The following is a 57671-nucleotide window of genomic DNA, read 5'->3' as shown; positions in this document are numbered from 1 at the left end:
TGCCAGCCAGCAGGCGATGTTTGCGGATCGATTCCGGGATTTGCACGAAATGATCCACTTCCACGGCCCTGAAGGTGTGGCGTTCACCAGTGGCGAGCATATGCAGCTGGCGGCAGCAGACAATATCGCCATGAATGCCGGGGGCGATATTAGCGCCGGGTCAATGGGCAACACCACCCTGCTTGCCGGAGAGTCTCTTGGCATGTTCGCCCACACGGGCAAGCTGAGCCTGATTTCGGCAGAAGGCCCGTTACAGGTTCAGGCGCAGAACGGGGCTATGCATATCAGCGCGGAGCAGAAGCTCAGCATGGCATCCATGAGTGAGATACTGTTTGCGGGTAAAAAGCGGGTAACGCTGATTGGTGGCGGCAGCTACCTGAAGATTGACGCATCGGGGATTGAGTACGGTACGACGAACACTTACACACGCTACGCGAAACGGACTGTAACCGCAGGGCCCGCAACAGTGCCTGTTGAGTTTCCTTCACACCCGGAACCAGGTGAGCCAGTGTTATCTCCTGACGATCATTTATTTTCATAAACAAGGAACGTATTCATGCAAATTTCACCGCCGATCCACTTTCCCCATAACGATAATGAAACCTTTGGGGAATGGGTGGCTCGTTGTATGCCCGTTTATACCCAGCGCAGTTACCCCGTAAACCATGTGGGTGCATGGCATGGAGGTATTCATATTCCCCATACCGACACCGGAGCATTAGCAAACCCATTAAGGGCCATCGCCGATGGCGTGGTGGTGTATGCGAACTACCCCGCCCCATCGGAAAAACGGGATCAGAAGCCACTGAACTATGGCGGGCGCACGGATAACGGCTGCGTCCTTATCCGCCACGATATGCTGATAGGCGAAGACCCGGCTGTGTTTACCTTTTATTCACTCACCATGCACATGAAGCAGGTCAGGCCGGAAATTCAGGTAAAGGGTGGGGTGACCGTCCGGCGTGGGCAGATTATCGGCACGTCAGGCATGGTGAGCGGGCGAAATGGCTACCATTTCCAGATTTGCTGCGCCCCTTCGGCACTTGAAGCGCTCAGCGGGCGTGCGCGTGGCGTGCTGAACCTGCTCGCCTCCGGACGTAAAGAGCCGGTATACGGCAACCGTTATTATTATCTTCCGGCAGGGCTCCCGGTCTTTGAGAACGTCCATAAGGTAAACACCCCCACACAGACTACCCGCGAAGCGCTGTACATTATCCACGAAGGGGGTAAAACCCGGACGCTGCGCAAGATTCAGGATGATTATGAAATTGTGGGAGACGTAGCAGGAGCGGTTGAATTTATCGGCGAACCCGCATCACCGGGCGCAGTGATTAAAAAATACAGCCAGTGGGTCAACGTTGAAACATCTGCGGGCCGGGGCTGGGTGGACGTATCAGATCTTAACGTAAAATCCTACAGTGATGCGGATATGCCAGAATGGGCAGGCTGGCATTTTGTGGACGATGACCCCACACAGGACAGTCAGTGCAACTCTGAAATCGTCAGAAAGCACCTGACCAGCCCGACAGATCTGCTGACAAATTTTGTCTGCAAATTCCCGTTTGAGTGGGATTTTTCGACCTTTGATGCACGTTTTTCGTGGCTGAGAATACCGGACTCTCACAAGGTTCTCAGTGAAGACGATTACAGTGAACTGAAAGCCCATGCTAAAGCACTGTGCTTTTTTGACAGGTTGCCGCCAGAGGTACAGGCGGAACTGAGCGGCGAAATATGGCATTTTGAGCCACGCACGTTTATTACACTGTTGCAGAAAGCGGAGCCGCGCCTGATATATTACAGCGCGAATGGACGTTCAAAACGACAACTTAACGATTTTATTACCGATGATATGCAGCACGGTGACCTGACGCGGGAACAGATACTGGCTCAGGGGCAGATAAATAAAATTAATATGTTCGGACATGAGTTAAAAATCAGTCTCTTCGATTTTAATAAATCAGTCGATGAACATTTTGCCAATATGGAACAAATGGCCTTCTGGACAGCATGGGGAGAGTATGCCCCACTCATTCACATTATGATTGAAAAATTCCGCAAGAATGAGGGTGGCATTTTGCGTCATGAGTTGCTGAATAAAGCATTCTTGGAGCATAAGACGACAAAGGAATGTGTTGAAGGAATAAAGAGTTTTATAGATGAGGCTCTATTTAAAAATAGCTTCAATAATTTATCAAAGTTAGAACTTGAAATGCTCAGTAAAAATATCGGCAATAATATTGCCCTGCCTAAATTTAACGATTGGGATTGGTTTAACGGTTTAGGAATTACCATTCACGATACCTACTCAACGAAGATTTATCTTGATTATCTGGATATTGATGTGCCGTCGGACGTCTACGGTCCACGTCGATACCGCGCAGGTCTGCGTTTTCAGATACAGGACCATTTTGGGCTGGATGTTCCAGACCTTAACGGTAAAGGATTTGAGGATATTCCCTGGTTTTGTTCATGGTTCATTTTGCAACGCTATAAACATTATGACTTTAAACCGTTTGTGAATGAAGCAAACTTTAGTATTCAGATTGAGGGCCAGTAGAATGAAAGGGATGATAATTATCGTACCAGCTTTGCTACTCTCTGTGGTTTATGCTTCCTATCTTTATTTTTTTAGAATTGGGGAGATACATCAAATTTATCAAAATGTGGAGTACTGGCTGGTCAGTAAGCAAAACTGTAAATCCACTGTGGTTTTAGTTAACAATGCACCAATTAGTGATTACGGCAAGAAAAAGTTATGGCTAGAAAATGAAAAACTGCTAATGAGTAAATGGAACCCTCTCGAAAGTGAATGTGATAGCATACATTTCATGAAAAACAAAACAGAAAGGGCAACTTTTCCAGACGAAAATAATTATTGGGTTGGGGATGAACAATACTGTTTAAACGGGACGTTGGGAAGTGATAAATGTATATCAAAAGATGAATTGTTATTCTCAGTTCAATTAAGAACATTGACATCAAAGGATAAGGTCATTAGCGAGTATAAAGGCAAGCCAGTTTATCTTTATCTTATCGATAACTAGTTTTAATCAAACAAAGGGCACTGAAACTTCGGCGCCCTATATACTGTTATAATCACACTACTTCTCTAATGCTTCATATATGCAACCATAATCAAAAAGCCAGATCACTGGTAAGCGATGAGATGGTCTTCCCCTCCTTCACGGCTGCCCCCATTTACGCCATGATGGACAAACTTTAATCAGAGAAAAGTTAGAGGGATACCATGTCTGAAATGAAAATTACCGGCATCGATCTGGCTAAAACGAGCTTTTATCTCTTCAGTATCAATGCTTATGGAAAACCAGCAGGCAAGATAAAACTTTCTCGAAGCAACCTGCTCAACTGGCTGGTTCAGCAACCACCGATGACTCTTGCTATGGAAGCATGTGGAGCATCGCATCACTGGGCACGGGAGATACAAAAGCTTGGTCATAAAGCGATTTTGCTTCCGGCACAACATGTCAGAGCTTATCAGCGGCGCCAGAAAAATGATTATAACGATGCACAGGCCATTGCTGAGGCTTGCCAGCATGGAACCATCCGGCCTGTACCCATAAAAACACTTGATCAGCAGGATCTTCAGACATTTTTAAAAATGCGCCAGATGGTTTCGATGGAAAGGACACAACTGATAAATCATGTACGTGGACTTCTCGCCGAATATGGCATTGTGCTGAATAAAGGGGCAACAGAACTGCGGCGAACCCTGCCTGCGCTACTTGAAGATGCTGAAAATGAACTCACTGATACCATGAGGACACTCTTGCACCGGCAGTATACCAGGCTGGCCATGCTGGATGATGAACTGGAATGGTATAATTCCGAACAGAAAAAATACGTTCATCAGGACCCGGTGTGCAAACGGTTGTTGGCTATTCCAGGGTTCGGTCCCCTCGTCAGCCAGGCGATAAAAAGCTGGATGGGTGATGGCAAGCAATTTAAGCGTGGAAGAGACGCCTCAGCTGCCTTAGGGTTGGTTCCCAGGCAGTTCAGTACCGGCGGCAAGCAGGTGTTGCTGAACATATCAAAGTGCGGCAACCGGTATGTCAGATCCATGCTGGTACATGGAGCGAGAGCTGTCCTGTTCAGGGCTGGTGAAAAAACCGATCCACTCAGCGTATGGATTAATCGTATCAGGGAAAAACGTGGATTTAATCGGGCCGTTATTGCTCTGGCGAATAAACTGCTGCGGATTTCCTGGGTGATCATCGCCCGCAATGAATTATATTTACCAGTAGCAATGAAAAATCAGTAAGTTATTATTTGGTATAGTGCAATGAAAGCTAACCTGAAATTGCGAAGAATGCAGAAATGATGAAAAACAGGTCAAACCTGCATATCGAAAACCTGTCGGCTGTACGAGGCTATCAAAGCCGTGTAAGCGTGAAGGACGGTATGTGCGGATGATTCATCGAGGCCAGAAGTTATTCACTTCAAAAACAGGCCGGATATACGAAAGCAAACCTGTCACTATCATTATGACTGCCGTCTTGCAATACGGGGGAAGACCATATACGTACAGCGAGAACCGTATTGACGAACGAGGGCTATTCAGTTGGCAGGACGATGCGCCACGGCAGCAGTCGTTTTTCGTCACGAGGGAGTGACTCCGGGAACGGTTTGCGGGTGCGGGTCTGACGCAGCGGGCGCTGCACTGCCGGGTCATCCACCCGACCGGTCAGCGTATCGCTTTCTTTCTGAAGCGCCTTCAGGTCAGCTTCCATCTGTGCGATACGACGGGATACTTTTTCGGAACGGCTGCCGAAGTTCATCCGGCGGAGTTTATCCAGCTGCGCCTGCAGGTGGTCTATTTCGCGTTCACGATCGGCCAGTTTTTCCAGCAAGGCACGGTTCAGCGCTTCCTGTTCGGCCAGGCGCTGTTTCAGCAGAAGGATTTCATCAGAAGAAGTGTCGTTCATAAGCCCGTATTTTACCAGGCTTATTCAGCAACAACCAGGATAAAGAGATTTACAGCATGGTCAGGGATGTCAGCAGCCGTTTAGGTTGTCGCCAGTCGATACCTTCCATCAGCATCGCCAGCTGTGCCGGGGTCAGGAACACTTTGCCATCGCGGGCCGACGGCCAGGCGAAGCGGCCGCGCTCCAGTCGTTTGGTCAGCAGACACAGTCCGTCGCCAGTGGACCAGAGCAGTTTTACCTGGCTGCCGCTGCGTCCCCGGAAGATGAAGACGTGGCCGGACATCGGGTCATCTTTCAGCGTCGTCTGTATCTTTGCGGCGAGGCCGTTGAAGCCGTTGCGCATGTCGGTGATGCCGGCAACGAGCCAGATTTTGGTTCCTGAAGGTAACGGTATCATCGCTTCAGTTCCTGTATCAGCAGGGTCAGGAGTTTTTCGCTGACGGTGCCGTTGAGGCGAAGTGTTCCGTGCCGGAACGCTACCTCACAGCTGATACTGAGGGGCTCAGAAGCCTCTGCGTACTGTTCTGGCGGTACGGTGGTGGCATCAAGAGTCACAGGAAGTAGTTGAGGACTCTCAGTGGAAGGTAACAGCAGCTTTCCCTCACGCCACTGCTGGCGCCATTTAAATAACAAATTGGCATTGATGCCGTTTTCAAGTGCCAGTTTTGATATCGACACGCCGGGCTCACAGGAAGCTGCAACGAGCTGCTGCTTAAATTCGGGAGGATAATTAGGGCAGCCTTTACGCCTGCCGGAAGTCACATTTTTCTGCATATCTGACACTTTGGTTCCCATCACTATTTGGTGTACACCACTTTGTCGAATACATCAGATTATGACCAGACGGTACTGAGACGACGCTTACGATCACTGGTAGATGCATGTTAATGATCAAAGCCGCCTACGCCCGGCAGAAAGGCGTAAGCCGACAGACTGTGTATGACAGGATAGCCAGAGGTGAGCTTGTGCTGATAGGAGTAAAATTGACGCCAGCACTTCAGAACGAAAAGCAACATCTGCTGCATCGCATGCTGATGATGGCTCATATATAACAATAGTTACATCTTTCCTGACGTTGCTTTATGATATTTTAATCAAAAAAACTTCATATCAGAAACCTCCATGGCTGATTTTTTACAGATAAAGTTCCTTTGCAACACAATAATTATAAATATCACAGGAAATAGCAGGGAGAATAAAAGTATAACACAGATCATATCTCTCATACATTCTCCTTTTGTCGTTTTAAAATTTCATCACACATAAACCCTATAGACAAAAAATAAAAACACCCCCAGTCAATTGACTGGGGGGATTATGTTTTTAGGGCTCAGTTATTCAGGTTAAAGGTATAATTTCCGCTGTTTGTTTTTACCTCAACCTCTGACCACATGCATTTTGAAAATCGCTGTTCCTTTTCTATCCAGCTCCATCCCATACTGGAATAGGCTACCTGATAGCTTATCGGTAAATTAAAATCATACCGTTTGCCATATGATAACGTTACAGGTTTTACATTCCATGAATAGCAGTTACTGCGATCTATATTTAATCCAGTAATAGTCACACTATTTTCTAAGCTGTAGACATAGATATGTCTGGTTACTTTATGTTCTGCCGTGGTTTCCCATTTATAATCCTTTGGGATGTCCTGAATCTGAATTTTAACAGGTATGGGCTGAGAAGAATTAGGTTGCTGAGAGGGCTGGACATCACCTTGCAGTTCGGTTTCTGATGAAGCTGTAGCATCATTATTTAAATCGGGGATACCTTTCATTAATGTTGGATCGCCAAGATGATTTTCCCAAACATCACTACAATCCAGGCTTGAAACCCACTTGCCATCTTTATAAATCCCCACACTCCCGCTAACCTTACCTTCCTTATTTAAATAGCCCGCATTATAAGCATATTTCCCGTTTGGGATATTGAGTTCATAAAGTGTAAAACCTTCAGAGCTATTGCTTTCCCACTTCTTCGTCAGTTCGCGTGCTGATTTTTTTATGGTGATCTCAGGAATAACGCCTCCTTCACCGCTCGGATCTTGCTTGCCGTACATATAAGTGATGGTATCACCACTTCGAAGAATAACCACTTCCTTTGGTTCTTTCTGATTGTTGAAGAAGCAACCAAATAAAACATCATCGTCGTAAGGTGAAGCAAAAGCATAAAAGCTGGTCAACGCCAGCAGTAAGAATATTAATTCTTTCATAGATGATTTCTCTTTAAAATAAAATTGGATGTAACTGAAGAGCGGGAGCTATTACAGGGAGTTATTGCAACGCTCGTTATTTTTATAGACACGACATTCCGTATTGTTAATTTCTTTCTGAGCAAGTGTATTAGCCAGAGTGAAACGATCCCGATAAATATCATCACGGATAGCATCTATTGCTCGACCACGCCAGAAAATGCTGTGAGTCTTTCCATCAGAGAATGTATATTCGTATCTCATTGAGAGCAATGTCACTGGTTGCTCGTTTCCTGGAACAACACTCCATATGTAAATGTTTTTTACATCATTTATTTTAGTGTGGACAATCTTTTTCACTTGTTCAATCGATTGTTCAATTTTGGGGATTTGCAATCCTGCTATCCATGAAGGTGTACAGTCCCTGTCAGGGTACTGCTGCTTGCATTTCTGTGTGTAGACATCAGCACGATATTTCTCATTCTTCAGGCTTAATTCATTTGAATTAATATAATACTCCATATGCTGAGTCCAGACCTGCTCTGATTCATCACCTTTCATTGAACACGTATATATAACCGTTTGCCGTCCCTTATCATCAACACTGTCCTGCCAGTCTACAGATGTGCACCGTTGTCGATTGTCCAGCGCTGCCCCTAACGTTCTGGTTGAATCAATACTTTCATACACCTGGCTTTTAAGTATTTTTTGGTTGTCAGATTCACTGTGACAGGCGGAGAGAATAAGTAATGAAAAAATTAATGCTGTTTTGCGCATAGATAATTCCTGGATTTATAGTGTGGATGAATCCGTATTTAGATAGTATTTAATCTGAATACGGATGCGTTGATTAATTACCCGAAGAAGTAGTCCCAGACCTTTTTAGCTGATTCAACAACGAAATCTTTGCTTTTTCTGATAAGTGCTTTGGCACTTTCAGGTAAAGGCAGTACATCTATCGCCGTATCAACCAGTTCACCGATAACGTTGCCGAACCCGCCCTTGGCATCGGACTTTACGTCGTCGGTTTTAAGGTCGTCGTTCAGTTGCGAGGCTGCACCACTCTTTGCACGGTCGGGCAATGCACGGATCATTGTTTCTACCAATTCAACGAGGTTGTATTGCTTGTTCGCAGAAATGGGGATAACCGGATGTTGAGTGAAGCCAAATCTTTCTTTGACGTAATTCCCTTTCTTTTCAATCGTGACCAGCTGGGCAGCCGAAGGGCTTCTTTTGTCTTTATCCCATTGGTCAGAAGGTTCTATTTTATCAACCTGGTTTAGAACAAAGATGACTTTCTCTCGGCCACCGGCGGGGAGCAGAACACTTTTATAGAAATGCTCATCAGCCGAAAAAGCACGATCATCAGCTTTAATCACCCACAGAACGAGATCCAGGTCAGGTAGCAGTTTGCTATACAGTTTCTCATATTCTTCGTCACGCTCAGCGCTTTCACCAACACCAGGGATATCAACGATTTCCAGCGTGCGATTGCCAAACTGAATTTTCAGACGCTGTACTTCACGTGTACACGCTTCAACGTCACTGACTGCACAAACTTCCCCTTTGAAGATGGCGTTACACAGGCTTGATTTACCCGCTCCACTTTTCCCCATCACACCAATCTTCGGCTCGTAATCGATGGTTGCCATAATCTTCTCAAACAAAACCCTTCTGAGTTGTTCAGGGAAAATATCCAGCAAATTCTCGACTAGCTTATCCCGTTTGCTCGCAGTAGTTCGCTTACTGTCTGGTGGGTTTTTCAACATAGCACTCCTTTTTCAACGTGGTGGTGAACAATTATCGGCAGGCGTATGGGTTCTGATGCCATACGCTCTCCCGTAAGTCCTTGTGGAACCTTTGGTATGTGGTCACTGATCGTACTGTTTTTTGGTGATAGGTTTCGTGAAAGTTATCGATCTGTTCGATCGATAAAATCGATCATGAATCAATTTTACTTATCGTCATGAACTGGAAAGCTAATACTTGCTGAGGGACTGTTGGGCAGGTTTAAGGAAAGAACGTGGTTAGTGACAGGAATGGCCGTAGATGCGCCCATAGCGCGTTTTAAGGACAAAAAAAAGCCCAGGGTTGAGCCTGGGCAAAACTTCAGTTGTACAATGCTCCGAAAAGAGAATATCGGATTCTTTTTTAGCAATGTGGATTCTGCTAATTCAGATGCTTTTTCGCAAAATACGCATTGATGTCACTTCTAATCCATTTGTTCCGACCATTGCATTTTAGGGGGCGGGGAAACCCTTGAGGCAATGAATCACTGCAAATCTGTTTACGAAGAGTTTGAGGCTTTATATCGAGCAAGTAAGCAACTTCGTTTGAACTGATGTAGCGCTGGTTTTGTTCTTCTGATATTGCCTTTTGGCTCGCAGGCTCATTTCTGCATCCTGCTTGAATCGGATCTGGTGAGTTATGTTCACGCAGTAAGTCGGCATGGAGAGTTTCCACGCTAATATCAAATTGACTGGCTATTACAGCTATCAGCGTCCTACACAGAGCTACAGCAGGATTTTGTTCCGGGGAGATGGCTGGTTTCATTGTGCGCCCCCTGAGAAAGCAGGAGAAGCAAATTCAACGTGAATTGCAGGTGCATAGTTTATTACATGAGCAGGATGAAATAGGGTGGATGGTGCAGGTTCGGGGTCGCCACCATCATTCGATTTAGAAGATAGTGATTTTGTATTGGAGCTACTGCGATGCGAGCGGCCTGAGCGACGGTTAATAAAGTTGGTGATTTTTGGGATTTCTACCTTGCCAACCTTTGCAGTCAGGGATTTTCTCCACGCATCAAATTTCGCTACGAAATATTTGACTTTTGCAATAATCTTCTCGCTCGAGATTTTGAGAGTGGACATGTAACCATCAACAGCATTGTTATTCGCATGTTGCGAATTTTCAACGGTTTCAGGTTCTTCGTTACGTTTATCTTTGGAGCAGCACGTCCCATTTAGCTTGGACGCAGCGAGCTCTCCAGTTTTTTTAATAGATAATGTGATAAGCATATTACCTCCAGTTTTGCTCGAAATCAGGGTACGTAAAAAAGGGTTGGAGTCAATAGAAAAAAGCGTGATCCATCACCTGTGACAGAGACATCAACGCAAATCAACACTACTGCAGGCTAATTCCCGCCTGTTCTAATATCCAGGTCTCAATTTTCTCATGCCATTTTCTCAGCAGATCCAGTGGACGGCGGCGATAGTGTTTCTCAGCGAGAGCGCTGGGTTTATGTCCCATGATTTGCGCAACAATCCCTGTCGGCACCTCGACCCATTCGGCCAAGGTTCCGAAACTACGACGTAATCCATGTAGGCTTATGTGCGGTAACTCAGCCTTCGCTAAGGCTCGATTATGTGCTGAGCGCGGTTCAATAATTTTCCCACTTTTACTGTTGCTCGTGAAAACCCAATTCTCTTTATTTACTTGAGGATTATGGTTTTTCGTTAGTGTGTGCAACAAGCTAGAAACATAAGGAGTGAGAGGAATGACGCGTTCGCCTTCGATCTTGTCTTTAATCCGCATGCTCGACCATTTGAAATCTACGTCGGACCAGCGAAGTGACGCAATTTCTTCACGTCGCGCCCCAGTGAGTAAAAGAACTTGAAGGTAGGCTGATGCAACGGGATTATTGAGGCTGCGTATGGCACTAAACCAGCTTCTGAGTTGCTCTTTTTGTAAGCAATCATCGGCTTTGCTCGCTGACACGGGAACCATTTTTCTTACGTTGTAATCTTGTGCAAGGTCGACAGAAATAACTCCTTGATATTTTTTCTGATAATTACTCCATTTGATGAATGCACGTAGCAGGCGATAAGCATGAGCAGTCACGGTAGGTCTACTTAGTCTTTCTATGCTCAGCCACGCGGCTATGTGATCTGGTGTTAATTCCGATAGCGGTAGGTCAAGCAAACTGGCTATTGGTCCAGCCGAGGTTGGGCCTTGGCCTCTTTTTTTGTTTTCCCCTCCACGACTGGACAAGTTGATGTGATCGGCAATGTATCGGGTAGAATATGGGCGCTTAGTTTTTGCACTGATACCGGTTCTCAATTCTTGAAGATAGTCTTCCCAGGCGGCTGAAAAAGTCACTTTCGTTTTACGTGATTCAGCTTGCTGCGATTCTGCTTCTGCGATTTTCTCAGCTTTAGCAATACGTGGATCTATACCTGTATCAATCAAGGTTTGCAGGCGGCGAGCTTCTGCTCTGGCCTCGTCAATCCTCCAGTCGTTGATGTTGCCAATAGTCATGCGAAGCGTTTTGCCCGCATGTACGCTTTGGAACACATAAGCTTTTGTCCCACTAGTCGCTCGACATGCCAAGGTTGTTACGTCCGTATCCCAAAGGAAAACTTGGTTTTTCCCTTCAGGTAAAGTAAATCTTCGAATTCGTTCGAAGGTTAATTTTTGTCTTGAAAGCGCCATTATTAGAGTTCCAGTTTGAGATTACTGCCTCACAGTAATGTAACGGCTGGTGTAAGTAAATTGGGAGGATAAACATCAACACTTAACAATTTTAATCAACAGGTGTTTTGTTTTAATATAATGATTTGTAAGGGTAAAGGTGTTGTTTTGGATGGTTGTTCAAACAGTTGGAAATGCATAAACCTAGCATTCGTAATGCGAAGGTCGTAGGTTCGACTCCTATTATCGGCACTCACATAAAAAAACCTTAAAAAAATAGCTTAAGGCGATTATCTCTCTCGAGATACAATCTTTTTTTAAGGGATTCTATGACCAACAGTTGCCGCTATGGTTAACAGTGGCTATTCAGGGAAGTTAGCACGTAGCGGCCTGTAGTTGTAAAGCTAGAACAGGTACAAAGCGTGAGCAGTCTACACGAATCGCTATCAACTCGAAGCTGATGACGCTGCCAACGTCTCTAAATCCTCCCGAAACAGATTGATTACAAGCATTTAAGCCCGATGTGTGGCCTTGGTTGTCCGATCACGAAGTGATGACGCTTTGTGTCACCGAAGAACGGCCTTGTGGCTGCGTAAACAGGTGAATAGTGGGAACGACATGCAGGCTCTGCCAGCGCTTCGCTCACGCTCTGAAAGGTACACGAGCTTCCTGATAAGGTATGATCCCTCTGACAATCTGATGAAGTCGCTGCGCTCCGCTTGTTGCTTGTACCACTAACGGGGCTTTATGGCTTCAATTGTATTGCCTGAAATCTGATACATTGCACAAACATCATGTGGATTGCTTTAAAGTTCATCAGTATGATTGCTTGCACAATCAGCGATTGGGAAAACACTTCTGGAAGATAAGGGACGAGACGATATGAAAGTGACTGATGAGGCTTTGTTACGTTCAGGGTTTACGCAGCCCGAATTGCAGAAGATAAAAAGCAATATTGAAAAATATGGAGGAACGCTTGGAGAGGCTATAAATGACCTCGCCAGGCGATTTGTTACCTTGGCGGGAGTAGTGGCTGTGTGTGCCTTAATCCTACTGCTACTTATCGTCTTCAGCTCACCTGATAGAGCAGTTGCATGGGGGCTGGCGATGATCTTTGGGGTTGCCATTATGTCCTTCGCACAGCCGCCGGTAATTTCCTATAAATCCTGGCGTTACCGAAAAACTATCAAGGATTAACTGGTTCCATTTTCTGTTGTCAATAGATCGAAAATCACTTTTGCTTTAACACCATAACCGACAATCTTCATTGTTAGCTTAGGAGTGTTCATTGTACTGACTTTGCGATAGTAATCGTGTGGAAGCCAGCGGAATAATCTCCAGGCTCCAGTTTTTCGAGCGAGTCCTACAATGCTGTACACACTGGCACCAAGAGTAACACCATTATAGAGAGCCAAGCCTGTGTTAGGATTAAATCCCATGAACTGGGCCGTATGCATCGCGGAGTCAGCAATGATACCTTGCGAGGGTTTATGTCCTGCTGGCTGATCAAAGTTGAGCACTTCTTTCGTTAATCCGTTCATTCCATCGGCAATCAGGACTGCGCCAGCCAGCATACCAATCGGCCCCATAGTGGATAACATCATAAATCCACCAAAGAGAACCACGCCTGATAGCACCACATTTACAGCGGATATAACATAACCGACGATTTTATTATTTTCCTTAACAAACTCGACCTTCGCGTAAAGCTGTGCGGCTCTGGTTCTTAACAGGCGTTCTTGTTCTTGGAGATTATCTGTTTCGACACGCAGATTTTTGATGCATGCAATGCATTCTTCATCGGTTTTAGCCCGTCGTGCTGTTTCAAATTCTTTATCTACAACCTGTTTTATCTCTTCGACAAACTTGATACGTGTAAGACCATCTTGCAAATAGAATGCTGACAGCCGGTTTGCTGTTTCGACGAGTTTCCGGGCTTCAAGATTCACCATGGTATCTGACCATGTTCTGTTCCAGCCCCTGTTGAGCAGCGCAATATCCATTAAAGACTCCTTCCCAAAATGTGTCTGGTCATTTTACGTGCAATAAGGTCGAAGACAACAGGAAATACTTTCACAACCCGCCCCCGTGGGTGTCCCGTCTGTTTATCCTCCCGGTTTACATTCTCCTGCTGAAAATATCCCCGGCTCTGTTGGAGCACGGTCAGGTAACTAATTTTAGCTCACTGGTAACAGATTAATTGCAATTAAATCAGATGCGTAACACGTGTTGCCAGTGTTACACGTTCAGAACAAGAGGGAGGGAACCAAAATCCCTTCTTCTGGCAGGCAACAGAGGTTTAGCTATGCGAGTGATGAAAATTTACTGCCTGGAGTGTATGTCTGCGGCAACGGTGAGGAAAACAAACCGAAAGCAGCCCAAATTATCAGATGTGTACTGTTATTGCTCAAATGTAGAGTGTGGGCATACATTTGTGATGAACGTTTCTTTCTCACACACGATGAGTCCCAGCCCTTTACGTGGCCAGGGACGGATTAAAGAGCTAATGGATGCCTTGCCACCGGACGAGCGACAAAAAGCATTAGAACTCCTGTTGGCAGCCAAAGAGAGCCAGTGAACGGCTCGCCGGGAGTAACTAAAATTTACCCGACTTCGGTTCATTAAATTTCAGTTGCTTAAGCAAAAATGTTTATAAGAATCAGCAGCTTAATTTTAAAGTGTGTCGTCAGTTATCATGAAAAATCTCACTTAAAAATTTATATCTCTTTACTATCAATAAGTTAATTGAAGTCATTACTGTTTTGGAGTAAAGCTAAACTGAAAAAAGCTGAAATTCTTTTCATTCTTTTCAGTTCCCTGCTCGCTGTAAATCCCCAGTTGTGGCGCGGTCTGGCGCTATCATTTGTAAAAAATCCCAACTGAAAAATTTTTGCGATCTGAAAACCGCAGGCGGGTGCGGTGTAGTGCATTTTTGTCAAGTTAGAAAATTTTTACTTCTGCAAAAGTTGAGTTAAGTCATAGGTATATAAAATTACAGGTATTCAAAGATAAAACACTATGTGCTAACTTTTTATTGCTCACACAGCTCCTCTGAGGAAAAAATAATGAGATTAGAAAAAGTTTGCATTAAAGGATTTCGTGGGATTAAAGAAGAAATAACAGTTCCTATCAAAGAACTTAACGTCATAGTAGGTAAAAATGATGCGGGTAAATCAACGATTCTCAAGGCATTGGATCTCTTCATCAATAACAGAACCTTTTACCCGCAATTTTTGAATAACGAAACTGAGAAATATTGTGAAATCACTCTATGCTTTTTACCAAATGATGATGGTATTGTAATAGACGACACAGTTATAACTACTTTTCAAAAAGAGGGGTTCGTTAATCAAGATGGTTTGATTTTGTATAGAAAAACTTGGGATGGGACTAAAGTTGGTAAAATTTCCCCTGAAATATCTATACAAAGACGTAGTTATGGAGATAAAGATTTTTTTGGAATGACTGAAATCCAACTGATAAAGGCATGTACTGAAGCTGGTATCAAAACAGATAAAGGCATTGCAACTAAAAAAGATGTTGAAGCTTTTAGCAATACAGAAAAACGTGAAAAGTTATTGTCATATTATATTGAGATGAATTATGAATATCATTACATATTCGATAAGGTTCCAACTCAAGGACAAAATAGGATTAAAAAAGTCGAGGCAGAATTAAAGAAATTAATGCCTAGGTTTGAATATTTTGTAGCAGACTCATCGCTGGACGAAAGTGATACAAAAATACAAAATTATTTTAGGGATTTAGCACTTTCTACAATAAAAAATGAAATTGACACTTCTGAATCGGAAACACTTATACGCTTAGTACGCCAGGATAAGCTGGTGACAGAACAGAGGGTGAAAGTCCCTCCCGGGTAAGAGCCAGCCACTCGCCCGGTCCTTTAGCTATGCGCGGCAGCGGGTAACTTCTGACGTGAAGTGTTAGCGAAGGCATCCACAGGCCCGGTATTGAGCCACGAAATACAAGCTAATTGGAGGTGGTGATGTTGTTAAGCGAAGCAGAAACCAATAATGGACATGTCATCATGGCGAGACGTGTTCATACCTCCCGGGGTCGGAGACCCGGCGCATGTGGAGAAGTTCGTCAGACGGAACCTGGGAGATCCTGAACCAGCCCCGCAGTCGCGGGCCGCTGTACTAAAGCGTAAAGACAAGGTGCAACGGAGTTCAGGAAGTCGGACACGGGCATAGTACCGGAGAAATCAGTGAACAAAACATGTAACAGTGTGGCGGAATTGACGGAGGGAAGGCCCGTGACCAAGGGGAACAGCCAACAGCACGACCGTATCCGGACTCAGAGCCGGGGAAATACGACGTCACGTCTGCTGGCTGTGCGGGAAGCTGCACAAAGGGATAAACATCAACAGTTTACCAGTCTCTTCCACCACATAAGCGAAGCGCTGCTGATGCAGAGCTTCCATCAACTCAAACGTCAGTCTGCACCGGGCTGCGACGGAGTGACATGGGACAGCTATGCGCAGAACGCGCATGACAATCTCAGAGCACTCCACGGCAGACTTCAGCGGGGGCAGTACAGACCCCTGCCAGCAAGGCAGGTGTTCATCCCCAAAGAAGATGGGTCAGAAAGACCGCTGAGCATTGTGTGTCTGGAGGACAAAATCGTACAGCAGGCGATGGTGACGGTGCTGAACCAAATCTACGAGGCTGATTTTCTGGGGTTTTCCTATGGATTCAGACCGGGAAGAGGTCAGCATGACGCACTGGATGCCCTGCATTCGGCGATTATGACGCGAAAGGTAAACTGGGTGCTGGATCTGGACATCAGTAAGTTCTTCGATACCGTGGAACATGACTGGTTGCTCCGGTTTCTCCGGCACCGGATCGGGGACGAGCGCATACTGAGGCTGATCAAACAGTGGATCACGGTTGGAGTAAGGGATAAACACGGACACCGGCAGCGTTCGCGCGTCGGCGTCCCGCAGGGCGCGGTGTGCTCACCGATACTTGCTAACATTTACCTGCACTACAGCTTCGATCAGTGGATGAACAAAACCCGAAAGTATGCGCAGGGGGACGTGGTGATGGTCAGGTATGCTGACGACGCTGTGCTGGGATTCCAGAAGCACCGGGATGCCCGGGAGTGCTTGTCAGCTCTGAAACAGCGGCTGGGGAAATTTGGTCTGAAAGTCCATCCGGAGAAAACCCGACTGGTACGCTTTGGGCGTTTCGCCCTGAGCCACTACAGGGAAGAGCAGGGAAAGCCCGGAACGTTTGATTTTCTGGGATTTACCCACTACGTTGGACAAAACCGGGCAGGCAACACGGTGGTGATGCGCAAGACCAAACGTAGCCGTCGTCTGGCACAACTGAAGGCAATCAAACAGACACTTCGAAAGCGACTTCACGAGAAACCGGCCGCAACAGGCCGATGGTTAAGGCGAGTGGTTGAGGGGCACATCAATTATTACGGTGTCCCCTTCAACAGCAGAGCGCTGACCCGGTTCGTGGAGGAAGTGAAAAAGTTGTGGCTGAAGTCACTGAAACGGAGAAGTCAGAGGCACCGAATGACATGGAAACGCTTCAGAGAGTTGTGCAAACGCTGGATACCCGCCCCCAGAATTGTCCACCCGCACCCAATGCACCGCTTTCACGCCAGAACCCAAGGTAAGAGCCGGATGCGTTAGCAGCGCACGTCCGGATCCGCGCGGGGGGTAGCCGGTAACGGCTATTCCTACCGCAACCTCAAGAGAACTCATAGCTGGATAATCGCTTTCGCCGTGTCCTGACCCGATGGGAAAAGAAGACAGAAATTACGAGGCCATGTTGTATTTTCCTGTGGTCTTATCGTCTGGAACAAAATAAAATTGAGACAGGCTCTAACTCTGATTTATTCAACAAAGCCCCTGAGAGTCGGTACGGATTGCAATAATTGTCAGGTATCATAAATTCAGGTTTTGACTTAACAATGCAGAAAAACATCTTCGTTATACAATTCTTTAAAAAAAAGGAAATTAATCCAGGAATGAATTCAATTATTGATAAATATGAATGGCATGTGAAAAGACTTAATAACGTTCAGAAAGCATCTGATGAAGATGTTCTTGTGTTACTTGAACTGGTCGAGAGGCTTCGTTCAGAAATTACATATTTAGATAATGCCGATTTCAGAAGCGATGTGAATGAATGGTTTAACATATTGAATCAGTATCATATTCACGAAAGTCATGAGCTTCGGGGAGCATTATTCTGGGGGATTTTACATCTCTTTCGTGAGCTTAAAAGAAAAGAGTATTTTAGTAACCTCATAATTGATTTACATCACAAAACTGAGTAGGCGGGAGAAAATAATATTTATTAAAGTTGTGTGAGGGAGGCTAAATAAAAGCCTCCTGATAATATCTAATTAAATTATCTAAACGGTATTTTTTCTCATGTAATCTTTACAGTGTAATGCATAATTGATAGTGTAAAGTTTAAGCATGGTTTTTTTATTGTTAGATTTAAGTGTAAATCACTATGTGTTTTTTAGCCTTGAACGGGAGTGGCGTATTTGTCTTTCATTTTTATCCAGAAGTTATCCCATGCATCAAGATAAGTCATGGCGAGCGTTTCAATGCGTTTATAATCATCCTCTGTAATTGCTGATGCTAAAATTGCCCAACAATCATCTTCATGATCGTCATCATGTGCATTTGTCTCTCCCAGAGCTTCGGTTCCATGCACCTGATAATATCCTTGCGATACATCTACACCTTTTTTAATCGTATTTACTTTGAGGGCATTTGAAAAAAGAATAACCTGAATCTCACCGACGGCGAGCAGTGTTATGATTTCTTCAAATTTTTCAAATGATGATAAAAGTAATTCTTTGGCTTTCTGAGCTTCCGGGCTGGGAATGAATTTATTGTATTCAGAAGGGTTAACTCCTATTTTTTTCATTACCTCTTCAAATAAAGGGTAATGAGCATACTTAGGATTGCCTGTATAATATTTTAAATCATTGCATGTTGGTGTAAAGCCAAACTCATCCAGACAATTCAGATTTAGCAGAAAACGTGGTACAAGCTTACCCCCAGGAGGACATAAACCTTTATCTTCCAGCTGATAAGACCTGAATTGTGCTGCGCATAGCGCATCCGTGAATGGCTGAACAATTGCATATCGATATTCCAGATGTATTTTTTTAATACCTTCCAGGTCAACCCCCCTCTTAACATAAAACTTCTCGTGGGGTTTTTGGACAGACTATGAACGCTTATTTTCTTCCTTAGTTTTAAGATGAACTCAGTATTTTTAGAAAATCGCTCATGCCCTGTCATCTCTTGTAGCATTTTTCTTGCGGACTCTCTCGGCATAGCTGTTTGCTCTGTATCCCACATTGTTTACACTCTCCTTACATTTAAGTTAACTGAATATATAGTTATATGTGGCGTCGAAGTATCTTTTGGTTGACAAAACCAGTAATCAGCATGATGGTTATTTAATCTATATTAGTATAACCCTTTATCCTGTTGATTTCGATACTAAAACAGTCGTGTTTGCTTAATAAGTTTGATAGATGTGATAAACTTCAGCCAGCCGCGTAAATCCCGTTATCAATACATCATCATTCACAATAGCATTTTTATACACTTGGGCGTAGCCATTAATAACCGCTCTTCCCCAGATTTTCGCATTGTCATAGAGCATTGCATGCCCACTTATCTGCGCATGATCATATATTCTGACATGACCGAAAACCTTAGCATGATCTTTTACCTTAACATTTCCTGATAATTGTGCATTGTCTCCTATGAAAGCATTGCCTGATACATTTACATGATCAGAAACCTGAAGGCATGGTCCGGTATATCTTCCGAAGATCAGCGCATTATCGGATATTATTGCGTTGCCGGATACTTCAGCACAGCCATGAACTCTTGCATTATCACAAACACGTGCATTTCCAAATACTTTCGCGTCATGCCAGATCCAACATGCCCCGTTCTGGCTTAGATTTTCTGACGTTTCAACAAAACCACCGTACGTACCTGCTGTTAATGACCCAATATTTTGTAGAGCCCGGATACGTCTCAGCAGCCTGCCGTCAGGCAGTTCGTGGGTTTGCTCTGACAGCTCAAACTTCTCCACTTCAGATTATGCCTCTAATAAGCCAATATTTAACTGAGTTACTATAAACCAATCAATCCTGTTGCTCATCTGATCCAATCCTGTGTTCTAAGTAGGCTTGCTTCAGTTGTTTCATCATATCGTGTGGAAGATTAATCGACTCAATCGCTTCATCAACAGACAATCCTAAATGATTAGTTAACATATCTATCGCAATATAGTAGTTATGCATAAGAGCCTCTTTATTATCAGGATGAAAAGTTAAATGCTTTTTGTTAAATAAACTATATTTTCAATATTTCGAAAAAATAAAGTTCTGCAAAAACAACTATGGAGAAGAAAAAAATCTTCCAGATTACATGTAGGCGGTGCGTATCTGTGCGGTTACACTTGATGCAGACATTTCTGATATGATGATAATGCGCGTTACAATGATAACAAAACTTTTTTTATTCATGATGTCGGTTTAATCCTGGAAGTTTTATTTTTCAGCGCTGTATTTTTCTGAGTATACTCTGGAAAGATAATTAAGCTCTCAGCATTTAATTTCGATAAATGTTTTATGAACCTTTCTCGCGGTACCCGGAGGAAGGCGTAATCGCTTAATGGCTTCGTCAGGTTTTAATTTCAAATCATTGACAAGGATGTTAATAGCTAAATAGCTGCGCCGAATAGTAGATCACTTAAAGGGAACTCAGCCCGAATTGTGCGATCTGATCAATCGCCAAATCAAAACAAATCACCAACCGGACTGAGCGATGCCGATCATAGCACCAATACCCCGCGACGAACGCCGCCTGATGCAAAAAGCTATCCATAAAACACGCGATAAAAATTATGCCCGCAGACTCACCGCTATGCTGATGCTGCACCGGGGTAACAGTGTTAGTTGCGTTGCCAGAACGCTCTGTTGCGCCCGTTCATCTGTTGGGCGCTGGATTAACTGGTTCACGTTATCGGGTGTGGAAGGCCTCAAATCCTTACCGGCAGGACGCTCCCGACGCTGGCCTTTTGAGCATATTTGCACCTTGTTACGTGAACTGATAAAGCACTCTCCCGGCGATTTTGGTTATCAACGTTCACGCTGGAGCACCGAATTACTGACAATAAAAATCAATGAGATAACCGGGTGTCAGTTGCATGCAGGCACTGTGCGTCGCTGGTTGCCCTCTGCCGGACTGGTATGGCGCAGGGCTGCGCCAACGTTGCGTATCCGCGATCCGCATAAGGACGAAAAGATGGCGGCAATCCATAAAGCACTGGACGAATGCAGCGCAGAACACCCGGTCTTTTATGAGGATGAAGTGGATATCCACCTTAATCCCAAAATCGGTGCAGACTGGCAGTTGCGTGGACAACAGAAACGCGTGATAACGCCGGGGCAGAATGAAAAATACTATCTGGCCGGAGCGCTGCACAGCGGCACGGGCAAAGTCAGCTATGTGGGTGGAAACAGCAAGAGTTCGGCACTCTTCATCAGCCTGCTGAAGCACCTGAAAGGCACATATCGACGGGCAAAAACCATCACGCTCATCGTGGATAACTACATTATCCATAAAAGCCATGAAACACAGCGGTGGCTGAAAGGGAACCCGAAGTTCAGAGTGATTTATCAGCCAGTTTACTCACCGTGGGTAAACCATGTTGAGCGGTTATGGCAGGCGCTGCATGACACGATAACGCGTAATCATCAGTGCCGTTCAATGTGGCAGCTACTGAAAAAGGTTCGTCATTTTATGGAAACCGTCAGTCCCTTCCCGGGAGGACAGCATGGACTGGAAAAAGTGTAGCGGTATTAGGCGCAGCTATTTAGCAGGTAATAATGCATTTTTAAAACCTAAGGTAAATCGGCTGAGAACATTATATTTATTTTTTGGGCGTATCAATTCTTAAGGGAATGAACTGCCTCTAAAGTGGAATGAAATGCACGCAAGAATAATTATTTTGTTATTTGTGTATTTTATTGTGCGATTAAATGACTTGACTTTTATCTTGGCTTTGAATTGTTGGTGATGGGAGGTGCAGTGGCTTAAGAGCCATGCACAAGGGGGAGTGCTTTCAGCAATCCGGCATTGCATGTAAAAATATTCCGGAAAACATCCCTTTCTACTCTTCCGTCTTGAATGAATCCAGCCAGCATCAGTAATCTTCATTTGTAGTTATGTACGTGCTAGCACATCCCTCTCCGAGGGAATACCGGTGCAGGAGACACTGTTAAATTAAGTTACAAGAACTTTCCGGAAATAGCGGCTCAGATTAATATATCAAAAAGTTACTTATTTTATATCACTGAATTCCTTTTAAATAAACCTGTATGCATATACAGTTAGCGGGCGTGAGAGTATTTGTTTTTTCTCAGCTTAATTTAAAAATAAGGAGATTGTTTTATGAAAAAAGTGACGCCTTTGCACGGATATGCATATGAACCTGCCAGCCGTGCTGTTCATGCAATGAATTTCTGGCCCCAGGATTTTATGGAGTGGGACGCGGCTGAGCTCGAAGGCGGTAAAAACTTTCCTGATACTTTAGCAGGACCTGCACACTACTGCACATCAGATGCACCCAGTAATACTCCTCCTGCGGATGGTTTGATTTTAAGTGGGGGAAAAGGAGATGATCGTATCAGACTCAATTATACTGATGCTCAGCTAATAGAGCAGGGGCTTGCTCCATGGCCAAGACTGGAGGTAACGCCATCACAGACAATTGAAGTTAACTGGAAATATTCTGCAACCCATAAAACGCGCGGATACATCGCGTTCATTACGAAGGATGGCTGGGATCCTTCAAAGCAAGTGACACGTGAACAACTTGAAACAAAACCCTTTTATGAAAATATTTCAGGTGATGAACCATACTGGAATTATCCGCTTGAGCCGGTTGAGGTTCATGCATTACCACTCCCAGCGAATAAAAGAGGGTATCATGTAGTTGTTTTAATGTGGGTTGTGGCTGACACAGGTAACGCATTCTATCAAACTTATGATCTCCTGTTCCCGCAGTAAGGGTCTGGACACTCTTTAATTATACTCCGGGAGTATAAAAAAATGGGTAGCGCATCCAATTAGTAGAACATGTGTTTTTCGATAAACGCTCCGATCACTTTTTCGTGGATCTCAACTGAGCGTGAGAAGCAGATTGTTTTACGAGCCAATCGCTTAATGCGGGTGCGGAGCGTCAGGTTATTACGCTCAATGCGTTGGGTGAATATTTTGCCGGTCAGATGCTTATCCTTCGGCACCTCCCGGCCATAGCTGCCCCAGTCGTCGCTGGTGATCATGCCGATGTTGAATGGTGTAAGCAGTGCCAGTAGCTCCCGGCAAGTTTCATCGGTTCGAGGACCGAAAGTGTAGGCCAGTACACCGCCTGTTTTGGTGTTGTACGCGTACCAGAGCCAGTGCTGCCGGGCTTTACTGCCAACGAAGCTCCATTGCTCATCAAGTTCGCAGATAAGCGCCACATCAGCATGGGCAACAGGCGAAGACGTTATTCGCTTTGGCGCGAGTTTTTTAAAGTCCGGATGACGGTGTTAATGCCAATTTTCAGTGTTCTGGCGGTATCGCGAACCCCGGCACCATTGAAGGCCATTTCAGTGATCTGCTCTTTAATACCCGGCTTACGCGCTTCATAAGCATAAGTGAGCTGAAACACACGGTGGCAGTCACGGCAGCGAAATCTGTCATGGCCTTTAGGGTTCTGACCATGGCGGTAGACCTGTGCAGACTGACAACGGGGACAATGAACGTTAACGCTGGCCATGAGATAACCTCAAAAGCCCGTATTATACATCAGATTCAACTAATTAGATGCATCACCAAAAAATGGGCCCTTAGTTAGGGCCCATTTTTATTTAAAAATTTTAACGTCCGTAAAAGCTACAACATCCGTAAAAGAACTTTTCTTTTGTTAATTATATGATGTTTTATAACTGCAAGCACATGAAGTAAAAGCATAGTGCCCAGAGCCATACAACTGTAACGATGCACATTAAAGAAAAACACATTAACTGTAGGGTTGTTGATGATTGCTGGAATATGGAAAACCCCAAAGAAATAGAAAGGTCCTTTCATCATCAAAAAACCGCTGATTAATACAACAAAAATCACTTGGTAGAAAATATCGTGGATCATTGTTACTAATCTTTGGTTTTTATGATGATTTATAATTTCGAAAGGCCTGAAAAAACGCCACACATAACGCACAATCATTAAAAAAGTAATACATGTAGCTATAGACGCGTTCAAATTTGAAATAAGTCTGTGTGCCTGAACATCCTTTATCCAGTGCAATCCATATCCAGCCACCATGACCCATATTATTCCGGCTGCAACACCCCAGTGTAACGCCCGGCTAAGTCTGTCATAGCGATAACTATCAGAACTGTTTTCAGAGTAAGTCATTGAAACCTTCCTTGTCTAATTTTAGATTGCTGTATGATACCGTAAAAAAGCGATAAATGAATTATGAAGTGATGTTTTATTATTACTTTTTGGGAGTTGGATTGTTTGCATTTTATAATATCCTTCATTCAGAAGAGCCGTACGAGGTTCATACCTTAAAATAAAAGCCAGTTGTCCATCAATCAGACAGGAAAGTCACTCAGAATCTTCCCCGGAGTAATTATGGAATGTAATATGCTGCTATGGCATTCAGTTTAATACTTTTCAAAGTATCCTAAACTTTACTCTCCAAAGCAACTTTTGTCGTAAAATACACGATTTTTACTTGCCCGTAAACTGTGTAGAAAAGCGTATTTTTGTATATCACCTCATGGCATTTTGCATAATTAAACCGATTGTTTATTTTCAGGATGGGTAAAGATGCTGCCCCAGACTGGCCTGAATTCTGCTCGCCCTGTCAAGTTAACCTGTGATATATTATACTTCATATAACAGAGTGTCTTTTTTTTGGTTTTTTCACAAGCCCTGCTCTGGTATCACATTGAAAAATCATCCCCCAGAAGTTTGCTTATCAGTGCCGTGACAACGCTGATGCGATAGGGTAAATAAGCTTTTGGCCTGTAAACCATATATACAGAGCCGAAAGCTTCTGTATGTGAAGGCAGGCCTGGTTTGAGGTTCAGAGCGTTCATCTCATTTACGAGTATTTTTGGCGCCATGAAAAAATGATTGCTGGTTCTGGCAAGCTCCAGACCTGTCATATAGTTATCAACCACATAGTTTCCGTTTACGCTGAGTCTTATTTCCTTACTTTCATTTTTATCATACAGGCACCAGCAGTCGGGCTGTTCAGCCTTTTCGGTTAGCCTGATGCAGGGATAGCGTTCATAATCCCTTATATCCGAGACAGGATACCTCATGAGCGTCTCTGCCGTGCTGTAAACATCCAGAGCTGTTGCGGCAATTCGCTTTGCCACGAGAGGCTCATTCGTGGGGGCTGAATAAGTGAACGTGATGTCTGCATCCTCCCTGACGGTTATGCCGGTCGTTGCTGTTGTGTTATGCGTGGTCAAACGAAAACCGATTTCTGGCCTGGCCTCCCTGACCTTTGGTAAGATATGTCTCGCCAGATAGATGAGGATACCGGTGGGGGCGCAAATGTTCACACTGTCATTTAATGACTGCTTGTAGTTTTCTGCGAAAGACGACAGCTCCTCCATTACGTCGAGCGTTTTTTTAATGTGATGAATAAACTCGCTGCCAAACTGCGTCGTTCTGATTGGTCTCGTGTCTCTTTCGAATATCTTCAGCCCGATTCGTTCCTCAACAATAGTTATTGTTCTGCTCAGGTTGGCCTGGGCGATATTGAGGTTCTTTGCTGCCAGACCATAGCTTTTGTATTTGTTAACTTCGGAGACAGCGACAAGCTCACTTCTTTTGAAGCTATTTTTCATTATGGCTTCCCTTTTTAAACTATATCAACATACCGGCATTGAAATACGATGCACATCACATTCGTTTGCATACACAGCTCCTGAATACCTGAGAAGGTTTTACAGGTGCGTTGTTAATAAAATGTCTTCTGCACGCCAGTCAAAATAGAAAGTATGATAAATTATCGGTACTCACCTCCGCCCTGTGGTGCCTGTCCCGGAATAAAAGAATCATTACCGCCTCTCCTTGAGCGACTTTGCTCGCGCTGAAAATGTGCCTAACCGTCGCACAGATATTCACCAGCGGGTTGTCCATTCACATTTTCATTAATTATAAATAGCGGCCTGAAAAAATAAAAATAGTGCCGGACTTCAGGGCGAAACTGAGCCGGTATTCCTGCCCGGGGTACAGGTCGTATGCATTTCCGGACAGAGAATAATGTTTAAGCGAATAATCCTGTTACCCTGGTGTCATACTGCCTGTTACCATGAATGGCATCATCGACTTCCGGTATCGACCTGAAGATATCTCATCAGTCCTTCCTGAGCGCTTTGCCGCGCATGTTCATTCAGGGCAATAAGGTAGAAGCTTCTGGATACCCTGCCGGGAGCCATTTCTGCCGCAAGTACCTGGTATTCAAACTGCAGTCCTTTATCTCCGGTGGTGCAAAGCATCATCCATTTCCCTTCAGGGGTGCGCGAGGTCATGCACCGTGCCGGGCCGTAACTGCTCGTCAGGTATGATGCCGTCCGCACTTCGGCATCTGATACATAAACAGGTTTGCCTTCAGCCGTGAAGCCTGCGACGGTGGCTGTAACGACGGCCGTGAATATAAGCCCCAGAGCGGCTGTTGTTTTCTTATTCAAAGGAAAGTCTCTCCCTGTGACTCACATTAATATTTCAGCAAAACAGCGTGAAATCACCCTTCTGCTTTTACAGATTTTTCAAAAAGCATGCACGGCCCTGGTCACCAGCGAGGCTGTTCATGCGCTGACGCTTTCTGTGTTTTATTCAGTCTGGCGCAGCAGCAAATCAAAATCATTACCCTGAACGGATAACATCTTGCTTTGTGTGGTTAATGCGCACAGGAAGTTAATATAGGTGAATTCTGATTTTATTTTGTATCAGCAGATGCTGAATGTTAAATTTGTGAAAGGTATCATAAAAATCATGCGCTAAGCGTACATTTGCATTCCTTTCATGCGCCATCTGTCACCCCTGAGGCTAAACACAGGAGTAGTCCGGTTAAAAAAAAGAAAAAATCACGTCCCCGCCGTTTCCGGGCAGGGACATGTGATGATATTGCTGATATGAGGGTTAACGTTCTGGCGTGGTAAGAACCTTACTTTGCTGCTTCAGGTTGTCGATGTAATCTGCATACCACTGCATCATTTCCCGTCTGCCATCAAGGTACTGCGCATGGTTGTAGGTACCCCGCACCGCGTTCTTGTCCACATGTGCGAGCTGAAGCTCAATCCATGCCGAACTGAAATCATGGTCGTGGGTGAGGGTGCTGAACGCATGGCGAAATCCGTGGGCGGTAGTGAAGGCATGCCAGCCAGCCTGCTGAAGAAACTCGTTGATGCACTTCCGGCTGCGCGGCTGGTCACTGCGGCGCGCGCCCGGCAGAACGAAGTAGGACTGACGTGCAGCGGTACGTAATTTTATATCTGCCAGCAATGCCAGCGCCTGGCGTGAAAGGGGCACGATATGCGGCCGGCGCATTTTCATTCTCTCCTTCGGAATTTCCCACAGGGCACGGGTGAAATCAAATTCATCCCAGGTGGCCAGGCGAAGCTCCCCGGTGCGCACGGCCGTCAGCGCCAGAAGCCGCGTTGCCAGCGCCATCAGATTTTCTGAGGCTTCCATCTCGTGCATGCATTCTCCCAGCTGTTCCCCGGTCAGCGTCCGGTGGTGCTGGCGTTCCGGCGGAAGCAGCACGCTGCTGAGTGCCGAGGCCGGATTGACGGTGGCCCGGCCTGTTGCGATGGCGTAATCAAATACCTGAACACAGGTCTGACGGGTTTTGCGCAGGGCTTCCAGCTTGCCCTGCGTTTCAATAACCCGCAGGGCATTCAGTATCTCCAGGGGGCGGATGTCCGTCACCGGGCGCCCACCTATTGCAGGAAAAAGATGGTTTTCGATTCTTGCCCGCTGGTCTTCCAGATAGCGAGGTGTCCAGCGACGTGCCATATGCGTGAACCATTCTTCAGCAAGCGTGCGAAAGGTGCTGGCGACGCTTTCCCGGAACGCCTGCTTACGGGCCTGTTTTTCATATGAAGGGTCTTTCCCTCCGGCAAGGAGTCTGCGGGCCTCATCTCGCTGCTGACGGGCCTGAGCCAGGGTAACGGTCGGGTAGACACCAATGGTCAGTTTCTTTTCCTTGCCCGCAAAACGATACTTCAGATTCCAGTAACGGGCTCCGGATGTTTTGACAAGCAGGTAGAGTCCCTGACCGTCGGTAAGCTTGTAGTCCCTGTCGGCAGGTCTGGCCGACTCAATTTGTCGTACGGTAAGTGGCATGAAGATAACCTGAAAATAGCCCCTGAAATGGCCCCCAGATGCAGCATGATGCCGGTAGAGCCCGGTTGACGTTCAGGGAAGGTAAACGGGTGATGACGCCTTATAATAAGGCGATACTGAAAAGAAATAGAGAGGTCTGTTGATTTCTGTTGAATTCAACAGACCGGATTGGATCCTCCCTGTGGGAGAGGGTCAGGGTGAGGGCATCAGACCGCACCCTACATGACGACTTAGAAGTCGTAGCGCAGACGCACCAGGTTCATGTCGCCCAGGTTGTCGGTGCTGGAGGTGAACACGTGTTCGTAATCCACGCGGAAACCGTAGTCCAGCTGGAAGCTGATACCCACGCCGTTGTCGATGCGCTGGTAGTTGCGGCCGTTCACGTACTCAATGCGGTCGCCCATGAAGTAAGGCTGGATGGATTTAACCGCATACTGACCGATTGGGAACTTATAGCCCGCAAAGTATTCAATACCCCATGCATCACCGGCGAAGTAGTCGTTAACCGATACTTTTTTGGTGGTCAGGAAGTTCTGGTACCAGCCGCCGCCTGCGGAGAAGGTCCAGTTGTCCGGCGTCCAGCTCAGCGCGGTACCGAGAATGTTCTGGTCGTAGGTTTTGCTGTCGCCGTTGTCCGGGTTACGCATGTCCGCACGGGTGTAGTTCCACGCGGCGCCCCAGGTCAGATCGGTAGTCAGGTGATAATCCAGACCCAGTGAACCGCCGCCTTTACGCTTGTAGCGCAGGCCGTTGCCCGGCAGGTATTCGCTGTCTTCAAACAGGTAAGATGCGTAGATGTCAGCATCGCCCACGGTTTTCTTATATTTCAGCATCTGGCGTGAACGATAAGAACCGTCGTAATCGCCGTTGATACCGTTACCCGGAGCCTGGCCGATCATGTCGTAGTCCCAGATATCGGTTTTCGCGCCAACCACATCATAGTAAACGCTGTTCTGTTGACCGAAGGTCAGCGTACCCCAGGTGTCGCTCTTCAGACCGGTATAGAGCATACGACGGGACGTGTCGTGCGCACCATCGGCGTAGTGGTTATCCCAGTTGAACTGCGCTGGAATGTTCACACCCAGCTCGTAGTAGCTGATCCAGCTGATGTCATCAAACAGATAGTAATCTGCTGCGAAACGGAAACGGGTGCCGCCGTCAAAACCGTTACGCTTGTAGCTGTTTTTACCGTCGTCGCCGGTCATGTTCTGGAACTGAGGACGAATACTGCCGCCAACGGTGAAGTTCAGACGGCTCAGCGGGTTACCTGCCTGTGGGTCTTGCTTAAGAACGGTGATTTCCGCCTGAGAAGCGAAGGACGTCAATGCCACTGCCGCGCCGATCGTTGCCGCCAGCGCTGATTTTTTTATAGTCATTATTTTTCCTTAATAGACACGCTGCTAAATATTTAGCGGATGAATATTAACTGGAAATAAACGGGCTGTGTCGGCGGGTTTTTAATGTTTTGTGCTACTAAACAGGTGGTTATTATCGCTTTGTGCTATTAAGTGATTACGCACCAGCATATAAACCGGTGCGCAATCATCACGGAAGTGAACTAACTGGCAAACTGGCGGAACAGCGCTTTGCCTTTTAATAACCGCGTGCCAAGCCAGCCGCCACAGAGTGAAAGCAGCACTGCGCCGCAGAGGGGCAGCGTCAACCACAGCCGCCAGTCAGGCTCCCACGGGAAGTCGAACACCTTTGTCTGGAGCACCGCCAGCGCGGTCTCCGCGCCTATCGCCGCCACCAGACCGGCCACCAGCCCCAGCAGAGCAAATTCACTCCAGAGCGTGGCGCGCAGCAGCCGCTTGCTTGCCCCCAGCGTGCGGTAAACCACCAGCTCCTGATGACGCTGACGCATACCCACCTGCACCTGCGCCAGCAACAGCAGCACGCCGCAGATCGTCACCAGCACCACCATGACTTCCAGCGCGCGGCTCACCTGCTCCAGCACCTGCCCCACCTGCTTCAGGATCGCGCCGATGTCCAGCAGGCTGACCGTCGGGAACTCTCGGTTAAGCTGGGTCAGCATGCCGTTACCGTTCTCCCAGCGGAAGCTGGTGAGCCAGCTCTGCGGCTGGCCGTCCAGCGCCCCTGCCGGGAAGATGAAGAAGAAGTTTGGCCGCAGGCTCTCCCAGTCCACCTTGCGCAGGCTGGTCACTTTGGCGCTGAAGTCCTGCGTATCGCCGGTAAAGGTCACGCTGTCCCCGAGCTTCACGTTCAGGCGCGTCGCCAGCCCCTCTTCCATCGACACCTCCCCCGCTTTCGGCGGCCAGGTTCCGGCGGTAATCGGGTTATGGTCAGGACGTTTATCCTGCCAGGTCAGGTTCAGCTCGCGGTTAAGCGACTCATCTTTATTTCCTTCCGTCGGCTGGCCGTTGATCTGCGTCAGGCGCGCGCGAACGATGGGATAGAACGACTCAGGAATAATGTGGTGCTCCGACAGGAAGCCCTTCAGCGGCGTCACCTGTTCCGGGGCAATATTGATCAGGAAATAGTTCGGGCTTTCCGGCGGAAGCTGCTGCTGCCAGCGATCCAGCAGATCGCCGCGCAGCACTAAAAGCAGCGCAAGAAGCATAAACGACAGCGAAAACGCCGACAGCTGGCTGAGCGTGGACCACGGCTGATGCAGCAGACGGTTGACCGCCAGCCGCACGGGCAGCGATTTCACCGTCAGCTTTCTCAGCACGTTGAGCAACAGCCAGCCGAGCACGCCGCACAGCAGCGCCAGCACCACGGCCCCCGCCAGTACGGCCCACAGCAGCGTGCTGCCCCCCATCAGCCAGGCCAGCAGCCCAACCGCCACGGCAAAAATGATCGGCAGATAAAACTTCAGCGGCCAGACGCTGGCAACCACGTCCTGACGCAGCACCCGCAGCGGCTGCGTCGCGAGCAGCAGCCGGTACGGGCGTAGCCCTACCAGCAGCGAAATCACCGTCATCGCGCCGATTGCCCATAGCCACGGCCAGAGGCTGGCGGGCGGCAGCGCGGCAGGGAGTACCGGCTTTAGCAGCACCATCAGCAGCTTCTCAAACAGCAGCCCGATGGCCCCGCCGGTGATGGCAGACAGCGCCAGCACCATCAGCCACTGGCCGACGATCAGCTTGCGCAGCTGCGCCCGGCCCGCGCCGAGGGTTTTGAGGATCGCCACCAGGTCGTAGCGGCTGCGGCAGTAGTGCCCCATCGCCACGGCAACCGCCGCAATGGCAAGCAGCAGGGTTAACAGCGCCGAGAGCAACAGGAACTGTTGAGAACGTTCAAGAGATTTGCCGAGCGCCCCTTCATCCTGCTCCAGCCCGTACCAGCGATGCTCCGGCTTGAGCTTCGGCAGGAGCCATTTTTCATACGCATCAAGCTGCGCAGGCGTGCCACCAAACTTGTAGCGCCAGGTGACGCGGCTGCCCGGCTGCACGGCGTTGGTTTTCGCCACGTCAGCGGTATTCATCATCAAACGTGGCGCAAGCTGGAACGGGTTAAAGCCGGAGTCCGGCTCCTGCACCACTTCTCCCGCAATCCTGAACGTCGCGTCGCCGACGTCGATGCTGTCACCCGTTTTCAGGTTCAGCAGCGCCATCAGACGCGGTGCCAGCAGGACCGTGCCAGGCGCGGGTTTTAATCCCGCCGGACGGGTCTCCAGTTCACCGTACATCGGGTAGATATCATCGACGGCTTTAACGCTGGCCAGCTGCGGCGTGTCGCCTGCGAAGGTCATGGTCTGGAAGCTTATCTGCTCGCCCACCTTCAGCCCGGTCTTGCGTGCTTCCTCAATCCAGCCAGGCGGAACGGCGCGCGAACTTTGCAGCGCTCTATCCCCCGCCATAAATTCCCGACTTTGCTGGCTGAGCCCTTTTTCCATCCGGTCACTGACGCTGCCGAGCGCCAGCACGCAGGCCACCGCAAGGCTTAACGCCAGCCAGACAATCAGCAGCGAGGGCGAGCGCCACTCGCGCCAGAACCAGCGGGCAATCATGCTTCCTCCTGAAGAATACCGTTCACCAGGCGCAGGCGGCGGTCGCAGCGGGCGGCCAACTGCGGATCGTGCGTCACCAGAATCAGCGTGGTGCCGTGCTCGCGGTTGAGCGAAAACAGCAGATCGGCAATCTTGTCTCCGGTTTTACGGTCAAGGTTACCGGTGGGTTCATCGGCAAACAGCACTTCCGGGCGACCGTTAAACGCGCGCGCCAGCGCTACGCGCTGCTGCTCGCCGCCCGAAAGCTGCGCCGGAAGGTGGTCAAGGCGTTTGCCCAGCCCAAGCTGTTCCAGCAGGGCTTTGGCGTGTTCGCGACTTTCACGCGTATTTTCACCGCGCAGCAGCCCCGGCAGCTCCACGTTTTCCAGCGCGTTCAGCGTCGGGATCAGCATGAAGGACTGGAAGACAAAGCCGATATGGCGAGCGCGCAGCGCGGCACGCGCCTCTTCATCCAGCTGGTGCAGCGGCTGCCCGACCAGGTGGACCTCCCCACTGCTGCCGTCGTCCAGCCCGGCCAGAATCGCCAGCAGCGTGGACTTGCCGGAGCCGGATTCACCGATCAGCGCGATGGTTTCGGCGCGTTTGACAACGAGTTCAACTCCGGTGAGGATGGACAGCTCGTGTTCTCCCTGACCGACGGACTTCTTAAGACGATGAACTTCAACACTGTTTTCCGCTGGCATTTGCCCTTCCTTTTTTGATTCTGATGACCTTCCGCGCGGCGGCTGCGGACACGTTACTGATTCTGGGCGACAGCCTGAGCGCAGGCTATCGCATGGCGGCCAGCGCGGCCTGGCCTGCGTTACTCAATGACAAATGGCAGACCCAAACGTCCGTCGTCAACGGCAGCATCAGCGGCGATACCTCCCAGCAGGGGCTTTCGCGCCTTCCCGCACTGCTCAAACAGCATCAGCCGCGCTGGGTGCTGGTCGAACTAGGGGGTAATGATGGCCTGCGCGGCTTCCAGCCTCAGCAAACCGAGCAAACCCTGCGTACCATTTTGCAGGAGATCAAAACGGCGAACGCCCAGCCGCTGCTGATGCAAATTCGCCTGCCGGCTAACTACGGCCGTCGGTATAATGAAGCTTTTAGCGCGATCTACCCTAAGCTTGCCAAAGAGTTTGATATTCCCCTACTGCCATTTTTCATGGAAGAGGTCTATCTGAAACCCCAATGGATGCAAGACGACGGTATTCATCCCAATCGCGATGCACAGCCGTTTATTGCCGACTGGATGGCAACCCGGCTGGCTCCTTTAGTTAAACATGACTCGTAATTCAGCGGAGTTCCTGACAGGTAAAGTTATGCAAAAATCGGTCTTAATAACAGGATGTTCCAGCGGAATTGGCTTCGAAAGCGCGCTCGAGTTGAAGCGTCAGGGATTTCGGGTGCTGGCGGCCCTGCCGCAAACCTGAAGATGTTGAACGCATGAACGGCATGGGCTTCACCGGCGTGTTGCTGGATCTGGACTCACCGGAAAGCGTAGAACGCGCGGCGGATGAGGTCATCGCCCTGACCGATAACCGTCTGTTCGGCCTGTTCAATAATGCGGGCTTCGGCGTGTACGGCCCGCTGGAGACCATCACGCGCGAACAGCTTGAACAACAGTTTTCCGCGAACTTTTTCGGCGTACATCAGCTCACCATGCGCCTGCTTCCCGCCATGCTCCCGCACGGTGAAGGACGCATCGTCATGACCTCCTCGGTAATGGGGCTGATTTCCACCCCGGGCCGCGGTGCCTACGCTGCCAGCAAATATGCGCTGGAGGCCTGGTCCGATGCCCTGCGCATGGAACTGCGCCACAGCGGCATCAAGGTCAGCCTGATTGAACCCGGCCCGATCCGCACCCGCTTCACCGAAAACGTTAACCAGACCCAGTCGGACAAACCGGTCGAAAACCCCGGCATTGCCGCACGCTTTACGTTAGGTCCTGAAGCGGTTGTCGCCAAAGTGCGCCATGCTTTTGAGAGCGATAACCCCAAACTGCGTTATCCGGTCACGCTGGTGACCCATGCCGTTGGCTGGCTAAAACGCCTTCTGCCGGGCCGGATGATGGACAAAATTTTACACGGCTGAGTTGAAGCGTCGCCGCTCATCCCCATGTAAAGAACAAACCGACAAAAGAGAAAGCCGCATGTCCGTACAGAATATCGTCAATATTACTGAAGCAAACCTGCAACAGACGCTGGAACAGTCGATGACCAAACCGGTGCTGTTCTACTTCTGGTCTGAACGCAGCCAACACTGTCTGCAGCTGACGCCGGTACTGGAGAGCCTTGCCGCGCAATACAATGGTCAGTTCATTCTCGCTAAGCTGGACTGTGACGCCGAGCCGATGGTGGCGTCTCAGTTTGGCCTGCGCGCCATTCCAACCGTCTATCTGTTCCAGAATGGACAGCCTGTTGATGGCTTCCAGGGGCCGCAGCCGGAAGAGGCGATCCGCGCCCTCCTGGATAAAGTCCTGCCGCGCGAAGAAGAGCTGAAAGCGCAGGAAGGCATGGCGCTGATGCAGGAAGGCAAATACGACGAGGCGCTGCCGCTGCTCAAAGACGCGTGGCAGCTGTCGAATCAGAACAGCCAGATCGGCCTGCTGCTGGCGGAAACGCAGATCGCCCTGCACCGTTCAGAAGACGCGGAAGCCGTGCTGAAGACTATCCCGATGCAGGATCAGGATACCCGCTATCAGGGACTGGTTGCGCAGATCGAACTGCTGAAACAGGCGGCGGACACCCCGGAAATTCAGCAACTGCAGCAGCAGGTTGCCGACAACCCGGCCGATGCCGCGCTGGCAAGCCAGCTGGCGCTGCAGCTGCACCAGGTGGGGCGTAACGAAGAGGCGCTGGAGCTGCTGTTCAGCCATCTGCAAAAAGATCTGGCCGCCGCAGACGGCCAGGCACGTAAGATGTTCCAGGAGATCCTGGCCGCGCTCGGCACCGGTGACGCACTGGCGTCGAAGTATCGTCGTCAGCTGTACGCGTTGCTCTACTAACAAAAAAATGCCCGGTGGCGCTAACGCTTACCGGGCCTACAAAAGACGGTTTATTCCGACCTTTTCAACTGCGTCACCACCAGCTGGTGACGCGCGTTGTAAAACTTCCGGTAGGTTAAATAGCAAGCAATAATGGTCGACAGGCTTGCCGTAGAGAGCAGCATAAAGGTCACCATAATCTGATACTTAATCGCTTTTACCGGATCGATCCCCGCAAATATCAGCCCCGACATCATCCCCGGCAGACTCACCAGCCCCACGGTTTTGGCTGAATCTACCGTTGGGATCAGCGATGAGCGAATGCTCTCATGAATCAGCCGCGCCGAGGCTACTTTAGGCGTCGCCCCCAGGCTTAATTTCTCCTGTAGCTGCTGCTGTTCACTGCTGAAACGCTGTCCGAGGTTGTTGTAACACAGCCCCACGGCAACCATGGCGTTCCCCGCAATCATGCCGGAAATCGGGATCACCTGCATTGGTGTGAATTCAATGGAACCCGACAGCACCAGAACCGCCAGCGTGAGCGCCGTACCGGTCGTGATGGCGATAAACGAAGAGACGAACGCTTTATCGATATACTTGCTGCGCTTTTGCGCATTCCACGCGGCATTGAAGCAAATAAACAGCACCATCAGCAGGGTCAGTACCGCATGGTTGACGTTGAAAATGTACTTCAGCACATAGCCAACGATGATGAGCTGAATCACCGCGCGGCAGATACTCCACAGAATGTCTTTTTCCAGCCCTAGCTTTTCCCGGTAGCTGACCACAATCGCAATCAATACCAGCACCATCGAAAACGCCAGCGATTCATTGGTAATATTATGCTCACCCACGGTTGGCCTCCTGCATTTTTCCGCCCTGTGGCTGAAGCGTGATGACATCATCCGCATGGCTTATTTCGTTTGAATCATGCGTTACCCACAGCACGGCAATATTCTGCTCGCGGGCGTAGCGATGAATAATGTCGTTGACGTTGCGTTTGTTCGCGTCATCCAGCGCGCTGGTGATCTCGTCGAGCAGCAACACCTTCGGCAAGAACTGCAGATTACGGATCAGCGACACGCGCTGCTTTTCCCCGCCGGACAAGGTATTAATGGATTTCGTCAGGGTGTCCTGCGGCAGCCCAAACCGCGCTAAATCGGCGATAAATTTGTCAGGCTCTGGGGTTTTGCTGCGGATTTGCCACGGGAAAATCAGGTTATCGTAAACCGTATCGCCAAAAAGCGTTGGCGTTTGCACGCAATAAGAGACTTGCTGCCGATAGCTCTCCGGCGAAAGCGTCGCGATATTTTTTCCTTCAAAGATAATGGTGCCTTCCGTCGAACTGAGCAGCGAGGCCACAATTTTTAATAACGTGCTTTTACCGCAGCCCGAGGGACCGGTGATGAGTTTGAATTCACCCGGCGAGAGGCAAAAGTTGACGTTTTTAAGAATAGTATTTTCCCCCACCGTAAAGCCCACATCCCTGATCTGCAATATATCGCTTTGATTGTTCATATTCTTCCTTTTGATTGCCACATAAAGACTTAACAAAGACTCAATGTAAACATTGATTTATTTTCTCATTCCCCAAATTTCTCTCCAGTAACGTTAACCCAACTACATTCAGGAGTAAAAAATCGCCATAAATCACATTTACGAGCATAAAAAGCGCAATTTTCATTCGAAACAGTAAGTCTTCATAAAGATTTAAAATGATTAAATGATGACTTATCGAACACTAGTTAATGATTTAAATCAAAACCACACACTTTTACACACTCTAGAATCATTCAAAAATAAGACACAAGAATGTCTGAAAGCCTCAATAAAAGCCTACGAGAACTCATTCACTTTGAATCGTCAGAATACATTTCTGATGTGAATCAACACAACATTACCGTCTGGAAATTAAAGATGAAAACCACCGTTAAATTTTTGGCCTCTGCCGTTGCTCTTTGCATTGTGCCAGCAGCCAGTGCAATCACTCTGGAACAAGCCGAGGCCAATTTGAAAATGGCGAGCGTAGCTTCCCGTTTTGCGGAAAAGACTTACCGAAGCGCTTTAAGTAACGAACATACAACTGACGTCGCGATGAACAATGCGATGGATACGTACGGCGTTCTTTCAAAAGAAGCCGCTGCGGCAGCAACGGCACACAGCGATGCGATAGATCAAATCCAGAAGGCGCGTCAGGCGGCAAAGGATAGCAGGGCAACACTTGCAGCTGCGCGCCTTGCATTCAAAAATCTCACGCCAACACCGGTTCCAGCTTCACAGACGGTTCCTCAGAAGATATCTCCACCGATGAAAACCCCGGTCGCCATCCCGCAGGCCACGCCGCAGAAGCTGATCTCCACCGCCATTCCGCAGCCAGTGATAGCCCCGGTTGCCATCCCGCAGGCGATCCCGCAGAAGCTGGTCTCCACCGCCATTCCGCAGCCGATGAAAGCCCCGGTTGCCATCCCGCAGGCGATCCCGCAGAAGCTGGTCTCCACCGCCATTCCGCAGCCGATGAAGGCCCCGGTTGCTGTCCCGCAGGCCACGCCGCAGAAGCTGGTCTCCACTGCCATTCCGCAGCCAATGAAGGCCCCGGTTGCCATCCCGCAGGCCACGCCGCAGAAGCTGGTTTCCACCGCCATTCCGCAGCCAATGAAAACCCCGGTTGCGATCCCGCAGGCCACGCCGCAGAAGCTGGTCTCCACCGCCATTCCGCAGCCCATGAAAGCCCCGGTCGCAATTCCGCAGGCCACGCCGCAGAAGCTGGTTTCCACCGCCATTCCGCAGCCAGTGAAAACCCCGGTTGTTGTCCCGCAGGCGATCCCGCAGAAGCTGGTCTCCACTGCCATTCCGCAGCCCATGAAAGCCCCGGTTGCTGTCCCGCAGGCCACGCCGCAGAAGCTGGTCTCCACCGCCATTCCGCAGCCGATGAACACCCCGGGACCGATCTCTCAAAATGTCCCGAATAAAAAAAATGTACTCACTGCCGCACCAACAAATATGACGACACAAATTGTGGTGACGAAAACGCAGCCAACAACCCTTTCTCCAGGTCTGCCGAAAAATGCTGTAATCAATCCGCAAACGCCGTACAAGAGTAGCGTGACTATTATCGACCCAACCACGCACCCTACGTCGGGCATTGTCATGATCAGCAAAGCTGACAATACAGCAAAGCAAACCGCTACAGCTGTCGCACCAAAGAGTACCACCACCAGCCAGACCGCTGGCTCAACCTACAATGTAGTCGCTATCAATCAGGTTAATAGCTACTACGTTAGCCAGGCAAATAGCCGTCAGGTTGCGGATAATAGTCAGCGTATCGACAACAATAGTCAGCGGATCCAGAGCAATAGCCAACGAATTGATGGCAACAGCAAAGCCATCGATCGTAACGCAAAAGAGATTGATGATACTCGCGACGAGCTGAAGCGTGGCCTGAACAACGCGGCAGCGATGTCGAGCCTCCACTACCATTCCGACAACTCATGGGCATTATCTACCGGAACCGCTAATGGCGACGGTGCAGCACTGGCGGGCGGGCTTCAAAAAGGCCTGACAAGCCACGTTGCCGTGAATATGCAGGCATCCACCTCTTTCGACAGTGGATGGATGGCAGGCGCCGGCATTTCGGGAGATTTCTAATTCCAGTAGAAGATATCTTTTGGAAATGTTGAAAATCTAACCTGTACACATTTTCTTATTGATCTCTACACCAAAGCCGCCGCTCAGGCGGCTTTTTTATTGCTGCTAACACTCATAGTTAAATGTACTTGAAGTATTCACTTACTCAGAATGGGAAGCAGACACTTCTGTATATAAATCAGTCACTGAAATGTCAACTGTTTTTGACATGTTGACATTGAAAGTAATATAAATCTTCCATTTGTGATCTTGCCTGAGTTACCGCACCCTGAGCTAATAGCCTCTTGCAATGAGTGGTGTTAGAATTTTTCGCAGACAAATTGTCACGCTTATAACTATAGGAAGTATGCAACATGACACATATCTTTTATGAGTTCTCTTCGCTGAAGCCAGGCGTTCCTGATGTAGAAACATTAATGGAAGTCATCAATTCTTCAGAACTCACAAGTTTTGTCATCGGTGCAGAAGTTGTCGACTTTGTTAAGAAAGCCCTCATCGTAAATACCACCATCGGCAGCTTCAAAAATTGCTATTTCGCCTTCGACAACGGGACACAGTTCCTGGAGTTTGATGGCAAAGGGAAGTCAAAACGTTTTAACGAGGTGCCTGACTGGTTCGTCTCTCCAGCCGAATTTTCTCGCACGCAGTGGCTCATCAACCACGATCTGGCTGACGTGAAAGCCACCCAATTTATCGATGTGCTGATGTCATACCCTCTAAAAGAGCGCCGCGCACACTGTAATCTGTTATTCGGGCTGGAACTGGAAAAAGCCAATGCGATGCCTGCCACGGCCCCTTCAGCAAGTAAAATTGGTAACAAGAACGGAAAAACGACCAAACCGCGCGTGATGGACCTTGGCTCGTTCGAGCTGTTCAGCCAGTTCTTTGAGCGGATGAAAACTGCCGTTCTTGCTAATGAATTCCCGACATTACAGGTGCTGACCGGAATGGATAACCTGTCAAAAGCCCCACATGCCTTAAAACAGGGGATCAGAACCTGGTTTAAAGCTATCGCAGGCGATCTCCCGCCAAACAACAAGCGTGTTGAAGCAGGTAACTCAGTGCTTTTCTGCGCCCCGATTCGCGAACAAATACAGCAAATAGAAGCTATCGGGTTGGAAAACTACTATCAGGGATTATCAAAAGCCATCGCCGAGGCCAGTGATAGCTTTATTGCCGATTTCACCTACTCCCATTCCGTAAATTAATCCTTCAAGCCCTGCCATCCTGCAGGGCTTACCTCAATAATCCGTCTCCCACCTCTTTACAGGGGCGAATTTCCCCCTGATAGCCGATATACTTACGAACAATAAACACGCACTTTTCTCATCACAGCATTCAAAACAGGAGGTTTTATGCTCATCGTTGTTCCCGTCCTTATTTTTGTTGCGCTGGTCATTGTCGGCGCAGGCGTCAAAATTGTTCCTCAGGGTTATCAGTGGACCGTAGAACGCTTCGGCCGCTATACCAATACGCTGCAGCCGGGCCTGAGCCTGATTGTTCCCTTCATGGACCGCATTGGTCGTAAGATCAACATGATGGAGCAGGTGCTGGATATTCCTTCTCAGGAGATCATCTCTAAAGACAACGCCAACGTCACCATCGACGCCGTCTGCTTTATTCAGGTGATTGATGCGCCTAAAGCGGCTTATGAAGTGAGCAACCTGGAGCTGGCGATCGTCAACCTGACGATGACCAACATCCGTACCGTGCTCGGCTCCATGGAGCTGGACGAAATGCTCTCTCAGCGCGACAGCATCAATACCCGCCTGCTGCACATTGTCGATGAAGCGACGAATCCGTGGGGGATCAAAGTCACCCGTATTGAGATCCGCGACGTGCGCCCACCGGCTGAACTGATCGCCTCCATGAACGCCCAGATGAAAGCCGAACGAACCAAGCGAGCCTACATTCTGGAAGCCGAAGGGGTGCGTCAGGCCGAGATCCTCAAAGCGGAAGGGGAAAAACAGTCGCAGATCCTGAAAGCCGAGGGCGATCGTCAGTCCGCATTTTTACAGGCGGAAGCGCGCGAACGTTCGGCAGAAGCGGAAGCCCGTGCGACGCAGATGGTGTCCGAGGCGATTGCCGCCGGTGATATCCAGGCCGTGAACTACTTCGTCGCGCAAAAATATACCGATGCGCTGAAAGAGATCGGCTCCGCGAACAACAGTAAAGTGGTGATGATGCCGCTGGATGCCAGCAGCCTGATGGGGTCGATTGCCGGTATTGCCGAGCTGATCAAAGACAGTGGAAACGAGCGTAAAAAATGATTGAGCTGATCGTTGCACATCCTCATGCCTTCTGGCTAAGCCTCGGAGGCTTACTGCTGGCGGCGGAGATGCTGGGCGGCAACGGCTACCTGCTCTGGAGCGGCGTTGCCGCAGTCATTACCGGGCTGGTCGTCTGGCTGCTGCCTGTCGGCTGGGAGTGGCAGGGTGCACTGTTTGCAGTGCTCACGCTGGTGGCCGCGTGGCTGTGGTGGCGCTGGCTGAATCGGCAGGTGAAAGATCAGAAACCGGCAGACGCCCACCTTAATCAGCGCGGGCAGCAGATTGTCGGCAAGCGTTTTACGCTCGACAGCGCACTGGTGAACGGACGCGGGCACATGCGGGTGGGCGACAGCTCGTGGCCGGTGGTAGCCGACGATGACCTCAGCGCCGGTACTCAGGTCGAGGTCATTGCGGTGGAAGGCATTACCCTGCGGGTGAAAGCCTGTTAAGCATGCGCCTTACGGTGACAGCAGCCAGCAAGGTTGTCGATAATCGGGCAATCGGCGCTGTCATCGCCCGGGCATGAGTCCGCCAGCCCCAGAAGCTGTTCGCGCATCGCCTGCAGTTCTACAATGTGGCGTTCAATCTCCGCCACTTTTTCTAGCGTGCGCTTTTTCACATCGGCGCTGTGGCGCTTCGGATCGTTAAACAGGTTAACCAGCTCGCCGCACTCTTCCAGATTAAACCCCACCTGTCTTGCCTGGCGCAGCAGCGTCAGTTCATCAAGATGCAGCTGCGTGTAGCTGCGGTAGCCGTTTTCACTGCGCAGCGGCGGCGTGACCAGCCCTTTCTCTTCGTAAAAGCGAATCGCTTTGCTGGTTAAGCCGGTTTTTTTCGCAACGTCACTGATATTCACATTTCCCCCTTGACCTTCCCCTTGATGGAAGGTTTAACCTTGATAACAGTTAGCGAAAAGCAGAGTGAAGGTCAACAATTGACCAGAACATTATACGGGAGTTTTGTTATGTCTCACACTATCGACCTGACGCTGGACGGCCTCTCCTGCGGCCACTGTGTCAAACGCGTTAAAGAAAGCCTGGAACAGCGTCCTGACGTTGAAAGCGCTGACGTGACTATCGATCATGCCGCCGTGATCGGCAGCGCCAGCGCGGATGCGCTGATCGATACCATCAAGCAGGCCGGTTACGGGGCGGAGTTAAGCCACCCAAAGGCTAAACCGCTGGCAGAGTCATCATCCCCGTCGGAAGCACTGACAGCGGCCACTCCTGAGCTTCCGGTAGCGGATGATATTGACGACAGCCAACAGCTGCTGATCAACGGCATGAGCTGCGCCAGTTGCGTCTCCCGGGTACAAAATGCATTGCAGGCCGTACCGGGCGTCGCACAGGCACGGGTAAACCTCGCGGAGCGCACTGCGCTGGTGATGGGCAGCGCCTCCGCCGCAGATTTAGTCCAGGCCGTAGAGAAAGCGGGCTACGGCGCGGAAGCGATTGAAGATGACATCAAACGCCGCGAGCGCCAGCAGGAAACGGCTGTCGCCACCATGAAACGCTTCCGCTGGCAGGCCATCGTTGCGCTGCTGGTGGGTATCCCGGTGATGGTGTGGGGCATGATCGGTGACAACATGATGGTCACCGACGACAACCGCACGCTGTGGCTGGGGATTGGTGCGATCACGCTCGCCGTGATGGTCTTTGCAGGCGGACATTTCTATACCAGCGCCTGGAAGAGCCTGAAAAACCGCACCGCGACGATGGATACGCTGGTAGCGCTCGGGACCGGCGCAGCGTGGCTCTATTCCATGAGCGTGAACGTCTGGCCGCAGTGGTTCCCGATGGAAGCGCGGCATCTCTATTATGAAGCGAGCGCGATGATTATCGGCCTGATTAACTTAGGCCACATGCTCGAAGCCCGCGCCCGTCAGCGCTCCTCGAAGGCGCTGGAAAGATTGCTTGATTTAACCCCGCCGACGACACGCGTGGTGACCGACGAGGGTGAAAAAAGCGTCCCGCTGGCTGACGTGCAGCCCGGCATGACGCTGCGCCTGACGACGGGCGATCGCGTTCCGGTTGACGGCGCAATTCTCCAGGGCGAAGCCTGGTTCGATGAAGCCATGCTGACCGGGGAACCGATCCCGCAGCAAAAATCCCAGGACGATAACGTGCATGCAGGCACGGTCGTCCAGGACGGCAGCGTGCTGTTCCGCGCCAGTGCGGTCGGCAGCCACACCACGCTGTCGCGTATTATCCGCATGGTGCGCCAGGCACAGAGCAGTAAGCCCGAAATCGGCAAACTTGCCGATAAAATCTCCGCCGTTTTTGTTCCGGTGGTGGTCTGTATTGCCCTGCTGAGTGCGGCAATCTGGTATTTCTTTGGGCCAGCACCGCAAATCGTCTATACCCTGGTGATTGCCACCACGGTGCTGATCATCGCCTGTCCGTGTGCCCTTGGCCTGGCGACGCCGATGTCGATCATCTCCGGCGTCGGACGTGCCGCCGAGTTTGGCGTGCTGGTGCGTGATGCCGATGCCCTGCAGCGTGCAAGCACCCTGGACACGCTGGTCTTTGACAAAACCGGTACGCTGACCGAAGGGAAACCGCAGGTCGTGGCGGTGCATACTCTTGGCTTCTCAGAGGCTGACGCGCTGCGTCTCGCCGCCGCGCTGGAGCAAGGGTCCAGCCACCCGCTGGCCCGCGCCATTCTCGATAAAGCCAGTGACGCTACCCTGCCGCAGGTCAGTAACTTCCGCACCCTGCGCGGGCTCGGGGTGAGCGGCGAAGCCGACGGCCACACGCTGCTGCTGGGGAATCAGGCGCTGCTCAATGAAAACGGAATTGATACTTCATCGCTGGAAGGCGAACTGATTGCTCAGGCATCACAGGGCGCAACGCCCGTACTGCTCGCTGTAGACGGTAAAGCCGTCGCCCTGTTGTCGGTGCGCGATCCCCTGCGCCAGGACAGCGTGGATGCATTAAAACGTCTGCACCGTGCGGGCTATCGTCTGGTGATGCTGACCGGGGATAACCCAACAACGGCCAACGCCATCGCCAAAGAGGCGGGTATTGATGACGTCATTGCGGGCGTACTGCCGGATGGTAAAGCGGATGCCATCAAGAACCTGCAAAGTCAGGGCCGTCAGGTGGCCATGATCGGTGACGGTATTAACGACGCACCGGCGCTGGCGCAGGCAGAAGTGGGTATTGCCATGGGCGGCGGGAGCGATGTCGCGATTGAAACGGCGGCCATTACCCTGATGCGCCACAGCCTGATGGGCGTTGCGGATGCGCTGGCGATTTCGAAGGCCACGTTGCGCAACATGAAGCAGAACCTGCTCGGGGCATTTATTTATAACGTCTTCGGCATTCCGATTGCCGCCGGGATTTTATGGCCGCTGACGGGCGCGCTGCTGAACCCGGTGGTTGCCGGGGCGGCAATGGCGCTCTCCTCCATTACCGTGGTGAGCAACGCCAACCGTCTGCTGCGGTTTAAACCGAAAGATTGAACCTTGTTCTCGTACGCGCTAGCATGATCCTTTCGGTCATGGAGCGCGTATGAGTCTGTTTAATCGTATAAAAGCATCGTTTCGCGCCCTCTTTCCCCGACGTTATGCCTGGCCCGGTATGGATATCTCACTTCCGGGCGGGCAACACCTGCACCTTGTAGGAAGCATCCATATGGGGACGCAGGATATGTCCCCGCTGCCCGCTGGCCTGATAAAACTGCTGAAGAATGCCGACGCGCTGGTCGTCGAGGCGGATATTTCGGGCCATGAATCCCCCTTTGCGGGTCTGGAGAGCGACCGTCCTCTTGCGGAACGTCTCAGCGAAGCCCAGCTTACCGAACTGACGCGGCTCGCGGATGAAACCGGTGTATCGCTCGCCATGCTGGACACCCTTCCGCTCTGGCAAATTGCCATGGTGTTGCAGGCGACGCAGGCACAGCGTCTGGGCTTGCGCGGTGATTACGGCATTGATTATCAGCTGCTGAATACGGCAAGAGCGCGCAATCTCCCGATCATTGAACTGGAAGGCACGGACAGCCAGATCGGTCTGCTGCGGCAGCTTCCCGATGACGGTCTGATCCTGCTGGATGACACCCTGACCCACTGGCACACCAATGCCCGTCTGCTGCAAACCATGATTGGCTGGTGGCTGGATGCGCCGCCGACGGACAGTAAGCTTGTGCTGCCGTCAACGTTCAGTGAATCGCTGTATGATGTGCTGATGAACGCGCGCAATCAGGCGTGGCGAGAAACGCTGCATGCCCTGCCTGCCGGGCGGTATGTCGTCGCGGTCGGCGCGTTGCATTTGTATGGGGAAGGGAATCTGCCGTCGCTGCTGAAATAAAAAAATGGCCAATATTTCTATTGGCCCGTCAAAGAGGAATTTCATCGTTTTTATTATACCGAAGGAGACCTTCGGCTGAGCCGATTGTCGCTCAAAGTGACCATCACTGCCAATACTATTGCGCAAGATGGTGCTATTTTTTAGACAAACGTCAGGCGTATGCTGTTGGCATAAAATGTCTGTCGTAAGAAGGATAGCTATGACTCCCGCCGTTAAATTACTCGAAAAAAACAAAATCTCTTTCCGGATCCATACTTACGATCACGATCCGAATGAAACCAATTTTGGTGATGAAGTGGTGCGCAAGCTGGGGCTGAACGCTGACCAGGTCTATAAAACGCTGCTGGTCGCGGTGAACGGTGATATGAAACATCTCGCCGTGGCGGTAACGCCCGTCGCCGGGCAGCTGGATCTGAAAAAGGTCGCCAAAGCGCTGGGGGCAAAAAAGGTCGATATGGCGGATCCGATGGTTGCGCAACGCACTACCGGATATCTGGTGGGCGGGATCAGCCCGCTCGGGCAGAAAAAACGGCTGCCGACGCTGATCGATGCACCTTCGCAGGAATTCGAGACGATCTATATTTCGGGCGGCAAGCGCGGGCTGGATATCGAACTGGCCGCGGGCGATCTGGCGAAAATGCTGGACGCGAAGTTTGCGGATATTGCGCGCCGGGAGTAAAAGAAAAGCCGGGTGGCGGCTACGCCTTACCCGGCCTACATTTTGCCCCCGTAGGCCCGGTAAGCGCAGCGCCACCGGGCAAAACAACCGCACTACTGCCAGCTCACCTCACCTTTCGGCTCGTACGCATTCACGTCAATCGGTGAATTCTGCTCGATGAACTGCTTCAGCACTTCCGCGTCGATAAAGCCGGTATTCACATAGCCCGGTTTATTATCAATATGCGGATAGCCGTCGCCTCCCGTGGCGTTAAAGCTTAACGTTGCCAGACGGTACGTTTTGGCCGGGTCAACCGGCTCGCCCTTGATCTTCAGATCGTTAAGCTTGCCGTCTTTCGCGACAAAACTCACGTTAGCAAACTGCGGGTAGGCGCCCGAGTCCGGCTTCATCTGCGCCACGGCGGTGAGGTAGTCAATCACCTCTTTCCCGCTCATATCCGCATACACCACCACGTTGCCGAACGGCTGTACCTTCAGCACGTCTTTATAGGTGATGTTTCCACCTTCGATGGAATCACGAATGCCGCCGCCGCTCATTACGCCAAAGTCAGCGCCAGTGCGCGCTATTTGCGCCGCCAGCACCAGATGGCCCATGTTGGTCTGCACGAAGCGGACTTTGCTGCGGTCCCCTTCCAGGCGGCCATTGAGCGTACCAATTTTCACGTCCAGCTGCGCCTTGCCTTTGTTCTGGAACGGCGTCAGCAGGGAGAGCATCTGCTGGTTTTCAGCAATCTCAGGCGTGTAGAGTACGCGCTCACTTTTCCCGTCCGGGTAAGTCACCTTCTTCTTCAGGTTGACCGGGATAAGCTGATAGTGGACCAGCTTCATCTCGCCGTTACGGAACTCGAAATCTGCACGCCCCACGTATTTACCCCACTCGTGGGCCTGTACGATCCAGATACCGTTTTGACGGTCCGGCGCGCACGGCGTGCCCGGCACGTAGTCCACCTGCTTTTTATTCTCGGACGCCATACACACTGGATCCTGTGAGTGACCGCCCACAATCATTGCCAGCGAGCCCGCAGGCAGGCTGCGCGCCATCTCGACGTCGCCCGGCGCATTGGAGCCGTGCGCGCCGTTGTCGTAGTGCCCCATGTGGGTGGTGGCGATAATCACGTCCGGTTTTTCGTTCTGCTGCAATTCCTGAATCACCAGCTTCGCTTCATCTGCCGGTTTGCGGAATTCGATATCGGTGAAGAACTCCGGGTTACCTATTTTGGCCGTGTCGTCGGTAGTGAGGCCAATGACCGCAATTTTTAAGTCCTGACGCTTAAACAGCGCCCAGGGTTTAAACAGGCGTTCGCCGGTGCTTTTCTGATAAATATTGGCAGAGAGGAACGGGAATTTAGACCACTTCTCCTGCTGGCGCAGCACGCTCAGCGGGTTATCGAATTCATGGTTACCCACGGCCATCGCGTCGTAGCCAATCAGATTCATGCCGCGAAAGTCAGGCTCGGCATCCTGTAAATCAGATTCCGGCACGCCGGTATTGATATCCCCACCCGAGAGCAGCAGCACGCTACCGCCTTCTGCGGCGACCTCTTTGCGAATACCGTCAACCAGCGTTTTTTGCGCCGACAGGCCATATTCCCCGTATTCACTGCGCCAGAAATGACCGTGGTGATCGTTGGTATGCAGAATGGTAATTTTATAGGTTTTGTCTTTTTCATACGCCTGTGCGGGCAGGCTAGTCAGCCCCCAGGCCGCTATCAACGCCAGCGCGACGCCACGCTTCATTAACTTCATCATCTCTCTCCCTGACCAATAGACAAACGCAAAAATTACAGTGACTCACAAGAATAGACAAATAAGTTTTCAGAATTGCGACTTTCTTCAAATGTCACGGACGGGTATGTTAGTCGGATAATAATTACACCTTGCATTTCTCATAACAAATCGACGTGGTATTTATGGCAATCAGTGAATCAACCCAGCCCGTCCCGGGCGCTCCGGCGTCGTCGCCAAAATCGCGCACTTCCTTTAAAGTTTTAGGCGCAATCAGTCTCTCGCACCTGCTCAACGACATGATCCAGTCGCTGATCCTGGCAATCTACCCGCTGCTGCAGTCCGAGTTCTCGTTAACCTTCGTACAGATTGGGATGATCACCCTCACCTTCCAGATGGCCTCCTCGCTGCTGCAGCCGGTGGTCGGTTACTGGACGGATAAATACCCAATGCCGTGGTCGCTCCCCATTGGCATGTGCTTCACCTTGAGCGGGCTGGTGCTGCTGGCAATGGCGGGCAGCTTTGAAGCGGTGCTTATCGCCGCCGCGCTGGTGGGGACAGGCTCGTCCGTCTTCCATCCGGAATCCTCCCGCGTGGCGCGTATGGCCTCCGGTGGTCGTCACGGGCTGGCGCAGTCCCTGTTCCAGGTAGGCGGTAACTTTGGCAGTTCCCTCGGCCCACTGCTGGCCGCGGTGATCATCGCTCCATACGGCAAAGGCAACGTGGCGTGGTTTGTGCTGGCCGCGCTGCTGGCGATTGTGGTACTGGCGCAAATCAGCCGCTGGTATGCCGCGCAGCATCGCGTGAACAAGGGCAAACCTGTAGCAAAGGTTATCAATCCCCTTCCCCGTAACAAGGTTATCCTGGCCGTAAGCGTGCTGCTGGTGCTGATTTTCTCGAAATACTTCTATATGGCGAGCATCAGCAGCTATTACACCTTTTATCTGATGCAAAAATTCGGATTATCGGTACAAAACGCGCAGTTCCACCTGTTTGCCTTCCTGTTTGCGGTGGCAGCAGGAACGGTGATTGGCGGGCCTGTCGGTGACAAAATCGGGCGTAAATATGTGATTTGGGGCTCAATCCTCGGTGTTGCACCCTTCACGCTTATTTTGCCCTACGCAAGCCTGGAGTGGACGGGGATTTTGACCGTCATTATTGGTTTTATTCTGGCCTCTGCCTTCTCGGCCATTCTGGTCTACGCACAGGAGCTGTTACCGGGGCGTATCGGTATGGTTTCCGGGCTCTTTTTCGGATTTGCCTTCGGCATGGGCGGCCTTGGTGCGGCGGTGTTGGGCATGGTTGCAGATCACACCAGCATCTTCCTGGTCTACAAAATCTGTGCTTTCCTGCCACTTCTGGGGATATTGACCATATTCCTGCCTGATAACCGTCATAAAGCGTAATTTAGGGGTCGCCAAAGTTAAACTCTGGCGACCTTGCCCCCTTATGCCATAAGGGTTTCTTCTCACCTTCCCCATCAAACTTGTCCAAAAGGGCTTTTTTTCACGCTTATTGCTCTTTTATTCAAACTTCAACAATTATTCATAAACATAAGGGTAAAAATTGTCATAAACTATTACCTGGTCTTTTGGTATTTATGCCAAAAATGGAACACTCACCGCGAAAGGAGACGGAATGCACCACGCCACACCGCTTATCACCACCATTGTTGGTGGACTTGTGCTCGCTTTTATCCTTGGCATGATTGCCAATAAACTGCGTATTTCTCCTCTTGTCGGCTATCTGTTAGCGGGTGTACTGGCGGGTCCTTTTACGCCGGGTTTCGTGGCGGATACCAAACTGGCTCCAGAACTGGCGGAATTAGGCGTGATTCTGCTGATGTTTGGCGTCGGTCTGCATTTTTCACTGAAGGACCTGATGGCGGTAAAGTCTATCGCCATACCGGGAGCGATCGCCCAGATAGGGGTGGCGACGCTGCTGGGAATGGCGCTTTCAGCGGTACTGGGCTGGTCGCTGATGACCGGCATCGTGTTTGGGCTGTGTCTTTCAACCGCCAGTACCGTGGTGCTGCTGCGCGCGCTTGAAGAGAGACAGCTGATAGACAGCCAGCGCGGGCAAATCGCAATAGGCTGGCTGATCGTTGAAGATCTGGTGATGGTGTTAACGCTGGTGCTGCTGCCCGCCGTCGCCGGGATGATGGAAAAAGACAACCTCGGCTTCGCCTCGCTGGCGTTGGATATGAGTATCACCATCGGTAAGGTTGTGGCCTTTATCGCCATCATGATGCTGGTGGGCCGCCGTCTGGTACCGTGGATCATGTCCCGCACTGCGGCGACAGGTTCCCGCGAGCTGTTCACTCTTTCGGTACTCGCTCTGGCGCTGGGTATCGCCTTTGGTGCCGTTGAGCTGTTCGACGTCTCGTTTGCACTGGGCGCGTTCTTCGCCGGGATGGTGCTGAACGAATCTGAATTAAGCCACCGCGCGGCGCACGACACGCTGCCGCTGCGTGATGCTTTCGCCGTGCTGTTCTTCGTCTCCGTCGGGATGCTGTTTGACCCGCTGGTTCTGATCCAGCAGCCGCTGGCGGTACTGGGCACGCTGGCGATCATTATCTTTGGTAAGTCCGTTGCCGCCTTCTTCCTGGTGCGGATGTTTGGCCACTCGCCGCGTACGGCGCTGACCATTGCCGCCAGCCTGGCGCAGATTGGTGAGTTCGCGTTTATTCTGGCCGGTCTCGGCATGGCGCTTAATCTCCTCCCGCAGGCCGGCCAGAATCTGGTGCTGGCGGGGGCGATCCTCTCCATCATGCTGAACCCGGTGCTGTTTGCCCTGCTGGAAAAATACCTCGATAAAACGGAAACCCTGGAAGAGCAGACGCTGGAAGAGGCTATCGAAGAAGAGAAGCAGATCCCGGTGGATATCTGCAATCACGCGCTGCTGGTTGGCTTTGGCCGCGTGGGCAGCCTGCTCGGTGAGAAGCTGATGGCGCAGGGCATTCCGCTGGTGGTGATTGAAACCTCACGCACACGCGTTGACGAACTGCGCGAACGCGGCATTCGCGCGGTGCTGGGCAATGCGGCAAACGAAGAGATCATGAATCTGGCGCATCTGGACTGCGCCCGCTGGCTGCTGCTGACCATTCCGAACGGCTACGAGGCAGGTGAGATTGTCGCGTCCGCGCGCGCGAAGTGTCCAACCATCGAGATTATTGCCCGCGCGCATTATGACGATGAGGTGGAATACATCACCGAGCGCGGCGCGAATAAGGTCGTCATGGGCGAGCGTGAGATTGCGAACACGATGCTGACGCTGCTGGAGAACGCGCCGGCTGAAGAGGCGGTGACGGGGTAAAAAAAGCCTGCTGGCGCTACGCTTAGCAGGCCTACAAGTAGCCCCGGTAAGCGTAGCGTCACCGGGGTTTTCTTTTAGCAATCAACGATCCCAATAAGCCTCTTCGAGGCTGTCTTCCCGCTCCGGCAGGCCACGCGTTAAGCGCGGGGAGTGCTGGTTCAGCACCTGATAGCTCACGCGGTTGGCGTATTTGCACACCTGCGCCAGCGACGAATAGGTCAGCCAGCTGAATTTGTGCTTGCTGGAGTTCGGCACGTTGGTTTTGTGGTAGGCGTTAGCGGTGATGTCGTGCAGCAGCGCGGCCAGCGCACCATCGCCCGCGCCGTTGGTGTTCATGATCTTCTCTGGCCCGCCCATGTACGGCGCGATGTGGGAGTAGATACGCAGCGGGTTGGTGCAGTCTTTATGGCGCATACCGCGGCTGAATTCGAACTGGTTGAATTCGGCAATTGCGCCAGGCAGCAGCGGATGCTGGGTTTTGCGTTTGCTCTCTTCTTCCGTGAAGCCCGCCATGTACAGCCCGACAGGTCCGGCGGTGCAGAGCACCAGATCTACCCAGTCCAGCGCTTTATCAGACGCCAGCAGCGGATCGCTTTCGCCGGTCAGCGCTTCGGCCTCTTCTTCGTTCATCGCCAGAATCGAAACGTGTTCCTTCAGGAAGGCCTGCCACCACTCCGGGTTGTCGGCGATAACGAATTTGGTCCCCAGCGTCAGAACGACCGGGACATCGTACTTCTTCGCGTACTCAATCGCCTTCATGGTCGCGTCCGGCATCGGCTCGCCCGGCTTGCAGCGCACCAGATACGACGTGAGCACCAGTGCAGAGGCCCCCGCAATGACCTCTTCAGGGATACTCTCTGCCCGCAGCTTGTTCATGTGGCCAGGGCTGATGGCAAAGGTACGCTCGCCGGACTCACCAATGAGGGTAAAGCAGCGGCCAATCGGGCCGTCTACGCCCTGCAAATAGTTCAGGTCGGTACGGCTGGAGGTGTTGCACAGGTAGCGATAGGCGTAGCCGCCGATTTCGATATTGCTACACATCACGCCGAGCAGCACCGAGCGGTCATCGGCCAGCACGGAGTAGTTGTGCATGGTGTTGCCAATGGTGCCACCGGCAAACTGATGGGTGATCAGATTTTCACGCACCAGCTCCTGATACAACGCTTCGGCAACATCGTCCTCGATCACCAGCGAATGCCCGGCGCTCAGACCGTAACGCGCAACAAACGCATCATCCACTTTGGCTTCAATATCCACCAGCGTCTGATCGATACCCACCACCCATGCGGCGCTGGTTTCATTTTCAGGCTGGATTTGCTGCAGGAGCGGATCGCGAGCGTTAACGGGGAAGTAGTGTTTTGATTTACGTTTACCGGGAAATTTCATGGTCTGAACTGTGCAAGGAATAGAAGCCGGGAATGGTAGCACAAACCCGGCCTCAAGCGCGATCAGCGGCTATTCGTCACCAGCGAGACCATCATGTCGATATGCTCAGGAGAGTCGTTAAGTGCCGGAATGTACTCGTACTTCACACCGCCAGCTTCGAGGAAAAATTCCCGGTTTTGCACCGCAATCTCCTCCAGCGTTTCCAGACAGTCGGCCGAAAAGCCCGGCGACATCACCTGAATGTGCTTCACGCCCTTCTCGCCCAGCATTTTGAGGGTTTCATCGGTGTACGGCGTCAGCCACGGCTCGCGGCCGAAGCGCGACTGGAAGGTCATCATCACTTTCTCCGGCGGCAGGCCAAGGGCGGAAACCAGCTCGCGGGTGGTATCGCGGCAGCGCTGCGGGTAATCATCCCCTTCATTGGCGAAACGCTGCGGAATGCCGTGATAGGAGAGCAGCAGCAGATCCGGCTCGCCGTGCTTTTCAAACGACGCGCGGGCGCTGCTGGCCAGCGCCTTGATGTACAGATCGTTATCCGCGTAGTCACGAATAAAGGTCACCGCAGGAATGCGGCGACGCGTCTTCAGAATGCGCGCCAGCTCGTCCCAGACGGCAGCTACCGTCGAACACGAATACTGTGGATAGAGCGCCAGCACGACGATATGGTCAACGCCCTGTGCGAGCAGGTTTTCCACTGCGCTTTCCAGCGAAGGTGTTCCATAGCTCATGCCGAGCGCGACGGGCATATCCGGCAGGCGGGCGGCCAGCGCTTTCTCCTGACGGCGGCTGTACACCATCAGCGGCGAGCCCTCTTCCATCCACACGGACTGATAAAGCTTTGCCACGCGCGGAGAACGAATCGGCAGAATGACGCCACGCAGCAGGGGCCACCACAGCAATCTTGGGGTATCCACGACGCGCGTGTCGCTTAAAAACTGTCGCAGATAGCGTTTTACCGCTGCTGGAGTGGGTGCTTCTGGGGTGCCCAGATTGGCAAGCAGGATGCCGGTTTTCGCCTGACTCATTCACGCCTCTTAACCATTTGATAGGTTGTCAATTGTAGCGGAAATGCGTTTAAACGAAACCCATTGCTGTAATAGGTAAGATGAGAATTTTTCTCACCCGGAGAACCCGGGTGAGAGACGTGCAATTAGCCGAGGATTTTTTCCAGCTCTGCACGTACGTCAGCCACGGCTTTGGTACCGTCGACTTTGGCGTATTGGGTGTTACCCGCCTGCGCTTCTTTGGTGTAGTAGCCGATCAGCGGTGCAGTCATCTGATGGTATTCCACCAGGCGTTTACGCACGGTCTCTTCCTGATCGTCTTTACGGGTAGTCAGCTCTTCGCCGGTCACGTCGTCTTTGCCTTCAACCTTAGGTGGGTTGAATTTGATGTGGTAAACGCGGCCAGAAGCAGCGTGTACGCGACGGCCAACGATACGGTCAACGATCAGCTCGTCCGGTACGTCGAACTCCAGAACGTAGTCCACGTTGATGCCCGCTTCTTTCATGGCGTCAGCCTGAGGAATGGTGCGTGGGAAGCCGTCCAGCAGGAAACCGTTACGGCAGTCTTCCTGAGCAATGCGCTCTTTGACCAGAGCAATAACCAGCTCGTCGGTCACCAGCTTGCCTGCGTCCATGATGTCTTTCGCTTGTTTACCCAGCTCGGAGCCAGATTTAACAGCGGCGCGCAGCATGTCACCGGTGGAGATTTGCGGAATACCGTATTTCTCCATGATGAACTGAGCCTGAGTTCCTTTACCCGCGCCCGGAGCGCCAAGCAGAATAATACGCATTGCGAAAATCCCCTCAAAAGTCGTTTCAATTTTTCAAAAGCGCTAAACAATACCACCAGAACGGGCGTGGCTCAAGGAAGGCGGGAAGGCTGAAACGGTTAACGGGGGGAGATAATTTTGCTTCGTGCGGTCTGGTGCCCTCACCCCGGCCCTCTCCCAAAGGGAGAGGGAGAAGACCAGGGGAGGCGTGGTCAGTTACGCCAGCAGCAGCGCATTCACACGTTTAATGAACAGGTTAGGATCTTCCAGCGTGCCGCGCTCGGCCAGCAGGGACTGATCCAGCAGCAGTTCAACCCACTCGGCAAAGCGGGCGTCGTCCTGGGTGTCTGCCGCTCGTTTCACCAGCGGGTGATCCGGATTAAGCTCAAAGATATATTTCACTTCCGGCATCGCCTGGCCCGCCGCAGCGAACAACTTCGCCATCTGGGTGCCCATTTCGTCGGCATCGGTGGTGACAATCGCCGGAGTATCGGTCAGACGGTGCGTGAAGCGCACCTCTTTCACGCGGTCGCCCAGCAGCGTTTTCACGCGCTCAACGAACGGCTCCAGCGCCTTCTCGGCTTCTTTCGCGCTTTCGTCCACTTCATCCGCCAGCTTGTCGATGGACTCGTCGGCTTTGGCCACGGACTGGAAGGATTTACCGTCGAACTCGGTCAGGTAGTTCATCATCCACTCGTCGATGCGGTCAGAAAGCAGCAGCACTTCGATGCCTTTCTTGCGCAGCAGCTCCAGGTGCGGGCTGCTCTTCGCCGCCGCGTAGCTGTCGGCGGTGATGTAGTAGATCTTCTCCTGCCCTTCTTTCATGCGGGAGACGTACTCTTCCAGCGACACGGTCTGTGCGGAGGAGTCGGTATGCGTAGAGGCGAAGCGCAGCAGTTTGGCGATCGTTTCGACGTTCGCGGTGTCTTCCGCCGGGCCTTCTTTCAGCACCAGACCGAACTGTTTCCAGAAGGTCTGGTATTTTTCCGCATCGTCTTTCGCCAGTTTTTCCAGCATCTGCAGCGTACGTTTGGTCAGTGCGTTACGCAGGTTGCGGGTGACGGTGCTGTCCTGCAGAATTTCACGGGAGACGTTCAGCGGCAGATCGTTAGAGTCGATCAGGCCACGCGTAAAGCGCAGGTAGTTCGGCATGAACTGCTCGGCGTCGTCCATGATGAACACGCGCTGCACGTAGAGCTTCAGGCCGTGCTTGTGATCGCGGTTCCACATGTCCCACGGCGCCTGCGCCGGAATGTACAGCAGGCTGGTGTACTCCTGCTTACCTTCCACGCGGTTGTGGCTCCAGGTCAGCGGATCGGTAAAGTCGTGGGCAATGTGCTTGTAGAACTCGTTGTACTCGTCGTCTTTAATTTCAGACTTGTTGCGCGTCCACAGCGCCTGCGCCTTGTTGATCTTCTCCCAGGAGACAACGGTTTCACCGTCCTGCTCTTCCTGTTTCTCAATCTCAACCGGCAGCGCGATGTGGTCGGAATATTTGCTGATGATGGAGCGAACGCGCCAGTCGTTCAGGAAATCGTCTTCACCTTCACGCAGGTGGAGGGTGATTTCGGTGCCGCGATCCGCTTTGGTGATGTCATCAACGGTGTATTCGCCTTCCCCTTTGGATTCCCAGAACACACCATTTTCTGCGCTTTCGCCTGCCGCGCGGGTGCGCACGGTGACTTTGTCGGCAACGATAAACGCCGAGTAGAAGCCCACGCCGAACTGGCCGATCAGCTGGCTGTCTTTCGCCTGGTCAGAGCCCATGGACTCGAGGAACGCTTTGGTGCCGGATTTGGCGATGGTGCCGAGGTGGTCGATCACCTCGTCGCGGTTCATCCCGATGCCGTTATCGGCAATGGTCAGGGTGCGGTTCTCTTTATTGAATGAGACGCGCACGCGCAGCTCGCCGTCGCCTTCGTACAGGTCCGGGTTAGACAGCGCGCGGAAGCGCAGCTTGTCCGCCGCATCGGATGCGTTGGAAATCAGCTCACGCAGGAAAATTTCTTTGTTGGAATACAGGGAATGGATCATCAGGTGCAGAAGCTGTTTTACTTCTGACTGGAAACCACGGGTTTCTTGTCCTTTCATCTAAGTCGACCTCAACAATGCCATTTAATGGGGTTGTAAAACGTTGAGTGAGAGATGGGGATAAGGGAGGAAAATTTCAAGCGGAGGCCACGCGCGCAGCCTCCGTTTGGTCAGAAAATAATCTTGTGACGCCCGGCCAGAGAGTGCGACAGCGTGGTGCCGTCGACCATTTCCAGCTCGCCGCCCACCGGCACGCCGTGGGCGATGCGGCTGGCGTCAACGCCATACTGCGAGCACAGTTCGGCGATGTAGTTAGCGGTTGCCTCCCCTTCCACCGTCGGGTTGGTGGCGAGGATCACCTCTTTGATGGTTTCGGACTCAAGACGCTGTTCAAGGCGGTCGAGACCGATATCATCCGGGCCAATACCGTCCAGCGGGGAGAGATGCCCCATCAGCACGAAGTAGCGACCAGAAAACTGCCCGGTTTGCTCGATGGCGTAGATGTCCGCCGGACTCTCCACCACGCAAATCTGACCGTTTTCCTGGCGACGCGGGTTCGTACAGATGTTACACACGTCCTGCTCGGTAAAGGTGCGGCAATCCGCACAGTGACCAATTTCTGACATGGCGCGGGTCAGAGCCTGCGCCAGGCGCATCCCGCCGCTGCGGTCGCGCTGCAAAAGCGTGAACGCCATGCGCTGCGCCGACTTCGGGCCAACACCCGGCAGGCAGCGCAGTGCTTCCATTAACTGCGTGAGCAGCGGACTGGTTTGCATCAGAATGGCATCTTGAAGCCCGGCGGCAGTTGCATACCGCTGGAAACAGAGGCCATTTTCTCTTTCTGGGTTTCATCGATACGGCGCGCGGCATCGTTAAACGCGGCGGCAACTAGATCTTCCAGCATATCTTTGTCGTCTTCGAGCAGGCTTGGGTCGATTTCCACGCGGCGGCAGTTGTGCGCACCGTTGATGGTCACTTTTACCAGACCGGCACCGGATTCACCCGTGACTTCCAGCTGAGCGATCTCTTCCTGCATCTTCTGCATTTTTTCCTGCATCTGCTGAGCCTGCTTCATCAGGCCACCCAGACCGCCTTTTCCACCGAACATAGGCTTCTCTCTCTTTCACGTTTAAGGATTACAACCGTAAGTCAGACTCACGATCAAATGGGGCGAATACTCTCTTCATCCAGATCGGCGTCGAAGAACCGGCGCAGGGTCTGAATGTTGTTATCCGCGATAATTGACTCGCGCGCCTGCGCGAGCTTCTCTTCATAAATGGCCTGGCGCCACTCCAGCGGCGTTCGCACTGCGGGATTATCATCTTCAATGATAGTCAATTCAACCGGCGCACCCTGCAATGCGGTGAGCGCCTCCGCCAGCGCCTTTTGCGCACCAGGGGAATTCAGATGTCGCTGGCCCGGACGCAGATGCAGACGCACCTGGTTGCCCTCTTGCTCTTTCCAGGCGTTGAGCGCGACCTGCTCTACCAGCTTCGGCAGCTGCAGTTTGCTGACCTCAGCGGCCCAGGCGTCCCGCTCGATTGACTCTTCGGCGAGCTTCGCGGCAAGCTCCGGGGTTTTCTCATGCTCCAGCGCTTTCTTCAG

At 50.9% G+C, this 57671-nt stretch carries 52 protein-coding genes and 4 pseudogenes (2 of these 56 running past the window's edge); 24 read left to right on the top strand and 32 right to left on the bottom strand.

Annotated features, from left to right (window positions below):
- The 4 genes from EXW94_RS19130 to EXW94_RS19115 form a co-directional block, all read left to right on the top strand.
- On the top strand, nt 1-541 hold the 3' portion of the coding sequence (locus EXW94_RS19130; protein ID WP_174340757.1) for a type VI secretion system Vgr family protein. The gene continues 1763 nt to the left of window position 1, outside the view; the window shows 541 of its 2304 coding nt (coding positions 1764-2304); the start codon falls outside the window, past its left edge; it ends in the stop codon at nt 539-541.
- Nucleotides 542-556: 15 nt separating this feature from the next.
- Nucleotides 557-2557, top strand: coding sequence for a DUF3289 family protein (locus EXW94_RS19125; protein WP_174340756.1), 2001 nt, complete (start codon nt 557-559; stop codon nt 2555-2557).
- Nucleotide 2558: 1 nt separating this feature from the next.
- Nucleotides 2559-3044, top strand: a complete 486-nt coding sequence (locus EXW94_RS19120; RefSeq protein WP_174340755.1) for a DUF943 family protein — start codon at nt 2559-2561, stop codon at nt 3042-3044.
- A 203-nt stretch (nt 3045-3247) separates the two neighbouring features.
- On the top strand, nt 3248-4279 hold the full coding sequence (locus EXW94_RS19115) for an IS110 family transposase (RefSeq protein ID WP_174340754.1): 1032 nt from the start codon (nt 3248-3250) through the stop codon (nt 4277-4279).
- 319 nt (nt 4280-4598) lie between these two features.
- Here EXW94_RS19115 and EXW94_RS19110 read toward each other — a convergent pair.
- From EXW94_RS19110 to EXW94_RS19070, 9 genes and pseudogenes are all read right to left on the bottom strand, one after another.
- Nucleotides 4599-4943: pseudogene (locus EXW94_RS19110) on the bottom strand (transposase); the annotation flags it as partial.
- A gap of 49 nt (nt 4944-4992) precedes the next feature.
- A complete protein-coding gene (gene tnpB, locus EXW94_RS19105; RefSeq protein ID WP_002952999.1) occupies nt 4993-5340 on the bottom strand; it encodes an IS66 family insertion sequence element accessory protein TnpB in 348 nt (115 codons plus the stop codon).
- Nucleotides 5337-5717, bottom strand: a complete 381-nt coding sequence (locus tag EXW94_RS19100) for a transposase (RefSeq protein WP_069599059.1) — start codon at nt 5715-5717, stop codon at nt 5337-5339. The genes tnpB and EXW94_RS19100 overlap by 4 nt, the downstream gene beginning before the upstream one ends.
- A gap of 556 nt (nt 5718-6273) precedes the next feature.
- Entirely contained in the window at nt 6274-7155 is an 882-nt protein-coding gene (locus tag EXW94_RS19095) for a hypothetical protein (RefSeq protein ID WP_174340753.1), read from the bottom strand.
- 51 nt (nt 7156-7206) lie between these two features.
- Nucleotides 7207-7911: a hypothetical protein gene (locus EXW94_RS19090; protein WP_174340752.1), complete on the bottom strand. Its 705-nt coding sequence runs from the start codon at nt 7909-7911 to the stop codon at nt 7207-7209.
- A gap of 77 nt (nt 7912-7988) precedes the next feature.
- Nucleotides 7989-8903 carry a GTPase family protein gene (locus EXW94_RS19085; RefSeq protein WP_174340751.1) on the bottom strand — a complete coding sequence of 305 codons (915 nt, stop codon included), beginning with the start codon at nt 8901-8903 and terminating at the stop codon, nt 7989-7991.
- A 400-nt stretch (nt 8904-9303) separates the two neighbouring features.
- Nucleotides 9304-9687, bottom strand: a complete 384-nt coding sequence (locus tag EXW94_RS28085) for an AlpA family transcriptional regulator (RefSeq protein WP_217436504.1) — start codon at nt 9685-9687, stop codon at nt 9304-9306.
- Nucleotides 9684-10151 carry a hypothetical protein gene (locus tag EXW94_RS19075; RefSeq protein WP_174340750.1) on the bottom strand — a complete coding sequence of 156 codons (468 nt, stop codon included), beginning with the start codon at nt 10149-10151 and terminating at the stop codon, nt 9684-9686. Before EXW94_RS19075 ends, EXW94_RS28085 begins: the two co-directional genes overlap by 4 nt.
- 106 nt (nt 10152-10257) lie before the next feature.
- Nucleotides 10258-11641, bottom strand: a pseudogene (locus tag EXW94_RS19070) (tyrosine-type recombinase/integrase).
- Nucleotides 11642-12426: 785 nt separating this feature from the next.
- Between EXW94_RS19070 and EXW94_RS19065 the strand changes: the two are divergent.
- Nucleotides 12427-12741, top strand: coding sequence for a hypothetical protein (locus EXW94_RS19065; protein WP_003862882.1), 315 nt, complete (start codon nt 12427-12429; stop codon nt 12739-12741).
- Here the strand turns inward: EXW94_RS19065 and EXW94_RS19060 are convergent.
- Nucleotides 12738-13547: a DUF4225 domain-containing protein gene (locus tag EXW94_RS19060; RefSeq protein WP_174340748.1), complete on the bottom strand. Its 810-nt coding sequence runs from the start codon at nt 13545-13547 to the stop codon at nt 12738-12740. The genes EXW94_RS19065 and EXW94_RS19060 overlap by 4 nt on opposite strands.
- A 302-nt stretch (nt 13548-13849) precedes the next feature.
- Here EXW94_RS19060 and EXW94_RS19055 point away from each other — a divergent pair, with 302 nt between their 5' ends.
- The 4 genes from EXW94_RS19055 to EXW94_RS19040 all read left to right on the top strand — a co-directional run bounded on the left by EXW94_RS19055 (nt 13850) and on the right by EXW94_RS19040 (nt 17862).
- On the top strand, nt 13850-14122 hold the full coding sequence (locus tag EXW94_RS19055; RefSeq protein ID WP_120159512.1) for an ogr/Delta-like zinc finger family protein: 273 nt from the start codon (nt 13850-13852) through the stop codon (nt 14120-14122).
- Between the two features lie 487 nt (nt 14123-14609).
- Entirely contained in the window at nt 14610-15425 is an 816-nt protein-coding gene (locus EXW94_RS19050; protein ID WP_174340747.1) for an AAA family ATPase, read from the top strand.
- 329 nt (nt 15426-15754) lie between these two features.
- Entirely contained in the window at nt 15755-17212 is a 1458-nt protein-coding gene (gene ltrA, locus EXW94_RS19045) for a group II intron reverse transcriptase/maturase (protein WP_174340817.1), read from the top strand.
- A gap of 338 nt (nt 17213-17550) precedes the next feature.
- Nucleotides 17551-17862: a hypothetical protein gene (locus tag EXW94_RS19040; RefSeq protein ID WP_174340746.1), complete on the top strand. Its 312-nt coding sequence runs from the start codon at nt 17551-17553 to the stop codon at nt 17860-17862.
- 191 nt (nt 17863-18053) lie between these two features.
- Here the strand turns inward: EXW94_RS19040 and EXW94_RS28080 are convergent, their stop codons facing one another.
- From EXW94_RS28080 to EXW94_RS19025, 3 genes are all read right to left on the bottom strand, one after another.
- Entirely contained in the window at nt 18054-18467 is a 414-nt protein-coding gene (locus EXW94_RS28080; RefSeq protein ID WP_217436503.1) for a hypothetical protein, read from the bottom strand.
- Between the two features lie 603 nt (nt 18468-19070).
- The gene (locus EXW94_RS19030) at nt 19071-19658 is read right to left on the bottom strand and encodes a hypothetical protein (protein ID WP_174340745.1); all 588 of its coding nucleotides are present in this window, start codon (nt 19656-19658) and stop codon (nt 19071-19073) included.
- A 52-nt stretch (nt 19659-19710) separates the two neighbouring features.
- Nucleotides 19711-19869 carry a hypothetical protein gene (locus tag EXW94_RS19025; RefSeq protein ID WP_174340744.1) on the bottom strand — a complete coding sequence of 53 codons (159 nt, stop codon included), beginning with the start codon at nt 19867-19869 and terminating at the stop codon, nt 19711-19713.
- 526 nt (nt 19870-20395) lie between these two features.
- Here EXW94_RS19025 and EXW94_RS19020 point away from each other — a divergent pair.
- A complete protein-coding gene (locus EXW94_RS19020; RefSeq protein ID WP_174339222.1) occupies nt 20396-21427 on the top strand; it encodes an IS630 family transposase in 1032 nt (343 codons plus the stop codon).
- Between the two features lie 597 nt (nt 21428-22024).
- Nucleotides 22025-22642: a lytic polysaccharide monooxygenase auxiliary activity family 9 protein gene (locus tag EXW94_RS19015; RefSeq protein ID WP_174340743.1), complete on the top strand. Its 618-nt coding sequence runs from the start codon at nt 22025-22027 to the stop codon at nt 22640-22642.
- 59 nt (nt 22643-22701) lie between these two features.
- Here the strand turns inward: EXW94_RS19015 and EXW94_RS19010 are convergent.
- The 4 genes from EXW94_RS19010 to EXW94_RS18995 all read right to left on the bottom strand — a co-directional run bounded on the left by EXW94_RS19010 (nt 22702) and on the right by EXW94_RS18995 (nt 26337).
- A protein-coding gene (locus tag EXW94_RS19010) for an IS1 family transposase (protein WP_174340542.1) occupies nt 22702-23396 on the bottom strand; the annotation gives its coding sequence in 2 pieces (ribosomal slippage) (nt 22702-23150 and nt 23150-23396; 696 coding nt in all).
- A 116-nt stretch (nt 23397-23512) separates the two neighbouring features.
- Entirely contained in the window at nt 23513-24037 is a 525-nt protein-coding gene (locus EXW94_RS19005) for a cytochrome b (RefSeq protein WP_174340742.1), read from the bottom strand.
- 536 nt (nt 24038-24573) lie between these two features.
- The gene (locus tag EXW94_RS19000; protein ID WP_174340741.1) at nt 24574-25491 is read right to left on the bottom strand and encodes a LysR family transcriptional regulator; all 918 of its coding nucleotides are present in this window, start codon (nt 25489-25491) and stop codon (nt 24574-24576) included.
- Between the two features lie 477 nt (nt 25492-25968).
- Nucleotides 25969-26337 (bottom strand): hypothetical protein, encoded by a 369-nt coding sequence (locus EXW94_RS18995; protein WP_254797859.1) that lies wholly within the window; start codon nt 26335-26337, stop codon nt 25969-25971.
- A gap of 16 nt (nt 26338-26353) precedes the next feature.
- Between EXW94_RS18995 and EXW94_RS18990 the strand changes: the two genes are divergently transcribed.
- Nucleotides 26354-26521: a hypothetical protein gene (locus EXW94_RS18990; protein WP_174340740.1), complete on the top strand. Its 168-nt coding sequence runs from the start codon at nt 26354-26356 to the stop codon at nt 26519-26521.
- Nucleotides 26522-26788: 267 nt separating this feature from the next.
- Here EXW94_RS18990 and EXW94_RS18985 read toward each other — a convergent pair whose 3' ends face one another.
- From EXW94_RS18985 to ybbA, 4 genes are all read right to left on the bottom strand, one after another.
- A complete protein-coding gene (locus tag EXW94_RS18985) occupies nt 26789-27994 on the bottom strand; it encodes an integrase arm-type DNA-binding domain-containing protein (RefSeq protein ID WP_174340739.1) in 1206 nt (401 codons plus the stop codon).
- A 230-nt stretch (nt 27995-28224) separates the two neighbouring features.
- A complete protein-coding gene (locus EXW94_RS18980) occupies nt 28225-29370 on the bottom strand; it encodes a porin (protein WP_108415746.1) in 1146 nt (381 codons plus the stop codon).
- Between the two features lie 182 nt (nt 29371-29552).
- Nucleotides 29553-31967, bottom strand: a complete 2415-nt coding sequence (gene ybbP, locus EXW94_RS18975) for a putative ABC transporter permease subunit YbbP (RefSeq protein ID WP_174340738.1) — start codon at nt 31965-31967, stop codon at nt 29553-29555.
- Complete coding sequence (ybbA, locus tag EXW94_RS18970; RefSeq protein ID WP_010428235.1) at nt 31964-32650, bottom strand: putative ABC transporter ATP-binding protein YbbA; 687 nt, start codon at nt 32648-32650, stop codon at nt 31964-31966. Before ybbA ends, ybbP begins: the two co-directional genes overlap by 4 nt.
- Here ybbA and tesA point away from each other — a divergent pair.
- From tesA to EXW94_RS18955, 3 genes and pseudogenes are all read left to right on the top strand, one after another.
- Nucleotides 32621-33243: pseudogene (gene tesA, locus EXW94_RS18965) on the top strand (multifunctional acyl-CoA thioesterase I/protease I/lysophospholipase L1). The gene ybbA and the pseudogene tesA sit on opposite strands and share 30 nt — an antisense overlap.
- A pseudogene (locus tag EXW94_RS18960) lies at nt 33233-34043 on the top strand (SDR family oxidoreductase). The pseudogenes tesA and EXW94_RS18960 overlap by 11 nt, the downstream one beginning before the upstream one ends.
- 58 nt (nt 34044-34101) lie before the next feature.
- Nucleotides 34102-34956 carry a co-chaperone YbbN gene (locus tag EXW94_RS18955; protein WP_108415744.1) on the top strand — a complete coding sequence of 285 codons (855 nt, stop codon included), beginning with the start codon at nt 34102-34104 and terminating at the stop codon, nt 34954-34956.
- A gap of 50 nt (nt 34957-35006) precedes the next feature.
- On the opposite strand, the gene fetB is transcribed toward EXW94_RS18955, so the two are convergent.
- Together fetB and fetA are read right to left on the bottom strand one after the other, a co-directional pair.
- Complete coding sequence (fetB, locus tag EXW94_RS18950) at nt 35007-35789, bottom strand: iron efflux ABC transporter permease subunit FetB (RefSeq protein ID WP_174340737.1); 783 nt, start codon at nt 35787-35789, stop codon at nt 35007-35009.
- Complete coding sequence (gene fetA / locus EXW94_RS18945) at nt 35782-36453, bottom strand: iron efflux ABC transporter ATP-binding subunit FetA (RefSeq protein WP_148400326.1); 672 nt, start codon at nt 36451-36453, stop codon at nt 35782-35784. The genes fetB and fetA overlap by 8 nt, the downstream gene beginning before the upstream one ends.
- A gap of 399 nt (nt 36454-36852) precedes the next feature.
- Between fetA and EXW94_RS18940 the strand changes: the two genes are divergently transcribed.
- The 4 genes from EXW94_RS18940 (at nt 36853) to EXW94_RS18925 (ending at nt 41299) form a co-directional block, all read left to right on the top strand.
- A complete protein-coding gene (locus EXW94_RS18940) occupies nt 36853-38580 on the top strand; it encodes a hypothetical protein (RefSeq protein ID WP_174340736.1) in 1728 nt (575 codons plus the stop codon).
- Between the two features lie 353 nt (nt 38581-38933).
- Entirely contained in the window at nt 38934-39788 is an 855-nt protein-coding gene (locus EXW94_RS18935) for a hypothetical protein (RefSeq protein WP_174340735.1), read from the top strand.
- 147 nt (nt 39789-39935) lie between these two features.
- Nucleotides 39936-40850 (top strand): SPFH domain-containing protein, encoded by a 915-nt coding sequence (locus EXW94_RS18930; RefSeq protein ID WP_042715719.1) that lies wholly within the window; start codon nt 39936-39938, stop codon nt 40848-40850.
- Nucleotides 40847-41299, top strand: coding sequence for an NfeD family protein (locus EXW94_RS18925; protein WP_042715721.1), 453 nt, complete (start codon nt 40847-40849; stop codon nt 41297-41299). Before EXW94_RS18930 ends, EXW94_RS18925 begins: the two co-directional genes overlap by 4 nt.
- On the opposite strand, the gene cueR is transcribed toward EXW94_RS18925, so the two are convergent.
- Nucleotides 41296-41706, bottom strand: a complete 411-nt coding sequence (cueR, locus tag EXW94_RS18920; protein WP_010428217.1) for a Cu(I)-responsive transcriptional regulator — start codon at nt 41704-41706, stop codon at nt 41296-41298. The genes EXW94_RS18925 and cueR overlap by 4 nt on opposite strands.
- Nucleotides 41707-41814: 108 nt before the next feature.
- Here cueR and copA point away from each other — a divergent pair, with 108 nt between their 5' ends.
- The 3 genes from copA to ybaK all read left to right on the top strand — a co-directional run bounded on the left by copA (nt 41815) and on the right by ybaK (nt 45836).
- The gene (gene copA, locus EXW94_RS18915; protein WP_174340734.1) at nt 41815-44313 is read left to right on the top strand and encodes a copper-exporting P-type ATPase CopA; all 2499 of its coding nucleotides are present in this window, start codon (nt 41815-41817) and stop codon (nt 44311-44313) included.
- Between the two features lie 49 nt (nt 44314-44362).
- Nucleotides 44363-45157 carry a TraB/GumN family protein gene (locus EXW94_RS18910; protein ID WP_010428208.1) on the top strand — a complete coding sequence of 265 codons (795 nt, stop codon included), beginning with the start codon at nt 44363-44365 and terminating at the stop codon, nt 45155-45157.
- A 199-nt stretch (nt 45158-45356) separates the two neighbouring features.
- A complete protein-coding gene (gene ybaK / locus EXW94_RS18905; protein ID WP_006809837.1) occupies nt 45357-45836 on the top strand; it encodes a Cys-tRNA(Pro)/Cys-tRNA(Cys) deacylase YbaK in 480 nt (159 codons plus the stop codon).
- Between the two features lie 92 nt (nt 45837-45928).
- Here the strand turns inward: ybaK and ushA are convergent, their stop codons facing one another.
- Nucleotides 45929-47581: a bifunctional UDP-sugar hydrolase/5'-nucleotidase UshA gene (gene ushA / locus EXW94_RS18900; RefSeq protein ID WP_010428206.1), complete on the bottom strand. Its 1653-nt coding sequence runs from the start codon at nt 47579-47581 to the stop codon at nt 45929-45931.
- A 164-nt stretch (nt 47582-47745) separates the two neighbouring features.
- On the opposite strand from ushA, the gene EXW94_RS18895 reads away from it, so the two are divergent.
- A complete protein-coding gene (locus EXW94_RS18895; RefSeq protein ID WP_126815877.1) occupies nt 47746-48966 on the top strand; it encodes an MFS transporter in 1221 nt (406 codons plus the stop codon).
- A 232-nt stretch (nt 48967-49198) separates the two neighbouring features.
- Nucleotides 49199-50875, top strand: coding sequence for a YbaL family putative K(+) efflux transporter (ybaL, locus tag EXW94_RS18890; RefSeq protein ID WP_174340733.1), 1677 nt, complete (start codon nt 49199-49201; stop codon nt 50873-50875).
- 81 nt (nt 50876-50956) lie between these two features.
- Here the strand turns inward: ybaL and EXW94_RS18885 are convergent, their stop codons facing one another.
- The 7 genes from EXW94_RS18885 to dnaX all read right to left on the bottom strand — a co-directional run.
- Complete coding sequence (locus EXW94_RS18885; RefSeq protein WP_089598006.1) at nt 50957-52261, bottom strand: inosine/guanosine kinase; 1305 nt, start codon at nt 52259-52261, stop codon at nt 50957-50959.
- A 62-nt stretch (nt 52262-52323) separates the two neighbouring features.
- Nucleotides 52324-53286, bottom strand: coding sequence for a ferrochelatase (gene hemH / locus EXW94_RS18880; RefSeq protein ID WP_010428201.1), 963 nt, complete (start codon nt 53284-53286; stop codon nt 52324-52326).
- Between the two features lie 125 nt (nt 53287-53411).
- A complete protein-coding gene (adk, locus tag EXW94_RS18875) occupies nt 53412-54056 on the bottom strand; it encodes an adenylate kinase (protein ID WP_010428200.1) in 645 nt (214 codons plus the stop codon).
- A 195-nt stretch (nt 54057-54251) separates the two neighbouring features.
- Nucleotides 54252-56126 (bottom strand): molecular chaperone HtpG, encoded by a 1875-nt coding sequence (htpG, locus tag EXW94_RS18870; protein ID WP_010428198.1) that lies wholly within the window; start codon nt 56124-56126, stop codon nt 54252-54254.
- 110 nt (nt 56127-56236) lie between these two features.
- The gene (gene recR, locus EXW94_RS18865) at nt 56237-56842 is read right to left on the bottom strand and encodes a recombination mediator RecR (RefSeq protein WP_008499298.1); all 606 of its coding nucleotides are present in this window, start codon (nt 56840-56842) and stop codon (nt 56237-56239) included.
- Complete coding sequence (locus EXW94_RS18860) at nt 56842-57174, bottom strand: YbaB/EbfC family nucleoid-associated protein (RefSeq protein ID WP_010428194.1); 333 nt, start codon at nt 57172-57174, stop codon at nt 56842-56844. Before EXW94_RS18860 ends, recR begins: the two co-directional genes overlap by 1 nt.
- 53 nt (nt 57175-57227) lie before the next feature.
- Nucleotides 57228-57671 carry the end of a DNA polymerase III subunit gamma/tau gene (gene dnaX, locus EXW94_RS18855; RefSeq protein WP_174340732.1) on the bottom strand. Its footprint extends 1482 nt past the window's final position, so only the last 444 of its 1926 coding nucleotides appear in the window; its start codon lies off the right edge, out of view — the gene reads right to left on this strand; it ends in the stop codon at nt 57228-57230.

This window comes from Enterobacter sp. JMULE2 (assembly GCF_013337145.1).
Taxonomy (GTDB): Bacteria; Pseudomonadota; Gammaproteobacteria; order Enterobacterales; family Enterobacteriaceae; genus Enterobacter; species Enterobacter mori.
The sequence above is the reverse complement of the archived record's forward strand: the minus strand, read 5'-3'. Positions and strand labels throughout refer to the sequence as shown.

Coding starts and splice junctions, on each gene's coding strand:
- ybbA (WP_010428235.1), bottom strand. CDS start 32,650: ATGCCAGCGGAAAACAGTGTTGAAGTTCATCGTCTTAAGAAGTCCGTC.
- EXW94_RS19055 (WP_120159512.1), top strand. CDS start 13,850: ATGCGAGTGATGAAAATTTACTGCCTGGAGTGTATGTCTGCGGCAACG.
- EXW94_RS18910 (WP_010428208.1), top strand. CDS start 44,363: ATGAGTCTGTTTAATCGTATAAAAGCATCGTTTCGCGCCCTCTTTCCC.
- hemH (WP_010428201.1), bottom strand. CDS start 53,286: ATGAGTCAGGCGAAAACCGGCATCCTGCTTGCCAATCTGGGCACCCCA.
- fetA (WP_148400326.1), bottom strand. CDS start 36,453: ATGAACAATCAAAGCGATATATTGCAGATCAGGGATGTGGGCTTTACG.
- adk (WP_010428200.1), bottom strand. CDS start 54,056: ATGCGTATTATTCTGCTTGGCGCTCCGGGCGCGGGTAAAGGAACTCAG.
- EXW94_RS18985 (WP_174340739.1), bottom strand. CDS start 27,994: ATGCCACTTACCGTACGACAAATTGAGTCGGCCAGACCTGCCGACAGG.
- copA (WP_174340734.1), top strand. CDS start 41,815: ATGTCTCACACTATCGACCTGACGCTGGACGGCCTCTCCTGCGGCCAC.
- ybbP (WP_174340738.1), bottom strand. CDS start 31,967: ATGATTGCCCGCTGGTTCTGGCGCGAGTGGCGCTCGCCCTCGCTGCTG.
- EXW94_RS19120 (WP_174340755.1), top strand. CDS start 2,559: ATGAAAGGGATGATAATTATCGTACCAGCTTTGCTACTCTCTGTGGTT.
- EXW94_RS19115 (WP_174340754.1), top strand. CDS start 3,248: ATGTCTGAAATGAAAATTACCGGCATCGATCTGGCTAAAACGAGCTTT.
- EXW94_RS18955 (WP_108415744.1), top strand. CDS start 34,102: ATGTCCGTACAGAATATCGTCAATATTACTGAAGCAAACCTGCAACAG.
- ushA (WP_010428206.1), bottom strand. CDS start 47,581: ATGAAGTTAATGAAGCGTGGCGTCGCGCTGGCGTTGATAGCGGCCTGG.
- EXW94_RS19015 (WP_174340743.1), top strand. CDS start 22,025: ATGAAAAAAGTGACGCCTTTGCACGGATATGCATATGAACCTGCCAGC.
- ybaK (WP_006809837.1), top strand. CDS start 45,357: ATGACTCCCGCCGTTAAATTACTCGAAAAAAACAAAATCTCTTTCCGG.
- htpG (WP_010428198.1), bottom strand. CDS start 56,126: ATGAAAGGACAAGAAACCCGTGGTTTCCAGTCAGAAGTAAAACAGCTT.
- EXW94_RS19100 (WP_069599059.1), bottom strand. CDS start 5,717: ATGCAGAAAAATGTGACTTCCGGCAGGCGTAAAGGCTGCCCTAATTAT.
- EXW94_RS19065 (WP_003862882.1), top strand. CDS start 12,427: ATGAAAGTGACTGATGAGGCTTTGTTACGTTCAGGGTTTACGCAGCCC.
- EXW94_RS19095 (WP_174340753.1), bottom strand. CDS start 7,155: ATGAAAGAATTAATATTCTTACTGCTGGCGTTGACCAGCTTTTATGCT.
- EXW94_RS19040 (WP_174340746.1), top strand. CDS start 17,551: ATGAATTCAATTATTGATAAATATGAATGGCATGTGAAAAGACTTAAT.
- EXW94_RS18860 (WP_010428194.1), bottom strand. CDS start 57,174: ATGTTCGGTGGAAAAGGCGGTCTGGGTGGCCTGATGAAGCAGGCTCAG.
- EXW94_RS19025 (WP_174340744.1), bottom strand. CDS start 19,869: ATGCATAACTACTATATTGCGATAGATATGTTAACTAATCATTTAGGA.
- EXW94_RS18980 (WP_108415746.1), bottom strand. CDS start 29,370: ATGACTATAAAAAAATCAGCGCTGGCGGCAACGATCGGCGCGGCAGTG.
- EXW94_RS19020 (WP_174339222.1), top strand. CDS start 20,396: ATGCCGATCATAGCACCAATACCCCGCGACGAACGCCGCCTGATGCAA.
- recR (WP_008499298.1), bottom strand. CDS start 56,842: ATGCAAACCAGTCCGCTGCTCACGCAGTTAATGGAAGCACTGCGCTGC.
- EXW94_RS19125 (WP_174340756.1), top strand. CDS start 557: ATGCAAATTTCACCGCCGATCCACTTTCCCCATAACGATAATGAAACC.
- EXW94_RS19085 (WP_174340751.1), bottom strand. CDS start 8,903: ATGTTGAAAAACCCACCAGACAGTAAGCGAACTACTGCGAGCAAACGG.
- tnpB (WP_002952999.1), bottom strand. CDS start 5,340: ATGATACCGTTACCTTCAGGAACCAAAATCTGGCTCGTTGCCGGCATC.
- EXW94_RS18930 (WP_042715719.1), top strand. CDS start 39,936: ATGCTCATCGTTGTTCCCGTCCTTATTTTTGTTGCGCTGGTCATTGTC.
- EXW94_RS18940 (WP_174340736.1), top strand. CDS start 36,853: ATGAAAACCACCGTTAAATTTTTGGCCTCTGCCGTTGCTCTTTGCATT.
- ybaL (WP_174340733.1), top strand. CDS start 49,199: ATGCACCACGCCACACCGCTTATCACCACCATTGTTGGTGGACTTGTG.
- EXW94_RS18925 (WP_042715721.1), top strand. CDS start 40,847: ATGATTGAGCTGATCGTTGCACATCCTCATGCCTTCTGGCTAAGCCTC.
- EXW94_RS19000 (WP_174340741.1), bottom strand. CDS start 25,491: ATGAAAAATAGCTTCAAAAGAAGTGAGCTTGTCGCTGTCTCCGAAGTT.
- EXW94_RS19090 (WP_174340752.1), bottom strand. CDS start 7,911: ATGCGCAAAACAGCATTAATTTTTTCATTACTTATTCTCTCCGCCTGT.
- EXW94_RS19050 (WP_174340747.1), top strand. CDS start 14,610: ATGAGATTAGAAAAAGTTTGCATTAAAGGATTTCGTGGGATTAAAGAA.
- EXW94_RS18895 (WP_126815877.1), top strand. CDS start 47,746: ATGGCAATCAGTGAATCAACCCAGCCCGTCCCGGGCGCTCCGGCGTCG.
- EXW94_RS19005 (WP_174340742.1), bottom strand. CDS start 24,037: ATGACTTACTCTGAAAACAGTTCTGATAGTTATCGCTATGACAGACTT.
- EXW94_RS19075 (WP_174340750.1), bottom strand. CDS start 10,151: ATGCTTATCACATTATCTATTAAAAAAACTGGAGAGCTCGCTGCGTCC.
- EXW94_RS28085 (WP_217436504.1), bottom strand. CDS start 9,687: ATGAAACCAGCCATCTCCCCGGAACAAAATCCTGCTGTAGCTCTGTGT.
- EXW94_RS18885 (WP_089598006.1), bottom strand. CDS start 52,261: ATGAAATTTCCCGGTAAACGTAAATCAAAACACTACTTCCCCGTTAAC.
- EXW94_RS19060 (WP_174340748.1), bottom strand. CDS start 13,547: ATGGATATTGCGCTGCTCAACAGGGGCTGGAACAGAACATGGTCAGAT.
- EXW94_RS28080 (WP_217436503.1), bottom strand. CDS start 18,467: ATGAAAAAAATAGGAGTTAACCCTTCTGAATACAATAAATTCATTCCC.
- EXW94_RS18935 (WP_174340735.1), top strand. CDS start 38,934: ATGACACATATCTTTTATGAGTTCTCTTCGCTGAAGCCAGGCGTTCCT.